Genomic DNA, 40,884 nt, shown 5'->3' with positions numbered 1-40,884 from the left:
TTACTTATACTGTACAAGGCAACGATGACCGGAAATACTATGTTGATGATTATGCACCTGAAAGCTACCATGAACTTAATTCAAATATTTGCTTTCCGGTATATATCAAGACCTATATCCGAAAGAACGGAGAGGCTTCATATACTATCAATATCCAGAAAGTCGAAGCAGGCAAAGGTGAACATTTCTGATTATTACAACCTCACGGCTGTGGATGCATTTTTCTTAGGATGTATTCATGGCCGTTTTCTTTTCCGAAACCACTTTTATATCTGACATACAGACGCTTTACAGTCTAGTGGGCTCCCTAGGTACCACACGTTTCTTCCACTCCATATATCTGCCTCATTTATCATGCATGATTCCGTATAGTTATTGGGCTTTGGCTTGTGCTGCAGTCTTACCCTCATGCATAACCTCATATGAGATTTCTGTACGTCAGACCAGAGTTTTGCCCGTGAGTTAGTATGTTCCTCACATCCAGCTTCCTTCAGATTCCGCCTCGCGATAGACACCCTTGCCTTCGGCTATATCCTTCCCACTATCGGGCGGATTCGGGATTTTAACCCGTAAGAAACGTGCGCCGCTAGGCGCACAGCAAAAGGGCGAAGCAACGAACTATGTTCAGTCATTACTTCGCCTTTTTTTGTTGACAATTAAGTTTTCGGAAACATCGCACTCTACCAAATCTATAGCCTTACAACAATTAGCACTCTGTTACCTCAAAAGTCATCTCTCGTCACTCAGATCCTTTTCTCATCACCACCGCCAGCACTGTCTTTACCAGTATCTTGAAATCCAGTGCCAAGCTCCAGTTATCTATATATTGGCAATCAAGTCTTACAACCTCTTCAAAGTCTGTGATGTCTGATCTTCCGCTGACCTGCCACATTCCGGTGATTCCCGGTTTCATACTGAGTCTTCGCTTATGATAATTGGAATACCGATTGAATTCGTTCACGGTTGGCGGTCTGGTCCCCACCAGCGACATATCTCCAAGCAGAACATTTACAAACTGAGGAAACTCATCTAAACTGGTCTTTCGAATGAACTTACCAACCTTGGTGATACGCGGGTCATCCTTCATCTTGAACATAAGACCATTCATCTCGTTCTGCTTCATTAGCTCAGCTTTGCGTTCCTCTGCATCTATATACATAGATCTGAACTTATACATCTTGAATCTTCGACCGTTCTTCCCGATACGTTCCTGAGCAAATATAACAGGTCCCGGAGAATCAAGCTTTATGGCAATTCCTAATATTACATAAAGGATAGCCGCAAAACAGAATCCCACAAGTCCTCCGGCGATATCCATGAGTCTCTTAGCATATTCAAATCTCAGTTTAACAACCGGCGGCTGCAGTATCGCCATCGGATATCTCCCTAGATATCCAAGCCTTGACTGAATCTTAGGTATATACTCCTTAGTCTCGTCGCACAAACGATCCTCCAGGATTTTAAGTGATGAAAGTCCCAAATGAAGAGCTATACCCATCTGAGCAAACTCCTCTGACATCTTAAGAATCAGTTCCGACCTCTCATCGGACTCTAAAATGAATACCTCATCTATCGCCCCGTTTCTTACAGTGTCCACGATATCCCTGCTATATGAAATGACCGGTATATGATCAATCTCTTCGACGCTATCATGTCCGGTTCCATCATCATCCGTAAGCATGATGCCTACAAGTCGTCTCGACCAGTCACATTTTAGAAGCTCCGATGCTTTCTGAGCATCCTTACGTTCTGCTATTATCGCTACCAGCGAAGCCGCATCGGTCTTATAGAAATTAGCGATCATCACTTTCTGTACAAAATAGAGGAGCACCGTCAGAATCGCAAAATGCAGTAAGACCGTCGCAACAAAATAATATCTCGAATCAGTGATATCGTTTTTTTGTATAAGAAGCATCGCCGCCCATACACCAACAAAATACACAGTGCTCTTCAAGGCTGCTGTTACATACTCCAGAAAAGGCTTTTTTTCAAATTCATACCTTCCGTTATAAAGCGATATAGTCATAGCGAGACATTCCGCTATAACTGCCGGCACGCCAAGATCCATCCACAAGTCAAAAGTCAGAAATTCCTCTGTAAGCTTCGAATAGGATCTAAGTATAAGTACCGCCAATGAACTAGCCATAAAAGCAGTCATAATATATATAAGAACCGTTATAGCAAGTTCTAATTTCTTTCTTTTCATAATCTCCCTGCAAATGAATGAGCGGAAGCCTCTACACTCCGCTCATTCTCCCCTTTTATTAATATCATATCATACGTAGCATGTATAAAAATTATTGTATCATACTTATATTCTTTAACAATCCCGTTTAAAAATCTTAAGAAATATCACGACGCCCTGATCAACAGAAACATATTATACTCACGTGATGATTTAAAAAATATCCCCCTCCTAAACACGAATAACTTAATCATTTCACAAAACAAATAGATTAAACTTACATGTGTTCAGCCTGTCTATGGCAATACAAACCGGAATTAGTATCAAAACATACAGAATCTACAACGAAGTGTTGCTCTTCATCATATATCACAAAGTTCATGCCCCTAAAATTCATTGCATACTCATTACCATCAATCCTTATAGACGAATTAACCCCTCCTGTATTTTGGCCAGAGCTTTCAATAGTATATTCTGCATCATCAGGAAGAACGCCTGATAACGAAAGATTTTCTTCGCCTATTTTCTCAGCCACATTTTTCCCATGCCTAAGTACACAGTAAAAACTATTTCGGTAGTATGCTCTGTTTACTACGTTTTCTATATTTTGCTCTGCCAGATTGGTTTTTACTCCAAGTTTGCGAAGAAGTTCCATGGCTTCACGATTTAGCGCAGCAACGCCATCATCACTTACAGAAACAAGGATAGTATACTTTCCGTTGCCCAAAGCCTTAAGGTATGAATAGATATCCCGAACATCACTTAATTCTATTTCTTCGGAGTTAGAATTAATTACCTTCATCACCTCATTATAGTCTTCTATGTTTATTTCCTTCCCATCTCTCACAGTCATTGATACATTAAGTTTCCCATAGGTTCCCATTGGATACTCACATTTACGAATTTCAATTCCATGACCATCCTTAAGATCTATCACAGCCTTGTCTGCCTGCATTTGGAACCTCATACTATTTACCATTATTTTCCAATCATCCTTTGTTACGATTTCACCATCAAGAGCACCTTTATTAATGTCATATTTATAAAACTTAACTCCACCATCTGTTTCATCCTTCTTCCAATCGTAATTCGGCGTTAAACAGGGTTGATAATCCTGATTTGCATTATCTTCAACTTTCAGAAGCATAGGTCTAAATTCCACATTATCTAATGATGCCCTAGGACGTATGACTATTTCACAATAAAGCTCTACATTTGGATCTCTATCCCAGTGAAACGAACCATCACCTGGAAGGGAGGCTATAGTAACATATTCTGTTCCTCCACCAATCAATAGTTTTATTCCTGTAAGCTTAATATATACACTATCTTCCGAAGACGCGCCCCCATCTGATAAAACATAATCCCCAGACGGAAGATTAAGATCCACTCCCGAAGGTGTTATAGCTTCGCTTGCGTCATATTCCCCAGTATAGTTACCTGAAATCAGGAACGTTCCATCTTGATTTACCGTAATGGAGTAGCCCGCTTCTCTATCACCTGATCTTAGATAGTTTGCCAATAGATTTTTAGTTCCGTTTTGAGATAATTCTTTACATTCAAAACATTTTGAGGGACTGTTTAACATATCATAGTAAGCCTTGTTTCTTTCCTCTGGCAGGAAGAAGGAATCGACCATCATCGAAAATCTTTTATTACAAAATGCCATAATAGTGATCAATATAATTAAAACAAATAACACTATATCTATCACTTGAAATTTCTTTTCTCTACTCATGACTTTACCTTTTTACACAGCTCTAAGAAATATAGTTTTTTCCACCATAAGTTTTAATTGTATGCTCCGTCTCTTCTTATAGCAAGACATCCCACATCACATGTGAATACAATCAAAGGAAAAATATCATATTGTATTTCTCCGATCGTCGCTTCCAAAAAGCTGAGACCTGCCACTATTGAAAGCAAGAATAATACGAAATAATCCTTCCGTTTCCATAAAGCGTAATTTAGTATGGTGAAGATCAACAATGTGCAGACAAAATATATTATCCCGTATTGGAGAAATGATTTAATATAGAAATTATCTATTATGAAATAGTTTTCCTCCAGAGATTCCCTTACATTTGTTCCAAATATAGATGGCATATACCCAAGTATGCCCTGTTTTCCTAAACGAAGTCTCTCTATCAAATTGTCGGGATCAAAAACCTTGCCTATTAACAGAATCCAGCCATATGGTTTGTCAGGATCAAAAAAATATGATGAAACGAAACTGAATACAGCTACGTATATATAGATAGGAACAAATGCCAAAAAGAATATTTTATCGATGACTTTTCTTGCCATATCATTCCAATTATTAACCGGATATAACTTTGACAGCTTATATATCATCACTCCTGCCGCCAAGGCTAAAACACATACGATACTTGCACGTCCCGAGGAATAGAATACTATAAACATTACGCCAACAGAAAGGACAACCGCATCTATTACATTAAGTAACCTGTCGAAGACCACACCCCAGCCAAAATTTATCGCCTCACCTTCTCCTCTTTCTTCATGTTCAAATACCTTTTTCTTTTCCGCATAGTACCTTGCGAAAAAGTACATCATCAGGAAAAAGAGATACTGCATGGACGCTTCATTGGGGCCTGCGTATCCGTAAGCATGCTTTCCATCCTTTATCACCATCTCGATGATTCCGGTAAAGGAGCAATAGCCGGTAGCTAAAATTATCAATGCGCTTTCTACAAGTGCGATATGTACTACCGGTAAAAACTCTCTTCCGTATGCGCCGACCACAAAGATCATCATCGGATATAGCCAGATTCCTCCATGAACAGCCATAAAGCCTATATCAGCTATCAGGATGAATATCTGAAGAATCAGAATCTTTAAATCTATGGCAGGTTTTCTGTTAAAAAGAAAAAGAACCATAAGACAGCTAAGGTTTACTCCTAAGCGATGCATACCCGCAAAGAGATGTATTATTCCGGGGAACCTTGTACTTGATAAAAGTGCCAGTCCAAAGCACAGAGCGAATGCGCCATAGAATAGAAAGTCACTTATTCGACTTAACATCGAATTCTCATCGACCAAGTCCACACTCTCAGATTTAGAAATCTGACTTGCGGATACATAGTTAATCGAATCCACTGTCGTTTCTCCCGTTATTTCCTCAGCTCTTGCTTCTACACCTTCTGATTTTTTACCATCGGTATATTTACTTTTTCTCGCAACTTCTTCTGCCCTACGTCTATTTAAAAGTACCAGCGCCTTCTTAACAGAACTTATCACCGTATCCGCAAGAACCACTGCGTAAAGTGACCTTACAACCAGTGTCACCTTCTCAATGTACGCGAATGACAGGTTCGGAAAGAACTTCTGCCACCAGAAGAAAAACACTATCAGTACGGCATAGGCAAAGGCCTCCTTTATATCTATACCCTTTATTATCTTTATTATATCCTTCATTTCTCCCCTTCTTTTTTCATAACCCTGTCCCATATCCACATTGCGGATTCCCTTGCCTCTCTCATAAAAGCAAATGCCACAACGTAAAGCAGCCCGGGAATGATACCGCATATCATAGCTCTAATTATAAGAAGCAAAAGGCCCTCACACTCTATCTTCATGCATAACCACACTGTGATACCACCTACAACCGCCGTCACCACGATATACATAAGGTGATGCAAAAAGTATCGTTTAAGCTTTTCTAACCCAAAATAGTATTTATAAACTACACCGGAGCTCATACAGAAATTAATCCCAAACAGCGCTATGATAGTCGCTGCTATAACTCCGTTTATTCCGAAGAATCTAGCCAGCACTATATTCAACACCAGATTCAGTACAGACTCTGTTATGGCAAGGTGCCGGTTTTCCCACCAGAGTCCCTTCGCCTGGGCGTAAACGCTTCGGATGTCTCCCATCCTAAGAACATAAAAGTAGACTGCAAACAGCAGTACCGAGCTTACCGGAAGTAAATATTCACCCCCAACCCACAGTTTCATGAATGGCTGATACAGGCAGATTAGTGAGATAAACGCCCATCCGCTTATCACCATATAACCGAAATTCATATGTCTCATGTCATCAAGGTTTTTTTCCTTGTCATAGAGTACAACGCTGTTCCCTATTCCGGGCTGAACCGCATTACACACTGTATAGAATAATGTATTGAGCGACAGTATGATGTAATAATAGTTATTGTATACCGCTGTCGCCGAAAGTCCTATGAAAGCTGAAATACATATACTGTCAAAGGAATTTCTGGTGGTACCGCAGATTTTTTCCACCATTATGCCATAGACTCTTTTCCAGATAGCCTGCCTCTGTTCCACTGTTACATTGCCCTGACACCTGTACTGCGGGTACATTCTTCGTACCGCATAGGCAGTCAGGAAATTATTAGCAAGTGTTGCCAATGGAAAGAACAGGATATAGAGATAGTAGTTGGATATAAAAATGATGGCTGCAAGCTGACAGATGTACCCCGCTGTCTGGCTCAAACTGGTCACAAAGCTGATGATGTCAAGCCTTTGATAAGCATTTAGAATCGATGACAGATATCCGTAAAAAAAGTACCCTATAACAGTATTGCAAAGAAAGATCAGATAAATGATGTAAATATTTATATTCTGTGGAACATCATCTTTGATGAACAGGTGAAGCACCGGCATGAGACCCACACCTATAACGGTTATCACCATGCCTATGACGGTATAAACTTTCCTATAGAAATATAGAAGCGCATTTATGGTATCTGTGTCATTTTCAGCAAGCGGCTTATACATACTGTAAATGATGGCACTGCTGAACCCAAGCTCCGAAAGACTTAGAACTGTAAGTATGGAAGTAAACAGACTGTTCAGTCCCAGGTACTCTACTCCCATTTTGTGGATCATGGCAGTACGGATCACGAAAGGGAAAAAGGTTGCGACAACTCTGTTTACGATTCCTGCCATTACACCCTTTTTAGCATTTTCACTTCGCTTAAGTTCCATAGTTTTCCCTTTTCTATACCTTATTTTTGTCTGCTAACATATATCTTTTCCATACATTCACACATATCACCAGAAACTGTAATTTCTTTATGATACATTGATTAATTCATAACACAACAGATGAATGCCAAACGGTTGCTGCCGCTTAAAGAAGCATTCAAAATCATCTTACAACAAAATTTCCTCATATATTCTCTTTACGTGATCTGCGTTTACTTTTGTTGTGAAGTTTTCGACTGCCCTTTGTCTTCCTCTGTCAGCTATCTGCTGCATTCCTTCCTTATTAGAAAGGGCATACTCGATGGCATCTGCAAGACTTTTATAGTTCCCCGGTTCATACAAAAGTCCGGTTTTCCCGTCTTCTATGATATCCTTTGTTCCGGCGCAGTCGGCTCCTATAACCAGTGCCCCTGAAAGCATAGCTTCTACTGTAACAAGCCCAAAAGCCTCTGACTTGGAGGTCATAAATGAAATGTCTGCTTCTTTATAGAACTTCTCCGGTTCACTGCAGTAACCTTCAAAACGGACTATTTCACCGATTCCTCTTTCTTCAGCAAGGTCCCTCAGAGCCTTCTCCTCAGTTCCTTCTCCCACTAAGCTTAGTGAGATTTCAAGTTTCTTTTCTATTCTCTCGTCTGTTAAGCCTGGTGAGATATGGGGCATCTCCTCTGTTCCTTCCACACCCAAACTTGATGAGACATCTGTATTTTTCACTCCGGCCAGACTCAGCGAGGTGTTTTCATTTTCTCTATACCGCGTATTACGCTTTACATACTCCGCCAGGGCTTCTATAAGTGTCGTCTGCCCCTTATAGTGGTACAATCCCCCGACGCAGACAAGCCGTATCTTATCGCCTCTAAATATCTTCCTGTCCGGAGCATAAAATCTTTTTTCCACAACTCCGTCATTTATCACATGAAGCTTGTTCTCCGGAAAGATCCTTTTATATTTATCAAACAATGCATGTGAAACGGGTATGATGGCCGACGCCTTCCCCATAAGGGAATACCCCTTCTGCCTGTTCCACATCTGATTGTTCTGATCCTCTTCGAAGAACTCCCTGATATGCCATATAACAGGGATACCGAGTTTATATGCTGCAACTGCACCGACATAAGAGTAAGTGCTGTTGATATGCACTATATCCGGCTTTTCTTTCTTAAGGAACTCTGTGATCCTATGTATAGCCCAAAGATTCAGCATACACTTCACCGGTATCTTGGCTTTAACATTAAGTCCCGCTCCTATGGCTATATCCCAGTTGTAGGACTGTATGAGTTCATAGGGTATCCCGGCATCAGACAGAAGCTTTGTTCCGTCCCCTTCTTTGGGCAAGACCACTTTTACGTCTACACCTTGGGATTTCATCTCCTGTGCCAGCCGCACCAGACAGATAAAGGCTCCCGAAAGGGCATAATTATCCGTAGCGAAATATATTACCTTCATTCACGATTCCTCAAATTAATGTTTTTCAGCTTTTATACCTGACATACAACTACAAATCTATCCGGCTATACTTTACCAAATTTCTTGAAATCAAGATTCTGTACTGCCTGTCCCATGATAAGCATTAGTGAATTAAAGTACAGAAGCTGCATTTTGTCATCAAGAAGCGCATGCAGCGCATACAGGGCAAGCATCCATAACCATAAACGCATTTTCTTCTTATAACAATATACCATCATAATGACAAGAAGAATCAATGCAACGGCACTGAATAGAACCCCGTATCGGAGAATCGTCAACATATATAGATTATCAACATAGTTATACGCACCGCCCGTCTGGTCTACCGGAACTCCATCAAGACCAAGTCCTGCTCCTACAAACTGGATATTCTGCCCGAGAAGCTTAACGCCAAAGCTTTTGAACGCCCTCTGCTGAAGGGATATTCTCGTACCGACCATGGAATTAAGCTTCCCCATCCACTGTACGCTCTCATCATAGGTCATGGTAAACCATAAACTCACTGCCACGCAAACAGGATGAATGAACACCGCAATCCGGTCTATGGTTTTAAACAGGATAAGATCGGACGTCATGAGCTTCGGCCATAACTTTACTGCTATCATAAGGACAATGACCAAAAGGGTACATCCGAAGGATAGGTCACCCTTACACCAACGATAGAACAGTCCGTTAGCCATGAACAAAATGCCTATTTCCGTCCAGCTTATCTTTTCATTTCTGAAAACCAGCATCAGCATAGCTATATTCATGATGTAGGCCGGAAGCGCCAGCGGGTAGTTTAACCCAAATGTATGTCTGTAGGATGCCCCCTCGGTATAGAGATACTGGGATACATAGCCATTATCCGCAGCCCAGAAGATTGCGCCCACGGTGAGTACGATCACCATGACTATCAGCTTGTAGGTTTTTCTAAGGTCTATGTTTCTTGCCGCAAACACCGTGAAGTAGGTGCAGGCCACAATGGCTGAGTCAACCTTGTCTCCTATGTAACTGAACAGTATGCAGATCGCAAGCCCCAGGAAATCCCGCCAGCCATATCTTTCCACGAATAAAAAGTTTATGCCCTCTCTCATCATGATGAGGCCAAGCACTCCTGCCATGGCATAGATAAAAAATCGTGGAGTAAGTAACGCAAGCGCCATGGAGTTAAAACCTATTCCGAGCGCAAAATATAAACCAAGAGTAAAATAAAACAGATAATCTCCCGCTGTTTTTATTCCTTTTCTATATTTTTCATTTATAGGAAAGAGCCCTTTTATTTCTTTTACGTTTGCCATCTGTTGTTACCTCTGGTTAGTTTACCTGCTTTATATTTATTCACTCCAATGGGATGATTTTCCATTTCCACGCTAGGAATGCGCCGGACTCGTACTTTCTGCAGCGCTGACCTACACACAAAAAAGTATAATTCAAACACGGAAAAACTCTGATTAATTCTTTTCTCCGGTCGCGCTTTCAATGTGAATCATCAAATCCCTTAGAAAATCCGCACTTTAACACCGAGCCTCTGATGAAACACTTATGAATATCTCTTTCTTACCTGCTTCGACAGCACTCCATACAACAAAAATCCGGATACCCTAAGTGCTTTTATTTTTTTATTGCTACCGATCAAACCGTCGATTTCCTTATATTTATCTCTGAGTTCCGTATCAAAATCCTTTAATTCTGATTTCGCTTCCGGAGTGCCGGTTACGAGATAAGCAACGAACACAAGATCTGCGATAAATATAAGCCCTTTCTGAAGAAATCTAAGCTTTGCCTCTCGCGAATTTCTGATTTCATCACTTGAGAAACTGTCATTCAGCGACCGGCCGCCGTATATAGCTCCTTCACCACCGGAAGTCCCGGTAAACTCTTCGTATATACGATACATCTTTGATAGTACCTTTATGGTATCCGAATGATGCTTCTTTAGTCCTTCTGCACCTACGCTTTGTCCTGTCACTCCAAGATGATATATGTATATATTTTGGTCAAATCTCTGAATCGAATCAGCTGCCACGATTGCTTTAAATACATATTCATTATCTGTATAGAAGCACTTTTCTGTTATATCGAAGCCTATATTACGGATTTTGTCAGTCTTCACAGTTATCTCATGCATATAGATGTCCGCACTTGCATCAAGTTTACTGAATGTAACAACTTGATGCCCGATCTCCGCATGATTGTTTTCCTCTATATCCCTGTCAGGATAGCGCTTTATAAAAGGAGTCAGAACAAGATCCGCCGCCGATTCCTTCAAAAACCTGAGATAATCAACAAGGTTTTCTGTAACGAAACAGTCGTCACCATCCAGAAGTCTATAGTACTTACCCTTTGCTTCTCTGAGTGAAGCATTGACTGTGGAGCCCCATCCTCCGTTTTCTTTATCGATGATGCGGATGATTCCGGGATAGCTCTCTTCATACTTTTTCACCAGGTTTAATGTCCCGTCCCCGGAACCATCATTTACCACGATGACTTCGAGGGCGTTGAGAACCTCCTCCGGCACATTCTTCACCAATGAATCCAGGGTTCTCCCTATAGTGTTTTCAACATTGTACGCCGCCACCGATACAGTTAATATTTTATTGTCATTACCACATTTCATGTCAGCGCACATACGTTATTCCCTCTGTAATTACCTTTTCACTTGTTGCTTTATTTTCTGCTCAGCCCACGACTTCGATATATTAACCCCAAAACAAAAAATCCCGTATCTCTCAAAGCATACTTATCGTTCATCGAGTAGTTCTCATTCAAGGATTTAAACCAATTCCTCAAATATCAATATTGAATGTACTGTTTTCACTTTTCCCTGCCGAATACCTTCTCTAATGCCTCCAGATACCCATATCTGAACTGCTCATCAGGCTCGAGATATGTGCCTTCTCCCCACTCGTTCCAGGCATTGATATATAGAAACTCGTTTTCCGGATATTGTCCTTCCAGTTTCTCGATAACCTTCCTGAAACTTTCAGGTGTGGAATTATATATCACTGTTCCCCTGACTTTTTTTCTTGGGGTATTGTCCCAGCTCACCACGATACCCGGGCTTATCATAGAGTCGGGATTCCTCTTCACTATACTTTCCCAAAGTATGTTAATGTCTATTCTTCGCTCAACGGTTTTATATTTCCTGAATATATTTCCCAGATGACGAATTTCCGCCTGTGCAAGATACTGTATCCTTCCCCAAAAATCCATGTCATTTTTCAATGTATATCCCGGTTCAAAATAGTAGTAATGATCGAACAGTTCTTTTCTATCGTCATTTTTTTCCGAAGTCAATGCAGACACCCAATACACCCCGTCAAAGCCGTTCGCCATAGCTTTTTCGTTCCAGATTTTTATCATTTCATCAAGGTAAGTGATGTTACAGCTTCTGTAGAGGTTGACCACAGGCTTGTTGTCAATCTTTATATATCTTGGATCCTTAAAAAAATCGAGAAGATAATCGAAATGATCTGTTATATCCTTTTCACCGCCATATATCTGTTCCATGAGTACGGAAGTATTTTGTCCGTCCCAGGTTCTGGCCCAGGGTTCATTTGCCCAGCATATACAGTAGCGCGTATTTATCTGTGGATTATCCCGAAGGATCTCCATCGGCTTTTCGAGAAGAAGTTTTCCGTTAAACCAATAGTGATATATACAGAATCCATACATTCCGCTTTTGCTTGCAAGGTCAGCCTGCCAGGTCCAGGTTTCAACTCCGTTTTCAACCAGATCATAGTATCTTCCGTCAAGGGGAACCTTCGGCTGAATGTGTCCCTTGTACATGCTTTCCGCTCTTCGTACCGCAGTCCACTCTGTATAGCCTTCTTCCCACCATTCATCATTTTCCGGAATCCTGTGATATTGAGGCAAATATAATGCTAAAGCCTTCACTTTTCCCCCTTATTTTTGTCGCTACAATTCTAGTATATCGAATAATAAGTATCTGACACATTAAGCACTACTTTATAGCAGAAATACTAGCCTGGCATTACAGCAAGGATGTATCAGAAACTTAATTTATGCTGTACTGGATTAACCGTGCATTCAATTCATTCTTCACATACACGTAAGATCTCAATCAAACATCAACATAAAAAATGAGTATACCATAAAGTCATAATATCCCCAACCATAGCCGTTATGTTGAGCTCTTAAGTATCCCGACCATAATCTTCATTAATCATAGCCCATTAAGCCATTTATCCTTTTCAGGTCTTATGAACTATAGCTTTAATGTAATTATTAATCCACAAAACGTTTGATTCCATCAGCTTTTTCCTGATGTCACTGCAGAGTTTTTTAATCCTCGCCACTTCCGCAGCCCTCGCAATGTATAGTGGATCATATAGTAAACTCTCTTTACCGGTCCAAGCCCGATATATTTATATGTATTCCAGTTCATCAATGCTGCCTTGGATTTTTTGCCAGATTTAGAATCAGCTGCCACCCTATAAACCAAAAGAGGTTCATCTATCCCATGGGCAACGCCGACTTCAGAAAGTATATTGAGCCACACGGCGAAATCCTCATGTATGGTTTTGATGCCTTCCGGAAACCTATACTTTTTGATCAGGTCTTTGCTTACCAGCACTGACGAACAGGAAATGAGGTTCTGCTTCAGAAGTTCTCTTCTGTCTATTCTCTCCGGCACATGAAGGATGTATTGAAGCCTCCTGCCATCTTTAGTCATAAATGAAGAACCCGTAAATAAAAGTCCCTGCCACCTGTTTCGTTCCTTTAGGCCATCCCTTTCTATACACCTAATCTGCTTCTCGAGCTTTGTTTTGTCCCACATATCATCACTGTCAAGAAATGCTATCCACTCTCCGTGAGATTCATCCACTCCGCGATTCCTGCTGTAGGCAACACCCATGTTTTTCTCATTCTTAACCAGTTTGATGTCACACTCTTTGTTTGTTTCAATGATGGACTCGACTACGTTAACCGTATTATCCGAAGAGCAGTCATCAACGATGATAAGTTCCCATTTGCTATAGGTCTGGGCAATAACACTCTCTATCGATGATTTTATTGTTTTTGCGGCATCAAATGCCGGCATGATAACCGAAACCATTTTAAGTTCTGTAACCTCCATCATGTTCAAGGTCACCCAATTCATCCTTTTATTTTTTGAAGTTCTGCCATACTCACTGTTTTCCCGGGGAAACGCTGATCAAAGCGCTTCTCTGGCCGGATTTTCAAGTTGAAGCATCAACTTCTTTTGAAAAACCTTGTCCCAACACCTGAGTCTCTGATGAAACACTGATTATATCAGTGTTTCATCAGAATATGCCCAATAGAACCGCAAGTTTGAACATGATATTCCTCTTGTGATACTCCATCTTTATGTCATTATCCAGAAACAGCTTCATTCTGTTTTCCAAACTATCCTTGTATGAAGCCACCTTCTCTGCCATTTCCAGATTATTTTCAGGCATATCTTTTCCGTAGCATTCCACAAGGGATCTGATACATCTGCTTCTTATGCAGTCCGGTTTTGTCAGAGTCTCAATATATCTTTTTAGTATCTTCTTAGTGGACAATTGTCCGCCTATAGTATTGCCTCCGTGCTGTCTGTAAAGTATATGAACATCTTCATCATACAAAAGCATCCCTCCCATAGCGAGGCACACCTTGTGAAGCCACTCGTCATGCATCGTGATACTCCCCGGTGTTTTGCTGTTTATAAGTTCAAGTAAGGTCCTGTTGAAAACCATGGTACAACCGGTCGAGTTGCTTTTGATGAGGCATGATGAAAAATCAAGAGACTTTTCATATATGCCTTTTGCTCCCTTCAGGAGGTTTCCGTCATTATCTGAAAATCTCGGCATGCCATAGTACAGAACCGGTATATCCTCTGTACTATGATTTTGCAACTTTCCACCATCTATGCTTCCTCCACTGATGCTTTTTTTGCCTAAACTCAATTCATAATCTTGCCTACTTCTACGTATTCCTTGCTTTATCGCATCCACAGCAATCTTAAGCTTATCCGGAAGCCATGTATCATCCTGATCGCAAAGTGCATAGAAGTCCGCTTCCGGTGCATGCTTCATGAGATCAAGAAAACTGCCTGCAGGTCCAAGATTCTCTCCTATATAATAGTCAAAACTTGCTTTGCTTCTTTTCTGTATTCCTTCTGCCAATGCTTCCGTATCTATTTCATCACTACCATAAACAGCATTTTTTGCATCAGAATATGAAACATGCAGATCTTCATCATGCCCACCTTCAATGAAAGCTTTCGTGTATGCATTCTTATACTCATCGAGTATTTCAAGTGTTCTATCTTTTGATCCGTCATCCCGCACCAGTATTTCGACCTCTACACCTTCTTGAGCCAGTAGACTGTCTATCTGCGTTTTGAGATACTTTTCACCATTGTAGGTCGACATCAATACGAGCACTTTATCCATAAATTTGTTTTACCACCTCGAATTAGATTTGTGAGTGCCAAAACTTTTTCTACGATTTATAAAACAACACAATTGTAAAAACATCACTACATGCTATTTTTATTCATTTGCATCGTTGCTTATATAAAACAAAAGCAGACTGAGAGTTCACTCAATCTGCCTATTATACCAAAATATTATTTATTCGTGTATTTCAATTCCATCTACACTTTACTTAAAATCTTACTTTTTGAAGAGATACTTCTTAAACTGACCAAACGCCTTAAGGGATCGTTTCAGATCATTTGGATCCTTCAGGCCTGTCCACAGTCTGTGAAGGATGTATCCCGGTCTCAGATAATATTTCTTTCTCGCATCATCGCAAAACTTCACCATTTCCTCACCGGAAAGATCAGGCAGATTCAGCACGCAGTTATGCGTTCCATCCTCCTTGCAATACTCTGTATATCCATACTTTATATAGCCATTGGTCTTTGCCCACTCGTAGGCCTCTGTTCCGGGATATGGAATAAGGGGGAAGAACTGCGCCGTATCTGTGTTAAGTTCCAGCGCAAGTTTCAACGTCTTTTCCATAGTCTCCTTTGTCTCGCCCTGATTTCCCACCATATAGCAGGCGTGTACCAAAAGACCGGCCTTTTTTGTATTCCTGATATACTCTCTTACCTGCGTTAAGGTTGTACCTTTCTTGATATTATCAAGTATCTCCTGAGTTCCGCTTTCGATACCCGGAATCAGAAGTCTGCATCCTGCTTTCTTCATTAGTTTCATGGTGTCAAGGTCCAATGTATTGACCCTTGCATTACACAGCCACTTGAAACGTTTATTCATCCTGGACTCTATAAGTAACTCACAGATATCCGACACTCGCTTCTTATCTATAGTAAAGGTATCGTCCTCTATGACAATCTCCTTTACATCCGGGAAATTCTCTGCAATATACTTAAACTCATCTACTACATTCTTCGGACTTCTGAGTCTGTACTTGTGCCCATGCATAGTCTGAGGATAAACACAGAAGTTACATCTGCAAGGGCACCCTCTTCCCGTGAAGATCTGTATCTCCGGATACTCCGCCGCCGCAAAGAAATAATCTTTGTAATCAAGATGTTCCTTTATGAACTTTGAAGCCATTGGAATCTCGTCAAGATCAGTAATGTAGTCAGCGTCAGGATTATGAATAATTTCTCCCGCATTGTGACTTTCTCCAATATTAGCTTTACTTTTTTCGTCATATAGTCTTCTTGCAGAAAATTTTCCGTCCGTCTTTAAGCCAGCAATATCCGATTCATTTTCTGTCATTTTGCAACTTACAGTTACACTTTTATTCATCCTGTAACTGATTCCTTTAAGATGCGATAGTTCATCATAAAGTATCTTTTCAGCCTCATTAGTTCCTTGAGCCTTTTCCACATCATAGAACTTTGCACAAATCCCTGCAATATTACTGATGGTAAAGTCGTACTCTTTTCTTGCAATTCCATCGATCCACCGGAAGTTTTTTAAGGTTTCCTCCGGTGTGGATGACGGATGTGTACCGACAAAATAGACAAACGACTTTGGATATATTTCCTTAAGTCTCTTACCAAAAGCTGCATCGCTTTCAATTGACGGAGTGCTTGTATTCAGAACGAAAAGACATTCTACTTCAGAATTGTTTCCTCTGATCTTTCTTTCATAATCTATCAATGCGTCATTATTATCTGCATCTATATTATCTTTCTTACTGTTTATTTCATTCGCTTCACCATTGACATCACACAACAGCTTTTCTGCTATCTTCTTCAAGCTCTCTTCGGTATCTAATCGCTTAGCCGGAGCATCCAAAAACTCAACTTCAAAACCCTGCTTTTCCGCATAAGCTGCCGCATAGATAAGCCACAGCGGATAGTACAAAACCCCACTCTTGGCAACCGCCGGACTTCTTGATTCCCTCGAAAACTTACCATATTCCCACTTAAATGGTGGATTTACAAAACATATTTTCATTCTTTTTCCTTAATACCAAACAAAAAGACTATCGTTATAACGATAGCCTTCATATATCAGTCTTTATTTAACCAATTACATTTTCGATTGTCAAGCTAGGGTCAAATGGAACACTATCACCCTTCTCAAAATTTTCTTCTCTTACAGTTTCTTCACCGCATGTTACCTTGATATTGTATGAGTAAAGATTGAAGAGATTACCAAAATCATCTTCTGTATATCTGTCTATTCGAAGATCCTGGGTATTTGCAGCATCTATGATTGCCTTAGTTGCATCAGTCAGAAGAAGCTCAACAGCATCATCCGTTACATTATCCTCTATTTCTATGTTAAGCGAAATAACTTTATTATCATTGTCACCGGATACATCTATAGACTTTACAAATCCATAAATCTCCTGATCCTGTAAACTTTCAATAACGTCATTGTTTATCTGTACAAAATCAAAGTCATACTCTTTATCTTCAGCAGCCTTAGTCATGTTTGGTTTCTCCATAGGGGAAACATATCTTTTTTTACAACCTGTGAAAGCCAGCACCATAGTACATATCACACCAAATACAATTAACTTTTTAAATTGTTTCATGTTTGCTTATATTCTCCTTTACGTAAATCTTCTCCTCGCCGGGACAACTATCTCTATCCATGAAAAAGATTACTATTTTTGCATTTGTAAATCTTAACATTATTAGACTTCATTATCCATAATGCAAACATTACAATATTTTTAAATCGACTTTTGTATTTTCATACCTCTACCATGATCGATCTAACTAAACTCTATCATTTGAATATTTTCATATCATAACAATTAAAATATATTATCTATTTAAACTTTTGTTATTTATACATACAAAAATGACCCGAGGTTTCCCTCGAGTCATTCTTTATAAACATTATTCGTCTAAAACGATGTAATGATTACTTGTTTGCAGCAGTCTCAGCAGCAACACGTGCAGCTTCTACAGTTGAAGCGTATGTTGAAGGGCTTGTAAGGTTGAGCCAAGCAGTCTTGATAGAGATCTTCTTAGTGTTACCCTTCTTGTCCTCGTACTCGATTGCAGAATTGTAATCGTCCTCAGACTCATAGTATGCAAGAACCTGACCATCCTTGTTTACTACATAGTAAGCATCGTTGTTGTCCTTAAGCTTAGCCTTCTTCTTAACTACTGTACCAGCCTTGTTAACAAGGATGTTACCAACTGTGCTTGATCCGAATACAAGATCTGTAGGATCACCGTTGCCATCAACAACAACTGCAGCGTAGTTAGAATCATCATCTGATGATGGAGCAAGTACAAGACCGTTAAGAACATACTTCTTGATCTTTGATACGTACTCGTTGTAAGCCTTACCATTTGATGTGTTGAAGTAGAACTGGTATGTTCCATCCTCAAGCTCAAGTGTCTGATAGCCCTTCTTCATTGAGCCGTCCTTCTCCTCATCATTTGAGAAGTAGTAAAGATCGAATGAGCTCATTGATGTTGTGAAGTCATCGTCAAGCTTGAATGCACCTCTAACGATATCATCTCTCTGATGATCTCCAGGTCCCTTAAGCTTAACAACATCGCCGTTTGAATCAACAGCTACGAAGCCTGTAAGCATACGGCCATACTGATCGAATGCATACTTCTTGCCGTTAACCTTCTTGATCTGGTTAGCTGTAAGGCTACCATTCTTGTTGAAGTACCACCATGAGTACTCGTCATCATCATAGTCTGCCTTGATGTAGTGCTCATCAGCAACAGCCCATACCCACTTGTTCTTACGCTCGCCACCGTCGCCGTTTACATAGAAAAGCTCAGAAGCTGTAGCGCCGCCATTGTCCTCAACAGACTGTGTCTTTACAGTCCAATCTGTAAGCATGTGGCCATCCTCAGCGAAGTGATAGAATGTACCGTTGATCTTCTTACGAGCGTTCTCTCTCTTCTTACCATCGTTCTTGAAGTTGAACCAATACTCCTTAGTATCGTCATCATCAACTACAGTAAGCTGTAACCAACCTGTCTGCATGTGACCATCGTTCCAGCCGTTGAAGAAGTACTGAGATGTCTTCCAAGCCTCATCATCGTTGTCCTGCTGCTCAACGCTGTCCTTGTTGATCCAACCATAGAGCATCTTACCTTCGTTATCGAAAGCATACTTCTGGCCATTGATTGTCTTGATCTCGCCAGTTGTAAGGTCATCCTCAGATGTGTAAGCCTTTCCGTCTGATCCGAAGTAGTACCAATAGTACTCAGCCTCGTTATCATCGCCGTCTTCCTTAGCTACAGCCTTCCATGTGTTCTTAACCATAGCGCCGTACTGGTCAACGTAGTAGTAACGTGTCTTTGAGTTGTTGTTGTCCTCGATGAGCTGGTTTGTAGCCATAACACCATCGCTGTTAAGGTAGAACCAATTTCCGTTTGCTGACTTCCAAGTGTCAGTTACTTCTGTACCATCATTGTTGAGGTATCTCCACTCGCCTGTAGAGTTGTCCCAACCTGCTGCCATAGAAACAGCAGATACGCCGATTGTAAGAAGTGCTGCAGCTGAAAGAGTTGTGAATAACTTTGTCTGCTTCTTCATAATAAATGCACTCTCCTTTTTACTATATGAACTATAAAAGTTCAGTTACGACGAGATTATAACCCTCTGTGTCCTACAATTCAAGTCTTTTCTCAAATTTCATGCCGGGTCGGCAACAATCAAATATAATCTCAACGATTTACAATACGTATATTATCCTACTTCTGTCATGAAGTACATAACTAAAAGATTTCCATTTCTTACGTAATTATTAAGCAATAAACTAAGAATAAATTAAGAAACTACAAAAATCCTAAATATATTAATCAATTTAATGATTATTCAAATCTTATGTTCTTTTTCACTGATCCTTATACCCGCGAACATAAGAAGCATATAAACCGGCGTCACGATAGGAATCGCAATATTTACAACAGCCTGGAATGCATAGGCAGCCACAGCCAGCATACAATACTTTGAATATTTTCCTTTCAGCATGGTTTTTACCGATGTACATATCAGATATAAGTATGCTGCCAGTCCTGCTATTCCGATAGTTACGAAGTACTCGAGATATTCATTATGTGCACTGTCAAACATCCCACGTCCTGCGTCCTGCATTATACCCATAAATCTATCCATAGTAATGATATAGAAGGTATCCGGTCCATATCCGAAAATTTTCGCAAGCAGTGTTGCATCCTTTGTCCAGTACTCCATGGCAAGTCTCCAGACAAGACCTCGATCCGTACCCCATGAATCATTAAATATCAGTATGTTTCGATATGGTTCCCACAATTCACTGTGCCAGCCTGTGTTTGCAAGCACAAGTACTGCTATCACCCCTGAAGCAGCTATGACAATCAGGGTCAAAATGATTTTCTTGAACGCTGCAATACTTCTACCAGCATCCTGTCCGTTTTTTCTAAAAGCATATGCAGACACAAGTAATGTCATCACCAGCACAGCCATAAGAAGAACCGTAAATCCCTGTTTTCCCGCAAGAGTTATCTGCAGGCTGGGATCCATATCATTCATTGTAGGAATCCCTTTTTCAATTATCAGTGCTACCACCTTCATTGAACAAATGTATGTAGACACAGAAACAAATAGTTTCGACACCTGCTTCCAGTTCTCGCAAAGAGCGAATGGTGCCACCGCAATAACGATCAACGTCGAAAGCAGTGCGCAGTCGCTGAGTCCCATAATCTGTGCAAAGCATGATATACAAAGCACAATATAAGAATATATAGTTTCAGTCAGTTTTTCTGCCTTTATAAAAGAGGCTGTTGAAAATCCGAAAAGCATTCCCGTAAAGCAGCTGTATGTATTGATATTACCTATAGAAGATACAAAGGTATACCTGTATATACTGTCTGCATCTCTAAACATCCCGAATGTAATCAGGAAGAAATTGCATATCCCCCAGATACATACCACGCTTGCAAAGCTCATAAACGCATACAGATGCCACTTCTTAAAACTGTAAAATCTTGTCACGAGCCAATAGGCTATATAGAACATAAGCCATAAAAGCAGTCCCTGGAATCTTCCTCTGTCTCCCCAGAAAGCTTCATAAGGGTACTCAGCAAAAACCGTTGATAAAACGATACATACTATGAGCACTGTCATAGCCGTATCCGTTGAACCAAACTTAATACGTTTCCATAGTCTGTTTTGGGATTTATTTTTCTCCCCTTCTTTCCTGAAATTTCTAAGAAAACTGCTGCGCACTGCTCCACCATTGTAAAGTGTGTCGCAAAGCAGATAAAAAAGTCCAATCAACAGAAATATAATTCCATATGCAAGTGTCGGTTTCCAAAACAGTTCAAACCTGAATTTCAATATGTCGAAATACCTGTCATTCATGCATAGCGGAAATATGCACAAATAAAAAAGGACATATATCGTCATAAGCCCTTTTGTAATCTTCGAGAACAGTGCATTTATCTGTGCCTCTTTTTTTGAATTACCCGGTTTTTGAATGCCGGCCTTTGTCGACTTAAAACTACTCATATCATGCTCTCCAATTAATAATTTTCATCCCGTATATATTACCATGCTTTATCTCATGATACCATGCCCACATTTCACCTTTCCTAAGATAATCGTGGCAATAAAAAAGCACGAACCTCATAGAGATCCATGCTTTCTAATATATTATGTACGCTTCATCTTTACATCGGGCCTTCTATAGATCCTCCGGGGCCTTCTGAAATTTCATCCATACTTGTGATGGATCCCGGTCCGCCTGAATCTGCCGAACTTGATCCTGATCCGCCGCTTGGACCGGCTCCCGAATCATCATCCTCTTCGATAAGTCCCGGCTCTATAACTTCTCCGGAAGTAGTCTCTTCACTCTTGGAGCTCGACTTTGTCTCCTTTTCTGAAGATTCCGTTTCTTTCTTATCTTTTCCGGACTTTGTTTCTTCGCTTTCCGACTCAGAAGTCTTAGAGCCTGATTCCTTCGAGCTCTTTGAAGTCTCTATAGTTTCGCCATTCTCATCGGTCTCAACTTCTTCATCCTCGTCTACTTCCGGGCTCTCTTCTGTCTCTGACTTATCAGACTTTGACTTCGACTTATCAGTCGACTTCACCTTATTTCCGTCTGCATCTGTTTCATAGACAGTATTGCCATCTGCATCTGTTCCGGAGATGATGTATCCGTCCTTATCAGTTTCATTAACAGTCTTCTTACTGCTCTTGCTCTCGGATTCAACGCCTTCGTCAGACTCTTCAGCTTCGTCGGTACTCTTGCTCTTTGTAGTCTCTATTATTTCATCCTTCTTACTAGCGTAGTATCCGGAATCGTCCGCAATCTTCTGTGAGTAAGTCTCAACTGCACTTGATACCTTGTAATCCTCATCATCAAAGAGAACACTGTGGAGCCACTTAACATTTGATGTAAGTGTAACAGGTATAACGCAATCTCCCTTCTTGCCCATCATCTGATCCTTGATATCCTTCGGGAAACCAACTGACTCCTTGATGTTATATCTTGAGATACCCTTTGCGAGTTCAACGATATCACCTGCATCGATGTTAAATGCCACCTGCGGGAGCACTGTATCTATGATAGATGTAAGTGTTGCAAGGTCTGCCTTCTTTGCATTGTCAAGGCACTGTGAGATAACCTCTCTCTGACGTCTGGTTCTCTCAAAGTCACTATCCATGTATCTGAGTCTCGCATAAGCCACAGCCTGGACGCCTGTCAGGTGCTGAGGTCCTGCCTTCTTGATATAGTTTGCCGCAGGATTCTTTTCATTGATTCCTGCCTTAACAGATGTCTCATGGATGTAGGCATTCATATAGTAGAATTCCTTATCCGTGATATCGATATCTACACCGCCCAGCATATCGATGGTGTCCGCAACTGCTTTCCAGTTGAAAGTCACATAATTCTGAATATCCAGATCAAGATTGCTGTTAAGTGCGGCAACAGCCTGCTCAGGTCCGCCTATAGCATAAGCTTCATTGATCTTCGCATATCTGGTGCTTGAGCCGGTCTTCAGATATGTATCTCTGTATACAGAAACAAGTTTAACATCTCCGGTGGCCATATCAACATTACAGATGATCTGAACATCAGCATTTGCGCCCTTTCCTACTCCACCGTCTCTGGAGTCAACGCCAAATACCGCCACTGTCCAGTAACCGGACATCTTCTGTTTCTGAGTGATGTCAATGTTGTTGTTCTGTACCTTGGAAACATCGAACTCAACCGCCTGAGTCATGTTCATATATCTGTATACAGAACCGAATCCGAAGATACATGCCAGAGTAAGGATCTCCACCACAGCCATGATGATAATCCTGGTTCGTACCGCTTTCTTCTTTTTGTCACGCATCTTGCGTTCAAACTCTATATCGCGTTCTACCTCTGATGTGTCATTCAGAGTTCTTACAGAAGCTTTGCCGTCGATACGAAGCGGGTTGCCAGCTGCGGTTCTTCTGTTTCCGTTTCTCCCTGAATCTCCGGAAGCTCGAAGAGGAGTATCAATGCTCCTGCCGGCAGTTCTTTCTCCCATTCTTCCGGAAGCCTCTCTACGTGCGGCACCATTACGTGATGAATCCGTAGAGCCTAAACCTGTGCGAACCGGACCATCCTGCGACACAGTCCTGCGTACCATACCGGCTTCACTCTTTGCAGCATCCCCGGAAACAGCAGAATGATCACTCCCGGACATCCTCTGCTGTCTGACAGGCGGTCTCACTCCGGACTGCTCTTGCTGCCCGCCTTCCGATACATCAACTCCACCGGGTATTCTTCGATCCATGGCATGTGCCATGAGTTTTTCCTTCATACCCTCATCATTTACTATCTTATCTTCAAGTTCCCTCTGGCGTCTGTCCACATCCTCCTGGGAGTGGGGACGTCTGGTCTCCTTGCCATTATCCAATGCCATCAGCTAATCCTCATAAATCAAATGTTCAAAACATCGGCATTTTATCACATATATGCCGATTCGGCAAATCAGTATGCATTTTTATTTACAAAGCCCTTAAATATGGTCAAAAACAGGATCTTTATATCCAGTTCCATATTCCAGTTCTCAATGTACCAGATGTCATATCTGATACGTTCATGAATAGAAGTATCCCCTCTCAGGCCGTTGATCTGAGCCCAGCCTGTCATGCCGGGACGAACCTGGTGTTTGATCATATAGCGGGGAATCTCTTCCTTAAACATCTCTACGAACTGGGTGCGCTCAGGCCTTGGCCCTACAAGAGACATTTTCCCCATCAGGACATTAAAGAACTGCGGAAACTCGTCGATAGAAGTTTTCCTTATAAACTTACCGATTTTTGTAACGCGGGGATCTCCCGGAGTTGTCCAGCCTTTCTGCTCATCCTCAGGTCTCTGTTCCACCATGGAACGGAACTTGTACATCATGAACGGTTTGTTGTGAAGACCGACTCTTTCCTGCTTGAATATGATAGGTCCGGGTGATGAAAGTCTGATGAGAACTGCAACAGTAAGCATGATCGGACTGAAGATCACTATGCCAAACAACGATCCTATGATATCCACTATCCTTTTAGCTGTTGCTCTGACCGGATCTGTCAACGGAACATTTCTGATGTTTATAACCGGAAGGCCATCCATGTCCTCCGTAACAGGACGGGAATGAATGATGTTGTTGTAATCAGGAATGAACTTGGTGTGCACGCCGGACTTCTCACAGACCGCAACAATGCCGCCAAGCTTCTCGTATGCAGCAAGTGGTAATGTAATCGCAATCTCATCTATGGTATTGCCGGAAAGTATATTCTCGAGATCCTTTATCTTTCCGACTATTTTGACCCCTTTGTACGAAACGCCCGTCTCGGTAATATCATCAACGATGCCATAGATGTTGTAACCCCAGTCCGGATTCCTCCGGCAGGCATCTATGAACTGATCCGATACATCAGAAAATCCCACAAGCATGATGTGTTTCTGATTGAATCCCTTTCTGCGAAGTCTTGTGAGTATAAATCTGATTCCGAATCTCTCTACTGTGGTGGCGGCAATATTGATAGCGCAGAATGCAGCAATCATCCTTGTTGAGAAGTTCGCGAAATATCCCGACCTTCTGAATGCGAAGAGGATGGAAGCAAATACCATAAGCCCCACTGCATTGGCCTCTACTATATTGATGAATTCTTTTCTTTTGGTTCTGGTACGTTTCGGCTCATAGAGATGAAAAGCCCAGTATAGTGCCATATACCCCGGAACCACCGGAATCAGCGCACGAAAATAAACCCCTGGGGGAAGTACTCCATGTCCCGCCGGGAATATAGGTGAAGCTATAAGTAGGTACCATGCCAGCGCATAAGAAAAAACAATGATAAGCGCGTCAAGAACGACATGGAAATTGTTCAAAAAATGTTGGTTGTCTTTAATCATAATGGAAGTATACTCCCGTTTTCATAAATTTCCATAAAAATGATATTAGATTTTTCTTATATTTGATATTTGAGGCTTATAAATTACGAATATCTATATGAATCATCCTTGGTTTTCCAATAATATTTCCCTGATTCTTTAGCCGAAGCATAACCCAAAAGACCTTCCGGCCATTACAGCCGAAAGGTCTTTTATATTATGATGCACACATTGCACACGAATGTTTGCGTTAGCGCTAATCAGTGAGTGGCAAATACTTTTGACACTCACGTCATATTATGAGTCAGCGAACTTATGTGAATCAGACTATATCTTTGAGAATATCCATCTCAAAAGGTTCTCCAACCTTTTCCTTCTCAAGATTCTTGAGCGTGAAGTTTGATTTCATAAATGTCAATGCCGGATTGTAGTACGGGTCTCCGTAACGCAGACATTTTGACCATCTCTTGGCAAACTCAACTATCTCACTGTTGAAGCGGGCAACCTTTTCAGGTGTATCCTCCATACCGCGGGACTTGGACTCATAGTGATAGAACTTCGCATAAGGATTGTAAACCACCAGCTTGTTAAGAGCTCTTATCTTCATACAGTAGTCTACGTCATTGAACGCCACTGCAAGATCCTCTGTGAAACCTCCCACCTTATCAAACAGACTCCTCTTTGTAAGGAGGCAGGCCGCTGTAACGCAGGAGTAATCCTGCACGCACTTTGCCCTATGCATATATGAAAGCTCAGCATCATGAGTTCTCACGAATGCCGCTCCTGCGATTCCACCCATGCCCATGATGACTCCGGCATGCTGTATATCCTCATCAGGATAAAGTAGTCTCGCTCCGCAGATGCCCACATCCTCGCGCTGAACATAGGAGATCATCTCGTGAATGGAGTTTTCATCTATAAGCTCAATATCATTATTCAGGAAGAGTATGTACTCTCCGTGGGTGAACTTAACGCCGAAGTTGTTGATGGCCGAATAGTTAAACGGACCTTTCCATTTGACTACACGGACTGTAGGCTTAGAAAGTCTGATTTCCTCGAATCCGGCCGTACCCGAAGTCTCCATATCACATCGTGAATTATCTCCGTCCGGAATCTCCGTCTGGCCATCATTCATTATCTCATCCGATGTCTTCTCAACACAGTTTCCGTCAGGATACTGCTTCTGTATTTCCTCGTAGTACTTCCAGGTTGCAGACTGATCAGAATTGTTCTCAACGATGATAAACTCAAGATTCTTATAGCTGCTTTCGGCAAGAGAGCGGATAGCCTTATCGAGATCCTGAGTATGATCCTTATTGGGAATGACAACCGAGATTAAAGGCTCATTATCATCATATATAGTATGATAGAAGCCATAGGTTATTCCCTTTTCCACCTTCTTGACAGGAAGTCCCAGGCGCTTGCAGTGATCATACACTGCTCTTGCTCCTGCATCGAAGGCATAAAGCTTAGCTTCAGGATGCTGAGCAGTTGAAGCCTGATGGGATCTCCAGTGATAGAGAGACTTCTGTATATGGTAGATATTGGAGCTCACAAAGCGGCCTTCCTTAACAAGCTTCCTGTCGCCCTCACTGAGCTTTTCAACATTTCCACCGGTTCTTTCCTTCTCCATCTCCTGAGCCTTTTCAGAAGCGCGAAGTATGAGATCATGATCCTGCGCACCGTCGTATTCCTTACGCTCGTAGATTTTATTGCCATCTTCATCCGTTTCTGCTATGGCATCAAGAAGTTCTCTCTTCAGCACCAGAAGGTGACAGATGTAATTTACCGAACGGAGGAGATCCGGATTGAAATCACTCTTAAAGTGTGGTTCAAAGTAGTATGTATCTTCGAAATCTATCTTATCCTCATCAGAGTAGATCATAACGACTTCAGGATGCTCATTCACGGCCTTTGCGCACTCATACAGGGCATCGGGCTCAAGCTCATCGTCATGATCTGCAAGTACGATGAAGTCACCTGTTGCCATATTGATGGCAGCATTGGTATTGTCAGAGATACCGAGATTCTTTTCAAGAACCGTATATCTGAAACGCGAATCTCTCTCATGAAATTCCTGAAGTACTTCCTTCGGGAGCATACCTGCTGCATCCTTCTTGGTGTACTCAGTATAAGGTGTAGCATCCGCAACACAAACCTCAAATTCACCATAGGTCTGATCCGCTATGGACTGAAGCATCTTTCTCAGGAACTTCTCAGGGGTTTCATAAACCGGGATAACTATAGAAAACTTAGGCTTAACCGGAAAGTTTTCTTTTCTCTGACTCTCAAGTTCTGAATCTGTAACCTTTACTTTCTTATACCACTCATTGTAGTCATAATCCTCCTGAATACCCTGCAGCCGGTGAAATGCCTTTTTCCATAGTACACGAAGTCCCTGCTCACGGAAGCAATCCCAGGCAACTTCAACAGTTTCCCATTGAAACAATGCCATGAGTTTCTCTCTTTTTTTATGTGCCACAGAGTTAAAGGACTCAAGTATCCGGTCATCAAACTTAACCTTTTTGGTCTTGCCGTCAACTTCTATAACGAGATATCTGGTCTCGCCCTTCTGATACGGGGTGTTAATGTCATAGCCCAGTTCTCTCTTGATGGGTCCGTGTTCCTTTTCATAATCCTTGAAAAAGGCTTCCACCACCTCATCTCTTCTCACTGACTCTACAACTGTCCCCGGAACGGGATTTCCGTCACCGTCAAGCACCGAATACTTAACCGGTGTCTCCGGATCTTTACCGAATGCCCATCCGAGGAAAGTGATCTTTCCTTCTCTGGAGATGGCAACATCAACTTTATATCGCATCATACATTTTCCACCTTCTCCATATCACGGACACCCCTGTATCTCGGAGCATCTCCAAAATTCAGGCGTTCTTCCTCCACTACCAGAGGTCTCTTCATGACTCTCTGATTGATCGAAAGAATATACTCCCCCAAAAGCCCGATAAAGAATATCTGAATAGAGCCAAGGAAAAGCATACCGATAAGCATCGGCGCCATACCGGCTGGAAATCTGTCCCACCAGATAAGCTTCATCACAAGGTAGGCGATAGCAATAGCCATACTGATAGCACTGCATACTCCTCCAAAGAATACAGCCATTCTGAGTCCCACCTTGGTGTAACTGGTAAAGCTGAGCATTGCCGCATCATAAAGAGAATACCAGTTGTTGTGTGTTATACCCGCACGACGTCTGGGCTGTGTATAAGGTATCTCTTTTCTTCTGAATCCAAGTTCCGCAACTATACCTCTAAGGAAAGGAGTCGGATCATTGAGATTTCTCATGACATTGATGAATTCTTTGTCATAGAGACCGAAGCCTGTGAACTGGGCGATCTGATCCACAGATGACATTTTCTTTATCAGCTTATAGTAGACGCCTCTGATGAAATACATGAGAGCATTCTCCTGCGACTGGGTCTTTACACCAATAGCAATCTTGAATCCTTCTTCCCAGGCCTTTACGAACTGCGGTATCATCTCAACCGGATCCTGGAAGTCAGCCGCCATAAGCATGGTGGCATCACCTGTAGACTGAAGCATGCCATAGTAGGGACTGTTAAACTGTCCGAAGTTTTTTGCATTGAAGATGGCCTTAACATCCTTATCTTCCGCACAAAGACCTCTGACCAATTCTCTCGTCCTGTCCTTGGAATCGTTGTCTATGTAAATGATCTCATATCTGTATTGTGGAAGTTCCTTCGCAAACATAGCTTTTATGGCCTCATAAAGAGGTACTACATTTTCTTCCTCGTTGTAGCACGGAACTACGATACTTATTGTTTTCAATATCTTATCCTCTATATATGACGGCCCACCTGGATTTCGCTTCGACGCGAATCGCAAAGGGGCTTGAATATATGCCGGATTCCCAAAGAAAATCGGCACAACTTTGCAGCAATCGTTCAAACGATTGCAAATTTCGATCCTGTCCCCGGAAAATCTGAGGACACACAGCGTCGATTGTACTATCAGACTTCAGGTTTAGCAAGCTGAACCGCTATCTTTATGGCCTTCCTGTCCTTCATGTCATATATGGCATTTTCTATATTATCAAGTCCCATATATCGTTTGGTAATAAAAGCCGAAGGGTGCCACCCGTGTTTTACGACCTCTTTCATGACACGTTCAAGATTCTCACGGCCTCCCCTGCTTAATGAGAATTTCAGTGTCTTTCCCGCCATTCCCCGGCCCATGGAGAACTTCGGGATCTGTATAGCATCAATGACTGCATTTGCTTCACCCTGTTTAAGGTTCACAAGATTTACGTATTCTTCATCCTGCACATCGATATCTGCGCCATAATACATAACATTGGAGACAACTCCGGTGCCATATTTAACCATATCCACAGCCTGCGGGAAACTGAGGTCATTGCCCCCGCACAGAAGAACACAATCTGCGCCCTTTGTTCCGGTTTTCCCGAGAACATAGTTAACTACCGGAGAACCCGTGGAATTTGCAAGAGGGTGCATCCCCGCCGGAAGACTGCATTTTAAATCCCTGTAGTTTAACACCTCCACAGAACAGAACTCATCGCTCATGGATTCTGCCAGTCTGACATTATCCTGTCTTGATCCCACCGCAAATATCTTTTTTGCACCTGCCATCCTGCTTCCCATTATGGCTGCGAGTCCTATGGCGCCTATACCCATAACAACCACAGTATCACCCGACTTCACGCCCGCTTCTTCCACGGCAGTGAAACCGGTCTGCACCACATCAACGCACATAAGCGCGTCTTCAAGGGATAATCCATCCGGAATGTGTGCCAGATTCTTATCGGCAAAAGGGAGATAGAACAGGCTCTGAAAGGCTCCGTCTATGGATTTCCCTATCATATGAGCGCTGAAATTCTGTCCCGCATGAGCATAGTTCTCATCTACATCCGGATGTCCCCAATCCGGTGTGATGGCCGAAACCGCAACTATCTCTCCCGGTTTAAAGTCTTTTACCAGCTCGCCGGCCGCCTTGACTCTGGCGATAACCTCATGACCAAGAGTCAGATCATCACGCTTCGGACTCCCCTGCCATATGGTATGAACATCCGAAGTGCAGGGAGAAACCAAAATCGGCTCGAGAAGTGCACCGTGAAGTGCCTCGAGTTCAGGTTCCCTCTTATCTATATATGCTATTTTTCCTTTTCCCTTTAAAACAAGCGCCTTCATTGTGTCCTTTCGAATCATATCATTTATAGTCTTGAATCCTGTCAGTCTTCAACACAAGAACTCTGACATCGCTTCCGTAGCGTTCTTTGATAATGCCGGCTATCTCGTCAGTATACCCGGGTGCCACGATAAGTATCTCATCAACAGGATCTTCACCGAAATGATCCGGCGAAACAATCGGAATGTGTGAAGCAGGTGCAAATCGTCCCTGTTTAAATTTTGCCGAGTCTATGATGTATTTCACCTTTCCGGAAAGGCCGGTGGTTGCCGCAAGAGTAAATCCCTGATGACTGGCGCCCCAGATTGCCAGGGTCTTTCCTGATTCCGTAAGGTGCTCAATATGAGCATTAATATCTTTAGCCATTCTGTCGTAGCTTTCCCGAAGCGCCGACACATCGATGAGTCTACCGTTATATCGAAGTGTACTGAGATCTTCGCTCTCTGCCTTCCTGACTATGATCTCAATAGTGTCTCTATTGACAGTTCGCATATCGAGAACCTCAAAGCCATTGTCCTGAAAGAGTTTCTGCAGAGTGAACTCTGTGTAGTTCGCAATGTGATCATGAAGCAACTCATAGTAGCCGTTATACTTAAGGATATACTCAAAACTAGGAACCGTAACAAGTCCGATTGCTTTATCCTTAAGGTTATTGCGAATGCTCCTCAACATATCCTGAGGATATGGCTGGTGTTCAAGGAAATTAAACTGAACAAATGCATCAAAAGGCCCATTAGGTATTTTGTAGTCACCTTCAGCAAAGCCCTCAAATACCTGATATCGGATCTCAGGCACTCCTGCCGCCTCCCCTACTGCATTTACCGGCTTTTCGTTTACCGCAAGCTTCATAGCTTCATCAACCAGTTCTTTCTTGTGTTCTATCCCGGTAAGCCTGATAGGTCCTGCCTTAGGCTGACCTGACAGCATATCCTTTTCACTGTCCAGTTTCAGTGCTTCCATTCCGGCTTCATCGTCTGCCAGATTCTGCCACATACGAAGAAACTCTCCACGACCGCAGCCAACCTCAACGATATTTCTTCCTTTGATACCATATTCTCGCATATAACCGAGCAGTCTCGCGTACTCCTCATGACGAAGCCTTGTCATAGTGCTGGTTCCGCCTCCCGCACGGATAACATCCCTGTAGTAGTCCACCGGCTCGCAATCGAACTGAACAAGTCCGCACTCCGGGCACTGACAAAGTTCAAGCGTGACAGGAAAATCCTCCCTTAACTCCTCCGCATCCGGTATATTCTGAGCCGATGCAGGCATATTTTCAAATGTCATAAGCCTCTTAAGTTCATGCCCGCAGGCGATACATTTATTGTTCATATATACACATCCTTTGTTCTATAACTAACATCAATTTCTACTTCAATACCGGATTAAAGTCAACTCAATAATTGATACTCAAACCAGACATATTCAACCTGTATATAATAATCTTGCAAGATCCGTGGGTTATATATACTAATCGGCTTAATAAAAAAGCCTCCATGCATGAATTATCTTCATGCATAGAAGCTCTTTAATCTTTCCTTCAGCCGGCCTCAAGCTCCAGTCGTTTCTTCTGAACAAGCTCACCGATACCCTCTTCAAAGGATATCTCCTGTCGGAATCCGAGTCTCTGAAGCTTCAGAATCTCAGGTGCCATATTGGCTGCACCCTCCGCATTGTTGCTTCTCATTCCAAACTCAAGTTCAGCTCCGCCGCCTGCGATCTCATTCATCTCCTGTACATACTTTTTAAGTATCTTGGAATCGCTGCCAGCTATATCATATACATCTGTGCGTGTATCATTGGACTGTATAAGGATGCTGATAGCCCTTGCGCAGTCACGAACCTCAAGATAGTTCCATCTCTGAACACATGGGCCTAAAACCACAGGTGTTCTCTTGATTGATCCCTTAAGCACAGTATTAACAAGACTTGTCTTATGATCCCCGTCACCATATACACTGAATATGCGCATATGGATAAACTGCATAGCCTCACTGTCATAGATCTGGCCAAGCAGACTCTGTTCTGTAGCCCAACGCCCAAAGGCACGTTTTGCCTTCCCGTAAGGACTTACAGGGCGCGGTAAGCGATGATTTCCGTCACCATACTCTGCCTGGGAACCCGCGAATACAAACTTCTTCGCCCCCAAAATCTTTGCCATAAGATAAGCCTTTTTTGCATTTTCAATGTTCTGTATCTGGATATCGGTGTTCTCTCTTCCCGCCGATCCGATACCATCCCAGGCAAAATGGAGCCATGCATCGATAACATCCTCTCCATCTCCTGTCTTCTCTACCTGCTCCGCAAAATGCTCCTCTCCGAGCTCTGCATCCGGAAGACTGTCAAAATCCAGATATACTGTGCGGTACGTCTGATATTCTGTAACGCCCCTCTCTTCCAGTACGGATTCATTTTTACTTCCGGGTCTTACAGCTCCGATCACTTCATGACCTTCCCCTAAAAGCTGTAATGCCGTGTGAACGCCAAGAAAACTCGTGACGCCGGTGATGAGTACTTTCATACGGTTATTCCCCTCTTCTCTATACTTGCGATATACCCCCGCGACTTTATAATACCCCTTTATATACGTTTTACAAGCATTATTTTGTCCATCTCATCATCAGAGAGATAAGGAGCCATATCTTCAAGCGGAGGACTTATGATAGAACCGTCCGGAAGTTTCCTTGCAGCAGACTTCGGGAGAAACTGCTGAGTCATTGTAACCATGATCTCGCAGATAACCGGTCCTTTGGTTTCAAGCGTTCTTCTGAAAGCATCTTCAAGGTCCTGATTGTGGGATACTCTTACAAACGGATATCCATAAGCTGCTGCCAGCTTCTCCATATCAGGGAAGCTGAGATCATTGATACCCTCTACTCCCGAGTCCACGCCGATCCCCACAAGAGGTTCTCCCTTAAAGAGATTCGTCTGTGTCTGTCTGATGGAATGATATCCACCGTTGTTGATGACAAATATTTTTATAGGAAGCTTATGGCTTATGATGGTCTGAAGTTCCTGAAGGTTCATCTGTATAGAGCCGTCTCCTGTCAGCAGTATAATATCATGTTTATCATATGGCGGATAACTCTCATCCTTTCCCGTCCAGTAGGTATCATGAATTTCAGCCTGAAGTCTCTCATCCACAGTTTCATAGAAGGATGGATCTTCAGGAACATTAACGGAATGTACCGCAACTGCTGCACCGATGGCCGCAGGAAGACCATATCCCATAGAGGCAACACCATCCTGCGAAATAAATCTGCTTCCGTTCTTTATGATATATGCCTGTCCTCCCGCAACACAAGGGGATCCGTTTCCTACAACGGTTACCTGTCCCGGCTCAGCCATACGGGAAATAATGTCAATTACGGCATAAACATTGGCACGATTTTCAGGATCATCCTGCATATCCTGCGCCTTGCTGTTTGGTTCAAAGTGTTCAGGAAGCACTGTCGGGTAGTTCTCTCTATAGAATGCACAGGTCTCCAGCCATGTGAGATGTTCACTCTTACTGCATGCCTCGGCACTGCCTGCTGCCTCTTTTTCACCGTCAAGCAGAACCTCTTTTGCTTTTTCATTGTGGCAAATGCTCAATGCATCCCCTCTGAGAATACCCTTCCCGCCTTTGAACAACGGCTCATCTCTGGTTATACCCAGCATATCAAGTTCTCTGAGAAGTGCCTTAAGAAGAGTTCTCGCATCGGCGTGTACGGGCATATCACAATGAACTGACGGTTTCTTAAGTTCTTCTTCGTCGATATCATTTACTATGACATATGCGTCCCTTGCCCATGTATCAAAATTATAACCCACCTGACGGATATTAAGTCTTGATCCGATGCTCAGGATAAGGTCGGAATTCTGAACTGCAAGGTTTCCCGGCCGGTCACCTCTTCCACCGGGACGTCCTGCATAAAGCGGGTCTCCTGTGGGGATAATGTCTGGAGCATTCCAGCCAACAACCACCGGTATATTGAGACGATGTGCCACTTCAAGAAACAGTGTCTCGGCACCGGCTATACGTATGCCGTTGCCTGTATAGAACACAGGTCTTTCAGCAGAACGTAGTTTCTCGATGATCCTTCTTGGAACAGAAGGATCAAGTGGCGGTATAGGCTTCTCGCGATCTGTGATTTCTTTATCCTCAGGTCTGATATGAGCTGCTGCAGCTTCCTTATCAGACCATCCGTCGCCCCCGGCTTCGTAATCGGCTTTGTCAAAACCGATAAGTTCGTCTGTCTCGATAAATGTGCCCTGTACATCAACAGGTATATCAAGCCAGACCGGACCCGGACGCCCGGTCTGTGAAAGATACAAACATTTCTCAACCGCATAGCGGACTCTCTTAGGGTCATTCAGCATCTCCGCATACTTTGTCATGCAGGAGATGGATTTTGTTATCTCAAATTCCTGATCACCCATGGCACGAAGACGACTTCCGTTCTGCTCCGATGCCCAACGGGCAGTATTGTCATAACGAACCTGTCCTGATACCACTATCATAGGAATAGAATCAAGCCACGCTCCGAGAACCCCGGTGATTGCATTGGTGCCTCCCGGCCCTGATGTTACACATAGCAGTGCCGGACGGTTATATATACGTGCATAGGATTCCGCCGCCATCGCGCATGCCTGCTCATGATGCTGGTAAAGTGTATGCATCCCCTTCTGATGTCCGAAGGCATCGTTTAAGTGCATGGCTCCTCCACCTGTAACAGAGAAATTCTGTGTGATTCCGTTCTCAACAAGTTTTTCAGATATATATTTAGCCAGTTTAATTCTCATTTATGATCCTTTCCTTCTCAGCTGTCATCGGGAATAATAATCACCTGTTATCAGCCTTCGCCTGAATGTTTCAGTCTTAATCAATATACACTCTATTCCCGTTTTCCATAGCACGATCATGTTTGTTTATCATGATTCATTTTACACTATTAAACGCCATTATTACAGCATATACTCGCTTATTATTGAAGCCGGCGTCAAATCCTGTATTTGTACTATTATTTTTGACATTCTGATCAGACCGACCATAAAAGTGTGTGTTGAAGAATCATCAGTTTTCGGTCAGTCGGTACCCATATCCCCAGACGGTTTTTACTTTCGCTGTAGATCCTGCCGTAGCCATTTTTTTCCTTAATCTCTTTACAAGATCGTCAGTCATCCTCACCCCATCCTTAAGTTCTGCATCCGGAAGATGCCATATTTCAGTGAGCAGTTCTGTTTTTGGCACTGCCGTCTCTTTACGGAGCATCAGATATTGTACGAATTCAAACTCCATCGGTGTGACCTGAAGGTCAATAATTTTTACACTATTATCGTGATCTTCTTTTGAATCCCTTCCTGATGATTCGCCATACGGGTCAATGTCAGGATCATTTTTCATACCTTCTTTAGCTGTTTTTAAAGTATATCCTTCATTGCCCCTTACATTGCTTCCTTTATCAAGTATATCTAAAATCTTTTTATTCTTTATCAGACTTTTTGCTTTTATTCCGATACTTTCTTTATCCACATTTTTGCCCTTTATATCTTCTGATAATTGTGTGTTTTTTGCATTTTGATCTACATATATCCTGTGAGCCTTTCTGTCCAGATACAGATTTCCACAATTATCAATGTTTCTTCCCACATTTTGTGAACTTCCGCCCCGATATATTTCATAAAACAAATCCTCTCCTATGGCCACTTTTATTTCCTCATCTGACATTTCTCCATCTTCCACTTTTTTCAGTCCGCTCATAAGCATTTCGGAGCGTCTCAAAAGTGCTTTAACTCTCGCCAACAGTTCCAGCGGAAGGAACGGCTTTGCCAGATAGTCATCACAGCCGATAGTCAGTCCTGTAACCTTATCAAGAGCTGTATCCCTCGCAGAAACAAGTATTATCGGCATCAGCCTTAGTGTAAGCTTCTCAGATCTTCTTATCTTGCCGCATGCCGAAAGACCGTCGGTCCCCGGCATCATTATGTCCATAAGAAGTAGATCAGGTGTCCTATCGCCATTTTCCATCGCCTCTATTGCATCATCGGCAGTGGCAAATGTTTCCACCATATATCCTTCACTTTCAAGATAAGTCTGCTCCATCTCTCTTATTGCCATTTCATCGTCCACCACGAAGATAAGTTTCTGTTCCATCAAAACTCCCGATTATTACTATCCCCAACATCTCATCCGCTTCGGTTTTTCACCATTTTTCCGAATTAATGTTTTCAATTTTTATTCACATTTTCAAGAATACGCAGGGGGGATAATTATTGCCCCTTATGTTTTGTAATTTGTCGTATTTACCATTTCTGCAGCAGCTGTCTCAAAATCTGATTCAAGGCCATACTGCCTTAATTTGCACAATTTATTTCAGCATTGTATCAGTTCCTTCTGAAACGAAGCTGAAGAACATATTCGAGTGGAGAAATACGCTCCTCTCGATTTCGTGTTAGTCGGCACGTGTGCTTTTGTACTAGTACAACGCACACGTGACAGCCTTATCACGAAAAAAATAAGGCTTCCGGCAAACTGCCGGGAGCCTTAAATCAGCGTGCAAATCAACTGAGTCTGATTCGCATCATATAAACTTAGTTATAAAGTGTGTACTCAGCTGAAATGTAATCCTCTGTGTTATAGGTTGTTGAGCTGTAAGTAAAGGTGTCATTTCCTGCCTTATACGCCGCAGCTGCCTTTGCAGCAAGGTCATCGGCTTCGATAAAGGCTACCTTTCCGCTGTGGATAGCATAATAGTTTTCATCAGCATCCTTTACATAACCGCTTGTTACAACAGAACCTGACTTGCTTACAAGTACGTATTCTCCTGTTGAACCGTACTCAACAAGCTCATAATATGTATCGCTTGAAGCCTTCTGAAGGATTCCGTATTTATAATACTTTGAGCTCTTGATTCCGTTATAAGCCTTACCATTTGAACCAAAGTAGAATGTGTATGTATCATCCTCAAGTTCAATAGATACGGTTCCGTCCTTCTTCATTGCACCACTGTTCTCGTCACCGAAATAGTAGAGGTTGAGATCGCCGCTTTCATCGCCGAGAGCATAGATATCCTCTGCTGTAACCGAATCCTCGTCAAGGTCCTCAACTATAGATGAACAGCTTGATATAGCGGATGCGTCAAGAACCAGAAGTCCACTCTGCATGATACCGTTATCATCAAAGAAGTACCACTTTGAATTTATCTTCTTGGACTGGCTTGTGACTACATAGCCTGATGCATTGGTATAGAACCAGCGATATGTTCCATCCTCATAATCGTCCTCATCCATTTCCTCGCTTGGAATTGCCTGTACCCACGAGTTCTTCTTGATAGAACCTGATGTGAGATCTGAATATCTGTAGGTTGTTGAATCACTTGATGATGTACTTGATGAAGTAGCCGTTGATGTAGTCCATCCTGATGTCATGACGCCGTTTGCATCAAATGTATATCTGTAGGAATTGATGATCTTTGTTGTATCTGTGAGCTTCTTTCCGTTTTCTGACTTAAAATAGAACCAGATTGAAGAATAGTCTTCATAGTCTTCATTGGCACTCTGAAGATCCTCTTCGTACTGATGCCAGCCTGTGACCATGGCACCGCTGTCCTTATCTCCAAAATACCACACAGCCTCGTAAACGCCCTCTACATCCTCTGTGACATCGATCATTTCTCCATTTTCATCAACGTATCCATAAAGCATCTGTCCGTCTTCATCGAACATGTACTTGTTGCTTCCGATTGTTACCGGACTTGAAGTATCTGTATAAGCCTTACCTGTTGAACGGAAGTAGTACCAGGCATATCCGTCGTAGTTGTCATCATCTGTGGTAACTGCCTTCCAGGCATTGGTAACCATGGCACCATCTGAACCTACATAGTAGTAATTATCTCCGTCTTCGATAAGAGTGTTCTTTGCCATAGTTCCGTCAGAACCAAGATAATAATACTTTCCGTCAGACGGCTTCCAGCAGTCTGTCACCGGATCTCCGCTGGAATCAAGATAATACCAGTCATCTCCATCCTGTGACCACCCTGATGCAAGTGCTGCAGTTGACATCATTGTAGCGATAGCTCCTGCCGCAAGCGCTACCTTTCCGATGGATACCGGTTTCCATCTCTTCGTAATCATGTTTCGTTTATTTCTAGTCATTTTAACCTCCTAATCACCCGTTCTTTCGGGAACGCTGATATATTAGCGGAGGTCATAAAGGCTAAACTAGATTATCCGTGTGGCAGAATTGTGGCAGCTGTTTACGAATTCTTTGCAGCCATCTTCTTCTCTTTCATCTTCTTTGTAAACTCTGCCAACTCAAAAAACTTCTTTACTTTTTCTTCTATTTCATTAAAGTCGATCCTAAATCCGGACATGATGCTGTCGGCCGGAACCACATCTTCAAATGTATATTTCTTAGGCAGCGTTATGGCGCCAAAGTCATACACCATTAGAGCTTTATGCTCAACATCTATGATCCAGTACTCCTTTACCCCCGCCTCATGATATTTCATAAGCTTAAGGTATAAATCTCTCTTTCTGTCGGACAGATCACTTCCCAAAAACTCGATAGTAACAGCGGGTGCACCTTCAACAAATTCACCTCCCGCAACTTGTGCCTCATTTCTGACAACGCAAATATCAGGCACAATGCAGGTTTTATCATCCTTATCGAGTCTCACCCCCACAAACATAAAGGGTCTGGCATATTCTTCTTTTCCCTCACAGGCCTGTCTTATCATCCCGTAAAGGTTCCGAAGATATACCCCGTATATCGGAAGATATGATTTCATGGTATAAATATTTCCATCTATGAGTTCTGTTCTGTCTTCTCTCTTCTGATTATCTTCGATTGTATATGGTCCAATTTCGTACATTTTTTAATGTTCTCCTTTTACTGTCAGTCTATGATCATCACTATTCGCGGGGTTATCGCCCCATTCCATACTCACTTTAATATCAGTTCTCTCATTGGTGGAAGTCCTTCCACATCATGGCTTGCCAATATCAACGGCCTCTTTCCTTTTCGGTCCATGATGTATCTTATGACTTTTTCTCTTGTTTCCGCATCAAGTCCCGTAAACGGCTCATCCATTATGAGGAGATCCGACGGCGGAAGAATTGCCCTGACTATTGCAACTCTCCTCTTCATGCCCCCTGAAAGCTCTCTTACAGGCTTATCAAGCGCCTCTTCCGGCAGCACTTCCAGAAGTTCAGCCCTTGCTCTCTGCCGCGAGACTGAAGCATTAACACAGGATACATTATCAACTGCAGACAAATGTTCAAGAAGCCTGTTCTCCTGAAACACCATGCCGGCTCTTAAGCCATATCCTCCATGAGCCGCTTCTCCCATAGTTATCTCAATATTTCCCTCATCCGGTCTCTCAAGTCCCGCAGCTATCCTGAGAAGCGTGGTTTTCCCTATTCCGGAAGGTCCACGAAGTAGAATATCTTTATTATCCGCATTCGTATCGATTTCAAACGATATATTTTTCAACACCTGATTTTTATCGTATATTTTCGTTATATCCTTGAAAAAGATAAGCATTCATTCATCCCCTTCCCAATGTCTTGTCCATTACTATCAGGACAGCTTTTTCCATGAGGAACGATACAAAAATGATTGAAATCGTCCACGCGAACAGCTCAGCCGTCTCCAGATATATCTTTGCCTGATAGAGTCCGTTACCCATGGAGCCCAAAGGCTGGCCTATAACCTCTGCGGCCACTCCGCTTTTCCATGCCATACCAAGTGCCATCTGAAGTCCGGTTCGAAGATAAGGGTAAACCGAAGGCATATATATGTACCTGATTCTTCTTAACGAAGGCATTCTGAACACCTCTGCCATCTCAAGGAGCTTAACATCTGTAGCCTTGAGTCCTCCCAGTGTATTGAGATACAAAACCGGCAGTACTACAAGCATGCTAATGTAAAAAGCCAGTATTTTATTACCGGCCCAAATGAGAAGAAGTATCACAAAGCTGGCCACAGGAACTGCCTTCAATACCAAAATGGCAGGTTCTAAAAAGTCTTCTATCATCTTCACCCTATATGAAGCCCACGCCAGTAAAATACCGAGTATTGACCCCAAAAAGAATCCACCGATGATTCTCATTAGCGAGAAAGCTATCGAGCTGCGATATTCCTCCGTTAAAAACATTTTTGACAGAGCCCCGACTGTTTCAACAGGTCCAACCAACAGCACTTTATTGTGTACTGTCACACTTATAAGCTGCCATACAAAAAGCCAGATAAGCACTATAAAAATGCTTTTATACTCTGCAGATTTAATCTTTTTCATAAAATCCGTCATTGTCTTCGCTCTTTCG

General features: G+C 42.3%; 28 protein-coding genes (1 of these 28 running past the window's edge). 1 reads left to right on the top strand and 27 read right to left on the bottom strand.

The features are described from left to right. On the top strand, positions 1-191 hold a 191-nt coding region (locus BM294_RS15850; protein WP_175494572.1), incomplete at its 5' end, for a hypothetical protein. A 548-nt stretch (positions 192-739) separates the two neighbouring features. Here BM294_RS15850 and BM294_RS06730 read toward each other — a convergent pair. The 27 genes from BM294_RS06730 to BM294_RS06600 all read right to left on the bottom strand — a co-directional run. Then, positions 740-2,206: a sugar transferase gene (locus BM294_RS06730; protein WP_091205973.1), complete on the bottom strand. Its 1,467-nt coding sequence runs from the start codon at positions 2,204-2,206 to the stop codon at positions 740-742. A gap of 256 nt (positions 2,207-2,462) precedes the next feature. After that, on the bottom strand, positions 2,463-3,923 hold the full coding sequence (locus BM294_RS06725; protein ID WP_091205971.1) for a hypothetical protein: 1,461 nt from the start codon (positions 3,921-3,923) through the stop codon (positions 2,463-2,465). A gap of 53 nt (positions 3,924-3,976) precedes the next feature. Continuing rightward, positions 3,977-5,623 carry a hypothetical protein gene (locus tag BM294_RS06720; protein ID WP_091205968.1) on the bottom strand — a complete coding sequence of 549 codons (1,647 nt, stop codon included), beginning with the start codon at positions 5,621-5,623 and terminating at the stop codon, positions 3,977-3,979. Further along, positions 5,620-7,158 (bottom strand): MATE family efflux transporter, encoded by a 1,539-nt coding sequence (locus tag BM294_RS06715; RefSeq protein ID WP_091205964.1) that lies wholly within the window; start codon positions 7,156-7,158, stop codon positions 5,620-5,622. Before BM294_RS06715 ends, BM294_RS06720 begins: the two co-directional genes overlap by 4 nt. 168 nt (positions 7,159-7,326) lie before the next feature. Further along, positions 7,327-8,604: a glycosyltransferase family 4 protein gene (locus BM294_RS06710; RefSeq protein WP_091205961.1), complete on the bottom strand. Its 1,278-nt coding sequence runs from the start codon at positions 8,602-8,604 to the stop codon at positions 7,327-7,329. A 65-nt stretch (positions 8,605-8,669) separates the two neighbouring features. Beyond that, the gene (locus BM294_RS06705) at positions 8,670-9,905 is read right to left on the bottom strand and encodes a hypothetical protein (protein WP_091205958.1); all 1,236 of its coding nucleotides are present in this window, start codon (positions 9,903-9,905) and stop codon (positions 8,670-8,672) included. Between the two features lie 242 nt (positions 9,906-10,147). Beyond that, positions 10,148-11,236: a glycosyltransferase family 2 protein gene (locus BM294_RS06700; RefSeq protein ID WP_091205956.1), complete on the bottom strand. Its 1,089-nt coding sequence runs from the start codon at positions 11,234-11,236 to the stop codon at positions 10,148-10,150. Positions 11,237-11,421: 185 nt separating this feature from the next. Beyond that, positions 11,422-12,504, bottom strand: a complete 1,083-nt coding sequence (locus BM294_RS06695) for a glycosyltransferase WbsX family protein (RefSeq protein ID WP_091205953.1) — start codon at positions 12,502-12,504, stop codon at positions 11,422-11,424. A 376-nt stretch (positions 12,505-12,880) separates the two neighbouring features. After that, a complete protein-coding gene (locus tag BM294_RS06690; protein WP_242944453.1) occupies positions 12,881-13,711 on the bottom strand; it encodes a glycosyltransferase family 2 protein in 831 nt (276 codons plus the stop codon). A 184-nt stretch (positions 13,712-13,895) separates the two neighbouring features. After that, positions 13,896-15,029 carry a glycosyltransferase gene (locus BM294_RS06685; RefSeq protein WP_091205949.1) on the bottom strand — a complete coding sequence of 378 codons (1,134 nt, stop codon included), beginning with the start codon at positions 15,027-15,029 and terminating at the stop codon, positions 13,896-13,898. A 222-nt stretch (positions 15,030-15,251) separates the two neighbouring features. Continuing rightward, complete coding sequence (locus BM294_RS16240; RefSeq protein ID WP_242944452.1) at positions 15,252-17,015, bottom strand: B12-binding domain-containing radical SAM protein; 1,764 nt, start codon at positions 17,013-17,015, stop codon at positions 15,252-15,254. Between the two features lie 67 nt (positions 17,016-17,082). Next, a complete protein-coding gene (locus tag BM294_RS06675; RefSeq protein WP_091205946.1) occupies positions 17,083-17,601 on the bottom strand; it encodes a hypothetical protein in 519 nt (172 codons plus the stop codon). Positions 17,602-17,936: 335 nt separating this feature from the next. Further along, positions 17,937-19,583: a PspC-like choline-binding domain-containing protein gene (locus BM294_RS06670; RefSeq protein WP_091205943.1), complete on the bottom strand. Its 1,647-nt coding sequence runs from the start codon at positions 19,581-19,583 to the stop codon at positions 17,937-17,939. Positions 19,584-19,865: 282 nt separating this feature from the next. Next, on the bottom strand, positions 19,866-21,539 hold the full coding sequence (locus BM294_RS06665) for an O-antigen ligase family protein (protein ID WP_091205941.1): 1,674 nt from the start codon (positions 21,537-21,539) through the stop codon (positions 19,866-19,868). A 161-nt stretch (positions 21,540-21,700) separates the two neighbouring features. Beyond that, entirely contained in the window at positions 21,701-23,929 is a 2,229-nt protein-coding gene (locus BM294_RS06660) for an LCP family protein (RefSeq protein ID WP_242944450.1), read from the bottom strand. 68 nt (positions 23,930-23,997) lie between these two features. After that, entirely contained in the window at positions 23,998-25,413 is a 1,416-nt protein-coding gene (locus tag BM294_RS06655) for an undecaprenyl-phosphate glucose phosphotransferase (RefSeq protein WP_091205938.1), read from the bottom strand. A gap of 301 nt (positions 25,414-25,714) precedes the next feature. Continuing rightward, positions 25,715-28,213: a glycosyltransferase family 2 protein gene (locus BM294_RS06650; protein ID WP_091206004.1), complete on the bottom strand. Its 2,499-nt coding sequence runs from the start codon at positions 28,211-28,213 to the stop codon at positions 25,715-25,717. Beyond that, entirely contained in the window at positions 28,213-29,199 is a 987-nt protein-coding gene (locus BM294_RS06645; RefSeq protein WP_091205935.1) for a glycosyltransferase family 2 protein, read from the bottom strand. Before BM294_RS06645 ends, BM294_RS06650 begins: the two co-directional genes overlap by 1 nt. 182 nt (positions 29,200-29,381) lie before the next feature. Further along, a complete protein-coding gene (locus BM294_RS06640) occupies positions 29,382-30,578 on the bottom strand; it encodes an alcohol dehydrogenase catalytic domain-containing protein (protein ID WP_091206001.1) in 1,197 nt (398 codons plus the stop codon). Between the two features lie 19 nt (positions 30,579-30,597). Beyond that, positions 30,598-31,908 (bottom strand): class I SAM-dependent methyltransferase, encoded by a 1,311-nt coding sequence (locus tag BM294_RS06635; protein WP_091205933.1) that lies wholly within the window; start codon positions 31,906-31,908, stop codon positions 30,598-30,600. A 208-nt stretch (positions 31,909-32,116) separates the two neighbouring features. Then, positions 32,117-33,097 (bottom strand): NAD-dependent epimerase/dehydratase family protein, encoded by a 981-nt coding sequence (locus tag BM294_RS06630; protein WP_091205931.1) that lies wholly within the window; start codon positions 33,095-33,097, stop codon positions 32,117-32,119. A 59-nt stretch (positions 33,098-33,156) separates the two neighbouring features. After that, positions 33,157-35,361 (bottom strand): thiamine pyrophosphate-binding protein, encoded by a 2,205-nt coding sequence (locus BM294_RS06625; protein WP_091205929.1) that lies wholly within the window; start codon positions 35,359-35,361, stop codon positions 33,157-33,159. A 271-nt stretch (positions 35,362-35,632) separates the two neighbouring features. Further along, positions 35,633-36,712 (bottom strand): response regulator transcription factor, encoded by a 1,080-nt coding sequence (locus BM294_RS06620; protein ID WP_091205928.1) that lies wholly within the window; start codon positions 36,710-36,712, stop codon positions 35,633-35,635. 437 nt (positions 36,713-37,149) lie between these two features. Then, positions 37,150-38,712: a PspC-like choline-binding domain-containing protein gene (locus BM294_RS06615; protein ID WP_091205926.1), complete on the bottom strand. Its 1,563-nt coding sequence runs from the start codon at positions 38,710-38,712 to the stop codon at positions 37,150-37,152. A 101-nt stretch (positions 38,713-38,813) separates the two neighbouring features. Then, complete coding sequence (locus tag BM294_RS06610; RefSeq protein WP_091205924.1) at positions 38,814-39,431, bottom strand: Uma2 family endonuclease; 618 nt, start codon at positions 39,429-39,431, stop codon at positions 38,814-38,816. 71 nt (positions 39,432-39,502) lie between these two features. After that, a complete protein-coding gene (locus BM294_RS06605) occupies positions 39,503-40,102 on the bottom strand; it encodes an ATP-binding cassette domain-containing protein (RefSeq protein ID WP_091205923.1) in 600 nt (199 codons plus the stop codon). A 4-nt stretch (positions 40,103-40,106) separates the two neighbouring features. Beyond that, positions 40,107-40,884, bottom strand: partial view of an ABC transporter permease gene (locus BM294_RS06600; RefSeq protein ID WP_242944449.1) — the 3' portion only. It continues 11 nt past the right edge of the window; 778 of the gene's 789 nt are visible here — the last part of the coding sequence; its start codon lies beyond the right edge, outside the window; its stop codon occupies positions 40,107-40,109.

It is taken from the genome of Oribacterium sp. WCC10, assembly GCF_900113415.1.
Classification (GTDB): domain Bacteria; phylum Bacillota; class Clostridia; order Lachnospirales; family Lachnospiraceae; genus Oribacterium.
This window is presented reverse-complemented; position numbering and strand designations above follow the sequence as displayed.

Bases quoted from the DNA above. Each gene is read 5' to 3' on its own strand.
- BM294_RS06730 (WP_091205973.1), bottom strand. From the start codon at position 2,206: ATGAAAAGAAAGAAATTAGAACTTGCTATAACGGTTCTTATATATATT.
- BM294_RS06725 (WP_091205971.1), bottom strand. From the start codon at position 3,923: ATGAGTAGAGAAAAGAAATTTCAAGTGATAGATATAGTGTTATTTGTT.
- BM294_RS06720 (WP_091205968.1), bottom strand. From the start codon at position 5,623: ATGAAGGATATAATAAAGATAATAAAGGGTATAGATATAAAGGAGGCC.
- BM294_RS06715 (WP_091205964.1), bottom strand. From the start codon at position 7,158: ATGGAACTTAAGCGAAGTGAAAATGCTAAAAAGGGTGTAATGGCAGGA.
- BM294_RS06710 (WP_091205961.1), bottom strand. From the start codon at position 8,604: ATGAAGGTAATATATTTCGCTACGGATAATTATGCCCTTTCGGGAGCC.
- BM294_RS06705 (WP_091205958.1), bottom strand. From the start codon at position 9,905: ATGGCAAACGTAAAAGAAATAAAAGGGCTCTTTCCTATAAATGAAAAA.
- BM294_RS06700 (WP_091205956.1), bottom strand. From the start codon at position 11,236: ATGTGCGCTGACATGAAATGTGGTAATGACAATAAAATATTAACTGTA.
- BM294_RS06690 (WP_242944453.1), bottom strand. From the start codon at position 13,711: ATGATGGAGGTTACAGAACTTAAAATGGTTTCGGTTATCATGCCGGCA.
- BM294_RS06685 (WP_091205949.1), bottom strand. From the start codon at position 15,029: ATGGATAAAGTGCTCGTATTGATGTCGACCTACAATGGTGAAAAGTAT.
- BM294_RS16240 (WP_242944452.1), bottom strand. From the start codon at position 17,015: ATGAAAATATGTTTTGTAAATCCACCATTTAAGTGGGAATATGGTAAG.
- BM294_RS06675 (WP_091205946.1), bottom strand. From the start codon at position 17,601: ATGAAACAATTTAAAAAGTTAATTGTATTTGGTGTGATATGTACTATG.
- BM294_RS06670 (WP_091205943.1), bottom strand. From the start codon at position 19,583: ATGAAGAAGCAGACAAAGTTATTCACAACTCTTTCAGCTGCAGCACTT.
- BM294_RS06665 (WP_091205941.1), bottom strand. From the start codon at position 21,539: ATGAGTAGTTTTAAGTCGACAAAGGCCGGCATTCAAAAACCGGGTAAT.
- BM294_RS06660 (WP_242944450.1), bottom strand. From the start codon at position 23,929: ATGGCATTGGATAATGGCAAGGAGACCAGACGTCCCCACTCCCAGGAG.
- BM294_RS06655 (WP_091205938.1), bottom strand. From the start codon at position 25,413: ATGATTAAAGACAACCAACATTTTTTGAACAATTTCCATGTCGTTCTT.
- BM294_RS06650 (WP_091206004.1), bottom strand. From the start codon at position 28,213: ATGCGATATAAAGTTGATGTTGCCATCTCCAGAGAAGGAAAGATCACT.
- BM294_RS06640 (WP_091206001.1), bottom strand. From the start codon at position 30,578: ATGAAGGCGCTTGTTTTAAAGGGAAAAGGAAAAATAGCATATATAGAT.
- BM294_RS06635 (WP_091205933.1), bottom strand. From the start codon at position 31,908: ATGAACAATAAATGTATCGCCTGCGGGCATGAACTTAAGAGGCTTATG.
- BM294_RS06630 (WP_091205931.1), bottom strand. From the start codon at position 33,097: ATGAAAGTACTCATCACCGGCGTCACGAGTTTTCTTGGCGTTCACACG.
- BM294_RS06625 (WP_091205929.1), bottom strand. From the start codon at position 35,361: ATGAGAATTAAACTGGCTAAATATATATCTGAAAAACTTGTTGAGAAC.
- BM294_RS06620 (WP_091205928.1), bottom strand. From the start codon at position 36,712: ATGGAACAGAAACTTATCTTCGTGGTGGACGATGAAATGGCAATAAGA.
- BM294_RS06615 (WP_091205926.1), bottom strand. From the start codon at position 38,712: ATGACTAGAAATAAACGAAACATGATTACGAAGAGATGGAAACCGGTA.
- BM294_RS06610 (WP_091205924.1), bottom strand. From the start codon at position 39,431: ATGTACGAAATTGGACCATATACAATCGAAGATAATCAGAAGAGAGAA.
- BM294_RS06605 (WP_091205923.1), bottom strand. From the start codon at position 40,102: ATGCTTATCTTTTTCAAGGATATAACGAAAATATACGATAAAAATCAG.